Here is a 57,671-nt window from a genome sequence, read left to right as displayed (position 1 = left end):
CTTGAAAGTTTTGACCTCGTTGCCGCGCTCGATGGTCCGGTTGGCGATGAAGCGCCCGGATTTGGCAGCCTCCTGCTTCTCCGCCTCGATATGGCGCAACATCGCCTCAAGACGCCGGAGCGCCAGGGCTTTGTTGCGGTGCTGGGAACGCTCGTCGCGCGCCGTCGCGACGAGACCGGTCGGCCGATGCAGGACACGAACAGCACTGTCGGTCGTATTCTGATGCTGCCCGCCCGGTCCGCCGGCCCTCAGCGTCTCGAAACGCAGGTCGGCTGGATCGATCGTCACCTCGCCGCCTTCCGGTTTGGTATCGATACGTTGAACCGAGACGTACCAGTTCTGCCGCTTGTGACCCGGACGCACCTGGCTTTTGAAGGTGAAGCGGATCGTGCCGCAATAGTCACTGACGATCTGCTCCGCCTCGAAACCATTGAGGCTGACGATCGCCGACTTCGCGCCGTGCTGGTCCGGCATCGGACCAAGGCTGGTCTCGAAAGAGCAGCCGAGCCGAACGGCCTCCCGCTCGAGGATGCCGAGAAGCGCCGACAGAGCCATGCGGCATTCCACCGGACCGTTGCCCGCGGTAACGAGAAGATCAATAGCGCTCATGGCCACGTCCTCCTTCCCTGCGATATTCGGGTTTTCGCCGGCGCTGCTCAACCTCCGCTTCATCAACCGCCTTCTTGAAGGTGACAAGCGGCCGAAAGCTGGCAAGCTTCACGACCAGGCTCTCATTTTCCAGATCGGTTACCACCTGTCCGGCATCCTTGTATGCGGATGCCGCCTCCTCGACGACAAGGGAGCGATCGTCGCAGATGGCGATACCGCCCCAGGAATTGCGCAAGAGCTGTTCTCGTTCGGAGCGGTTGCGGCCGACACGCCCGTGCATGGTGGCGCGGTCGTATTTGCGACCGGCCCCGTGAGAGATGCCATCCAACGAACGGGCAACGCCGGCGCTCGGACGAACCACATAACTGAGGCTCGCTCGAGATCCCGCAATCGGCGCGAGTTCGCCGCTTACGACCGCCGCCGCACCCTTGTAGTGCACAAACCCACGATCGGACGGGCGAACGAGATTGTGCGGCACGTCGGCGATGAGACGCAGATCCGCATGAAGCGCTGCGGCCGCCCGCTCTGCGATCAGCCGTCGGTTCAACGATGCCCAGGCAACGCACTGGTCATGGCGCATAAGCCAGGCGGCGCCGGCCTCCGAACCGGGATCAAGACCGGCTGCGAGCCCCGAATGAGCGGCCGCCATCTCCGAGAATACGGTGGCGCCCAGAGACCGCGAACCGGAATGAACCAGCAGATAAAGCCCCTGATCATCGAGACCGTCGGCAGATCCACCTTCGGCGAGCTCCTCCACAGCCTGCAACTCGCAGAAATGATTGCCGCCGCCGATCGTGCCGAGAGCACCGGGTGTCAGATCGGTGGACAGACCCGCCTCCGTCAGAAGTTCCGCCGCATTTCCGATCGCCTGCGTTTCAAACCGGCGAAGCCGCTCCGCCGCCCTGTCGATCTTCAGTTTGCGCAACGGGAGATCCAGGCCGAAAAGCGACATGCCGCAGCCGATATCGTTGCCGATCAGCAGCGGGTGCAGCCGAGAGGACAACAGTGCCACGCCGGTCGCACCATATTTTCCGGGGTGCAGATCTGGAAAGGCGGCGATCTCCAACACGCCCGGCAGGCGGGACATTTCGTCGAGTTGATTTAAAGCGGCGCCTTCGATCCAGGCGCTACCGGAAAAGAAACGATTGATGAGTGCCGGATGTGCCGACGACGTCATCGGGGAGCTTCCGCTCCCAATGGAATTGCCCATGATGATGAACTCTGGATATGATTGGTCTTTCATCGCCAAAATGGCGATGTCAACCGGCATTCATCGGCCCATTGACCGAGTTAAGCCGAAACCCTCTCGGGGCGTGCGGAGATATTCGTCATCGTGGCGCTCCCTTTCCAGAAACAATCGAGAGCGCCCACTTAGGTGAAATAGCAAAGAAATGCAAGCATGGGATGCTCTAGTCACCGAATGACTTCCGATAGGCACTCGGGCTCGTCCCGAGCCGCCTGCGGAAATGATGCCGCATCGTCGCCAGTGTTCCAAAGCCGCTGGCGGCGGCGATGTCATCGAGCGAAACAGCAAGTTCCTTCTCCAGCAGGTCGCGGGCATGCCGCAGCCGCTCCTTCAGCAGCCATTCGCCGACGCTGAGACCCGTCGTCGCTTCGAAGCGCCGCTGGAAGGTGCGCATGCTCATACCCGCTCTTTTCGCAAGCAGGCTGATCGGCTGATCTTCGGAAAGGCTCTCGCGCATCCATTCGATCAGCGGGCCCAAGCGGATACCCTCGCGTTCCTCGGGAACCGGCGCGTGAATGAACTGCGCCTGTCCGCCTTCGCGGTGCGGCGGCACGACGAGGCGTCTTGCCACGCTGTTTGCAGCTTCCGAACCGAAATCGCCGCGCACTACATGCAGGCAGAGATCGATGCCGGCGGCACTGCCCGCCGCCGTAAGCAGGCTGCCCTCGTCCATGTAGAGAACGTCGGCATCGAGCGTGATGTCGGGAAAACGTGCAGCGATCGAGGCGACATAGCGCCAATGTGTCGTCGCCCTGCGGTTGGCAAGCAGCCCGGATCCGGCAAGAACCGCAACGCCCGAGCAGAGAGACATGATGCGCGCGCCGCGCTGATGCGCTGCCCTGAGCGCTGCGGCGAGTGGTGCCGGCACCGGCGCATCGATCGCCCGCCAGCCGGGCACGACGATCAGGTCCGCCTCATCAAGCACCTCCAGTCCCTTGTCGACCGCGACCGTCAGCCCTCCGGCGGCGCGAAGCGGTCCTGGTTCGATGCCGCAGACCGAGAAGCGATACCAGCCTTCGCCCATTTCCGGCCGCAGCAGGCCGAAGACCTCGTAGGCGATACCGAATTCGAAGGTGCAGAGCCCGTCATAGGCAAGTGCGGCGACCAGCGGTCCTTTGGTCTGCTGCGGCGATGAGTTTGGCATGATTTTTACGCTGTTGGTCATGATGGCCAATTTCACACAGCTCTAGCATCGGCGATACAAGGCGGCAACTTCAGAAAAAAGGAAATCGCAAATGCCAAGCCCCGTCGCAGAAATCCCCGCCGCAGCCGCTGATATCGCCGCTGCCCATTATGCAGCCAAGCTTGCCTTCGAGACCGATTGCTCCGATGTCCACGCCGCCTTTGCGTCCGGCAAGATCGATTTCGTTCTTCTCGACGCACGCTCGCCGGCGCTCTTCGCACAGTCCCATATTCCCGGCGCCATCAACCTGCCACATGGCAAGATGACGGCGCACCGCATGTCGGCCTGGCCCGCCGAAACGCTGTTCGTCGTCTATTGCGCCGGCCCGCATTGCAACGGGGCGGACAAGGCCGCGCTTCGCCTCTCCCGTCTCGGCCTGTCCTTGAAGCTGATGATCGGCGGCATGACCGGTTGGGCCGATGAAGGCTTCTCCTTCGAACAGGGCGTTTCCACTGGCGCCTGACAACAGCACCGTGCGTTTTTTTAGACGCGCGGCCCTGCAACACTTTGAATCGCGATCATCAGAACTCGACGACCACCTTGCCGAAAGGCCCGCGATAGAGATGATCGAGCGCCTCAGGGAACTCGTCGAAGGCATAACGCTTGTCGATCACAGGCTTCAGCCCGGTCTGGTCGATTGCCCGCACCAGATCTTCAAGCGCACGGCGGTAGCCGACGGAAATGCCCTGCACAACCGGCGCCTTGAGCAGCAGCGGGCCGGCCGGGCCGGAAACCTCGAACCCCTCGAACACACCGATGACGGAAATGCGGCCATTGATCGCCACTGCCTTCAGCGCCTGGCCGAGATGCGGGCCGCCGACGATCTCGAGCACGTGATCGGCGCCATAGTCGCCGGTCAACTGATAGAGTTGCTCAACCCAGTCGCCTTCATGGCGGTTGATCGCGTGATCGGCGCCCAGCGCAATGGCGCGTTCGAGCTTCTCCGCGCTGCCCGATGTGATGAAGACCTCCGCGCCATGCGCCTTGGCGATCTGCAGACCGAAGAGCGCCACCCCGCCGGTGCCTTGCACCAGAACCTTGTCGCCGGCTTTCAGACCGCCGCGTTCGATCAGGGCGAACCAGGCAGTCAGCCCAGCGCAGGGCAAGGTGCTTGCCTGCGCCGCATCGAGCGTATCGGGCGCGCGTGAATACCACTCCTCGGAAAGCACGGTGTATTGGGAGAGGACACCAGGATAAAAGCCGCCGCGCGTCTTGTAAGGTGGCGTGCGCGCATCGCCCAAGCCGCGTCCGTCGATCCAGTCGGGCGAAAAGGTCGAGATGACCCGATCACCCGGCTTGAAACGGCTGACCTCGGGTCCGACTGCCTCCACGACCCCCGCCATATCGGAAGCCGGCACGAAGGGAAATTGCAGCGGCAACCCCACGCCGCTCTCCATCACCAGCCGGTCGCGGAAATTGAGCGAGACGGCTTCCGTCCGGACCAGAACCCTGTTTCCCGAAACCGGTTCGAGCCTCCGCTCGCCGATCGTCAGTTGGCGTTCCGGCCCAACCGCGTCGATCTGCCACTGCCGTGTTGTCTGCATTGTCTTGCTCCTTGTCCATTGCGGGGAGCGCAAACATATCGTTGAATATTTCGCACCAGTTGCGATATTAATTCTCCAGAATGGTTCCAAAGAGGAAACAACTGGAACAGCTCAAGGGTATCTCGATCTTTGTCGAAGCCGTCGAGGCCGGTGGCTTTTCAGCTGCCGCCGAGCGGCTCCATCTCACGCGTTCGGCGGTCGGCAAGACGATCGCACGTCTGGAACAGCGTCTCGGCGTGCGGCTTTTCAACCGTACGACGCGCATGCAGAGCCTTACCGAGGAAGGCCGCTTCTTCTACGAGCGCTGCCTGCGGGCGGTGGAGGAAATCCGCCTCGGGGAAGCCATGCTGGAATCCGGCCGGCGTGACGTGCGCGGCCGATTGCGCATCTCGATGCCGGTGCTTTTCGGCCGCCACTGCATCGCGCCGATCCTCGCACGCCTGCTCGATGAACATCCGGATCTTGAACTCGACCTTTCCTTCAACGACCGTATCGTCGACCTGCTCGAGGACGGCTTCGATCTTGTCATTCGCAACGGGCCGTTGAAGGACAATCCGGATCTGATGGCCCGGGCGATCGCCCGCCAGCGCATGACCGTCTGCGCATCGCCTACCTATCTGGAAAAACGTGGCGCGCCGCAGACGGTCTTCGATATTCCGCAGCATGAAGGCATCGTCTACAGGCGGGGCGATGACGATAGGGGCTGGATCTTTCCCACTGCAACCGATCCCGGGCGGCGGATGCCGCCAAAGGCGCGGCTACGGCTCGACGACCTTGCTTCGATTTCCGATGCGGCCGTCGCCGGGCGCGGACTTGCCTGGCTCCCCTGCTGGCTGGTCCGTGAGGAGGTGCTGGCAGGCCGGCTCATTCAGGTGTTGAAGCACGAACCGGCCAATGTCTTCGATGCCCATGCCGTTTGGCTGCGCTCTCCGGTCATGCTGCCGAAGGTGCGGCTCGCGATCGATACGCTCGCCGCGGGACTGCCGGCAATGATGGGCTGAAGCGCTCGCCGCGCGTCTGCGTGCGACGAGAAACCCATGTTTTTCCTAGACGTTTCCCTGGAAATCACTCGTTGCCGCAGTATATCCGCTCATTCACCGTCCGTTGTGGACGGCCGCCATATCACTCGGAACACGGTCAGCATGTCACTTCGCAGCGCCCTCCGCGCACACACTGCAGATTGCCACGCCGCGGTCGACGCTCTCTTCGGCAGTTTCAACCTCTCACGTACGCAGGATTACAAGGCATTCCTGCGCGCGCATGCCCGGGTCGTACCATCAGTCGAACATGCGCTTGAGGAAGCCGGGATCGCTCGCCTGCTGCCCGACTGGCAGGAACGAAGGCGCGTGCACCGGCTCGCTGCCGACATAAGGGAACTCGGCGATCGATTGCCCGCGCCTCTTCCTCCACCTGCCTTGCATTGCGAAGCAGCGGTCTGGGGTGCTGCCTATGTCCTGGAAGGCTCCAAGCTCGGCGGCGCGCTGCTCGCCAAAGCCACGCCTGATCACTTACCCAGCAGCTACCTGAACTCGCAGGGCCCGAAGGGCGCCATGCGGCTCTTCATGGATCGTCTTGATGCGACCAACCTGGAGGATCACGCTGCTGCCGTCGCCGCCGCCCGCGATGTCTTCGATCTCTTCCTCAAAGCCGGGCACCTCACGCTGGAAGCCGTCCCATGAGCGGCACGCACGAACCCGTCGATCTCACCAATTGCGACCGTGAGCCGATCCATCAGCTTGGATCGGTTCAACCTTTCGGCTTTCTCCTGGCGATATCCACAGACTGGATCGTCATGCGCGCCTCCGCAAATCTCGTGGAGTTTCTCGATGTTGCTCAGTCCGACGCGATCGGCCGCCCCGTTGTTTCGGTGATCACGCCAGAAGCACTCCACGCCATCCGCAACAAACTTACCACGCTGCGCGGTCCCGACGTCGTCGAGCGCATTTTCGGCATTGCCCTGATGCCCGGTCAAGACAGGTTCGATCTTGCCGTGCACCTGAACGAAGGTCAGGTCATCATCGAAGGCGAGCGCTGCCAGGAAGACCGGCGTGACGCCGCCTCCCTCTCCATGCGCAGCATGATGTCGCGCCTCGACCACACGGAAACACTTGAAGCTTTCTTCCGCGAAGGTGCGAGACAGGCGCGGGCGCTTACCGGCTTCGATCGGGTCATGGTCTATCGTTTCGACGAAGGCGGTTCCGGCGAAGTGGTGGCGGAAGCCGCCCGGGCCGGCATCGGCTCCTTTCTCGGGCTGCACTATCCGGCTTCCGACATTCCGGTGCAGGCGCGCGCGCTTTATTTGCGCAACCTGTTCCGCATCATTGCCGATGTCGACGCCGTCGCGGTCCCGATCTTGCCGCAGCTCGACGAGCACGGTCAGCCGCTCGACCTCTCCATGTCGGTATTGCGTTCGGTCTCGCCGATCCACATCGAATATTTGAAAAACATGGGCGTTGGCGCTTCGCTCTCCATATCGATCGTTGTGGACGGTAGGCTCTGGGGCCTGTTTGCCTGCCATCACTACGGCCCGCGTCTGCCTTCGGCCCAAAGCCGCTCCACTGCCGAACTCTTCGGCCAGATGTTTGCGTCGCGCCTTGAAAGCCGCGAACGGCGACTGGCTCTCGACTACGAGACCAAGGCGCGCCGCACTGCCGACCGGCTTCTCACCACCGTCGCAGACAATGCGAGCCTGCTAGACGATCCGGCCTGGCTGATCGAGGCGCTCGCCGACGCCATTCCTGCCGACGGGATCGGCGTCTGGATCAACGGCCGGTTGGCCCTTGCCGGCATCGGGCCGAATGAGAGAGGCTTCGCAGCTCTCGTCCGCCATCTCAACCGCAACGCCGCCGGCCGCATCTATGCCGTGGACAGGCTCGCAGAAGCCTATCCGGATCTTGAGGTCGACGATTCTGTGGCAGGTATGCTTGCCATCCCGATCTCGCGTTCGCCACGCGATTATGTCGTGCTTTTCCGTCAGGAATTGGTGCGCACCGTCCGCTGGGGCGGCGACCCGCACAAGCCGGTGGAATACGGGCCGAACGGCCCGAGGCTGACGCCGCGCAAGAGTTTCGAAGCCTGGTCGGAACTGGTGCGCGGCCGCTCCCTTCCTTTCACGGAGGCCGAGCGCCGTGTCGCCGAAACCATCCGCGTCACATTGATCGAGGTGGTGTTGCGCCTCACCGACGAGGTCAGCATGGCGCGCCAGATGGCAAACGAGCGCCAGGAACTGCTGATTGCCGAGCTGAACCACCGCGTCCGCAACATATTGAGCCTCATCACCGGCATTATCCGGCAGTCACAGGCAACGTCGGTCGGCCTTGGCGACTACATCCGCCAGCTCGAGGGCCGCATCCAGTCACTCGCCCGCGCCCATGACCAGATCACCCGCGATCACTGGGCGCCCGCTTCGCTTCGGCAATTGCTGCTGGCAGAGACCGCCGCCTATCTCGGGAAAAACGCGCAACGCATCCAGATGAGCGGCGAGGACGTGCTGCTGGAACCGCAGGCCTTTTCCACCGCCGCCCTTGTTTTCCATGAGCTGATGACCAACAGCGCCAAATATGGCAGCCTTTCCGGCACCGGCAGCGTCCAACTCGGCTGGCACCGCGACGACGAGGGCAATCTGCGCATTGGCTGGCGGGAAAAGGATGGTCCGCCCGTCGTCGAACCTAAACGCCATGGCTTCGGTTCGACGATCATCCGCCGCTCTATCCCCTATGACCTTGGCGGCAAGGCCGAGGTCCGCTACGTCAAGGACGGGCTCGAGGCAGATTTCTGCATTCCGGCGCGACATGTCGTCGGCCCGGCCAGCGAACCGTCAAAGCCGGCTCCGGTCGGAGCCGCCGATCGCAAGACGATTCCCGACGATCAGCCGCTCGCCGGCCTGAACGTTCTGCTGGTGGAAAACAACCTGATCATCGCCATAGATGGGGAGGACATCCTGCGCCGGCTCGGTGCCCACGTGGCCACGGCGCCAAGTGTCACCGAGGCGATGGAAATTCTGGCTGGCCAGTCCTTCGATCTGGCGCTTCTCGATGTCAATCTTGGCGATGAGACGAGTTTCGGGATTGCCGAACGGCTGGCAGTTAACGGCGTTCCCTTCGTTTTTGCCACGGGCTATGGGGAGGGCATTGCCCAGGCGAACAGCCACTCGGACGCGCCCGTGCTGCAGAAGCCTTATACGATGGAAGGTGTGACGGATATTCTTGCCCGAGTGCCGCTCCCGAAGAGAGGGTAAAACCCTCACCCCCCAAGGGGATCCGGTGGTCGCAGGCCGCCAATGAAGAGCTGTTCCAGAAACCGCGCCGCATCCTCGAAGCGCCCTTCGCCCGAATGTTCCTGTCCCAGCACGGCACGCACCTGGACGTCGAAATCCGCGTAATGCTGCGTCGTCGACCAGATGGAGAAGATCAGGTGGTAGGGGTCGCATTTGACGATCTTGCCTGATTTCGCCCAGGCGCGGATGACCTCCGCCTTCTCGTCGACCAACTCCTTCAGCGGCCCCTTCAGCTCGTCCTCGATATGCGGCGCGCCCTGCAGCACCTCGTTGGCGAAAAGCCGGCTCTCGCGCGGAAAATCGCGGGCCATCTCCAGCTTGCGGCGGATATAGCTGCGGATTTCCGTCTCCGGATTGCCTTCGGCGTCGAAGGCCCGCAGCGGCTCCAGCCAAGTGTAGAGCACCCGGTCGATCAGCGCCCGGTGCATGGCTTCCTTGGTGCGGAAATAATAGAGCAGGTTAGGTTTCGACATGCCGGCCACTTCGGCGATCTGGTCGATGGTCGAACCACGGAAACCGCTTGCCGAAAACACGTCGAGTGCCGCTTCCAGGATCTGCTCTTCCTTCTCCTCCTGGATTCGCGTCCGCCTCAGGGTTTTCGCTGCTCTCGGTATGGTCACAGGTTGTTATTTCCCCTTGAAATTCAACTTCTTCGCTCAAGTTTTGTTGAAAGCGACCCGCGCCGCTTTCTTGAGCAACTGCCCGTATTTTTATCGGCAATTTTCGTGATTTTCGTCTTGAGCCCGGCGGTGGAAGTTGTAATGTTTACCAATCGGTCAAATTATCCGCCAGATGCAAAACAAAGGCAACTGGCGATTTTCCGGCGCTCGACAAAACCAATAAGGGGGCGCAGGAAGGACCACGGGAACAGGCGGGCATGCCCTTTGCATGACTGCCGCAAACAGGTGAGGGCATACAAAATGGTGGCAGCACCAGGCGAGAACATGCGCGTCAATGGCGACCGTCTCTGGGACAGTCTCATGGAGATGGCGAAGATCGGCCCCGGCATAGCAGGCGGGAACAATCGCCAGACGCTGACGGACGCAGATGCGCAGGGCCGCAGCCTTTTCAAGAAATGGTGCGACGATGCCGGTTTGACCATGGGCGTCGACCGCATGGGCACGATGTTCGCCACCCGCCCCGGCACCGATCCCGATGCTCTGCCCATCTATGTCGGCTCGCATCTCGACACTCAGCCGACCGGCGGCAAATATGACGGTGTGCTCGGCGTGCTTGCGGCTCTCGAAGTCGTGCGCACCATGAACGATCTCGGCATCAAGACCAAACATCCGATCGTCGTGACCAACTGGACCAACGAGGAAGGCGCGCGTTTTGCCCCCGCCATGCTGGCGTCAGGCGTCTTCGCCGGCGTACACAGCCTGGACTTCGCCTATAATCGCAGGGACCCTGAGGGCAATCTGTTCGGCGACGAACTGAAACGCATCGGCTGGGTCGGCGACGAAGAGGTCGGCGCCCGCAAGATGCACGCCTATTTCGAATATCACATCGAGCAGGGGCCGATTCTCGAAGCCGAGGAGAAGCAGATCGGCGTCGTCACGCATTGCCAGGGCCTGTGGTGGCTGGAATTCACGTTGACCGGCAAGGAAGCCCATACCGGATCGACGCCGATGAACCTGCGCGTCAATGCCGGCCTCGCCATGGCCCGCATCCTGGAAATGGTCCAGGACGTGGCGATGGGTGAGCAGCCAGGCGCCGTCGGCGGTGTCGGCCAGGTCTTCTTCTCGCCGAATTCGCGCAACGTCCTGCCGGGCAAGGTCGTCTTCACCGTCGACATCCGCTCGCCCGACAAAGAGAAGCTCGACCGCATGCGGGCAAAGATCGAGGCGAAAGCGCCTGAGATCACCGATGCACTCGGCGTCGGCTGTTCCATCGAGGCGATCGGCCACTTCGAGCCGATCACCTTCGATCCGAAACTGGTCACGTCGGTGCGCGACGCTGCCGAGCGGCTCGGCTACAGCCACATGAACATCATCTCCGGCGCCGGCCACGACGCCTGCTGGGCCGCCAAGGTCGCACCGGCAACGATGGTCATGTGCCCCTGCGTCGGCGGCCTCTCGCACAATGAGGCGGAAGAGATCTCCAAGGAATGGGCGATGGCGGGAGCCGATGTGCTGTTCCATGCGGTGGTCGAGACGGCGGAGATTGCGGTGTGATGGCTAGCGTCGCGTCTGTAGCCCCCTCATCCGACCCTTCGGGCCACCTTCTCCCCGCTGGGGAGAAGGGAACGGTGGACGTTGCGGCTTCCCCCTTCTCCCCTCGGGGAGAAGGTGCCCGAAGGGCGGATGAGGGGGCTGCGGGTGCGACGAAAATTATCAAACAGGATATCCGGAAACATCGTACCAACAAGACGGGCCAAGCCAGGGCTCTTCGCCGCAACGAAACCGAAGAGGAGTACCACCTCTGGAGCGACCTGCGCGCCCGCCGCCTGAACGGCTACAAATTCGCACGGCAGGTTCCCCTCGGTCCGTTCATTGTCGATTTCCTCTGTCGTGAACAACGATTGATCGTCGAAGTCGACGGCTTCCAGCATGCCGATAGCGCGTCCGATCAGCGCCGAACTGAATGGCTCAATGTGAATGGCTATTCCGTCCTGCGCTTCTGGAACAGGGAAATCTCGCGCGAACGTCGCTCAGTACTCGAAACGATTCTAGCCGCCTTGCAGGGCCGGATCGAGATCAGCCCAGAACCGCTCGGCTTCTATTCGCCGGCCCAATCTGCAGACAAAAACGGGGAATGATCATGACCACAGTCATCAAGAACGGCACCATCGTCACCGCCGACCTGACCTATAAGGCTGACGTGAAAATCGACGGCGGCAAGATCGTCGAGATTGGTCCGAACCTCTCGGGCGACGAAACACTCGACGCCTCCGGCTGTTATATTATGCCCGGCGGCATCGATCCCCACACCCATCTCGAAATGCCCTTCATGGGCACCTATTCTTCCGACGATTTCGAGAGCGGCACCCGCGCCGCCCTTTCCGGCGGCACGACCATGGTGGTCGATTTCGCCCTGCCCGCCCCCGGCCAGTCGCTGCTCGAAGCGCTGACCATGTGGGACAACAAATCGACCCGCGCCAATTGCGATTATTCCTTCCACATGGCGGTCACCTGGTGGAGCGAGCAGGTCTTCAAGGAGATGGAGACGATCGTCCGCGACAAGGGCATCAACACCTTCAAGCACTTCATGGCCTATAAGGGCGCGCTGATGGTCGACGATGACGAGATGTTCGCCTCCTTCCAGCGTTGCGCCGAACTCGGCGCCCTGCCGCTGGTGCACGCCGAAAATGGCGACGTGGTCGCCTCGATGTCGGCCAAGCTGCTCGCCGAGGGCAACAACGGCCCCGAGGCGCATGCCTACTCCCGCCCGGCGGAAGTCGAGGGTGAGGCCACCAACCGCGCCATCATGATCGCCGACATGGCCGGCTGTCCTGTTTATATCGTCCACACCTCCTGCGAACAGGCGCACGAGGCGATCCGCCGCGCCCGTGCCAAGGGCATGCGCGTCTATGGCGAACCGCTGATCCAGCACCTGACGCTCGACGAGAGCGAATATTCCAACTCCGACTGGGATCACGCGGCGCGCCGGGTGATGTCGCCGCCCTTCCGCAACAAGCAACATCAGGATTCACTCTGGGCGGGCCTTGCCTCCGGTTCGCTGCAGGTCGTCGCCACCGACCATTGCGCCTTCACCACGGCGCAGAAACGCTTCGGGCTCAGTGATTTTACCAAGATCCCGAACGGCACCGGCGGCCTCGAAGACCGCATGCCGATGCTCTGGACCCATGGCGTCAACACCGGCCGGCTGACGATGAACGAATTCGTCGCCGTCACCTCGACCAACATCGCCAAGATCCTCAACATCTATCCGAAGAAGGGCGCGATCCTTGTCGGCGCCGATGCAGATATCGTCGTCTGGGACCCGCAACGTTCCAAGACCATCTCGTCCAAGGCCCAGCAGTCGGCGATCGACTACAACGTCTTCGAAGGCAAGGAGGTGACCGGCCTGCCGCGCTATACGCTGACGCGCGGCGTTGTCGCGATCGAGGAAAACACCATCAAGACCCGCGAGGGCCACGGCGAATTCGTCCGGCGCGAGCCGGTCACGGCTGTCAGCAAGGCTCTGTCCACTTGGAAGGAGATCACCTCTCCGCGCAAAGTGGAGCGCAGCGGCATTCCGGCAAGCGGCGTATGACGATGGCGCATGACGATACGGCCATCAATCGGGGACCGCTGCCTCCATGCCAATGACCTCAAGCCGGTACCAAAGCGTCCAACTCCGGCAGAAGCACGACGCTTTCCTGCTCGTTCGGATCGGTGCGGGCGATGATCGCCGTACACGGCGTGCTGCTGAGGTTTGCCGGGAGGTGCGGCACGCCGGCCGGGATATAGAAAAGTTCGCCGGCATGGACGATGACGTGATGCTCGAGCCGGTCTCCGTACCAGGTATGGGCCTCGCCGGAGAGCATGTAGATCGCCGTCTCGTGCGCCTCGTGCAGATGCGCCTTGGCGCGGACGCCCGGCGGGATTGTCAGGAGGTGCATGCAGATGCCCTTGGCGCCGACCGTCTCGGCCGCGACCCCTTGGAAATAGCTGAGCCCCTGCTTGCCGTCATAGGCATGATTGGGGCGAACGATGTGGCAGGTGGGCTTTGATGTCACGTCCATCCTCATCCTCCATGGAGTGCGTCGTCGATAAAACCGGCGGTAATGATAGCACGCAAACCGCATTCCCGCGGCGAAAACAAGACTGGTCGCATTGATGCAAGCACCCTCCGTCGTATCCGCCAAGGATCTCTGTCTCACCTACCAGGCGAATGACGGCCCGGTGCGTGCACTGAGCAATGTCAATCTCGATGTCCGCAAGGGCGATTTCGTCTCTTTCATCGGCCCGTCGGGCTGCGGCAAAACCACTTTCCTGCGTGTCATCGCCGATCTCGAAAAGAGCACCTCGGGCGAGATCTCGATCAACGGCATGACACCGGAAGAGGCTCGCAAGGCCCGCGCCTACGGCTATGTCTTCCAGGCGCCGGCGCTCTATCCCTGGCGCACCATCGAAAACAACATCGCCCTGCCGCTGGAGATCATGGGCTATTCCGGCGCCGACCGGACGCGGCGCATCGCCGAAGCGCTCGATCTCGTCAGTCTTTCGGGTTTCGAGAAGAAATTCCCCTGGCAGCTTTCCGGCGGCATGCAGCAGCGCGCCTCAATCGCCCGTGCGCTCGCCTTCGACGCAGACCTGCTGCTGATGGACGAGCCCTTCGGCGCCCTGGACGAGATCGTCCGCGACCATCTGAACGAAGAGCTGCTGAAACTCTGGACCCGCACCAACAAGACGATCTGCTTCGTCACCCATTCCATCCCCGAGGCGGTCTACCTCTCGACCAAGATCGTGGTGATGTCTCCACGCCCGGGCCGCGTGACCGACGTGATCGACTCGACCCTGCCGGCCGAACGCCCGCTCGACATCCGCGAAACCCCCGAGTTCCTGGCAATCGCCCATCGCGTCCGCGAAGGGCTGAGGACGGGGCATAGCCATGAGGTTTAGGCGGTTGAGTTCTAGGGTTACCCGTAGCGGCACGCTCAACGCCAATATCTGGGGGCGGTCGCTGTGAAACCCGACACCTTCAAGGACAAGATCGTCCCCGTCACCACAATCCTGCTCGCCCTCGTGGTCATCTGGTATGTCGCCGCCATACTGATGAACGCGCCGTTCCAGCGCGACATGGACGGCCGCGCCGGCGCCACACCGTCGACCCTCGAATTCATCGGCAAGACGCTGGCGCAGCCAAAGCCGATCCTGCCGGCGCCGCATCAGGTGGCGCAGAACGTCTATGAGAACACCTTTCTGCGCAGCCTTTCGAGCAATCGCAGCCTCGTCTATCACAGCTGGATAACCCTCTCCTCCACCCTGCTCGGCTTCGGCTTCGGCATGCTGCTCGGCATCCTTCTTGCCGTGCTGATCGTCCATAACCGCGCCATGGATCGCTCGCTGATGCCCTGGCTGGTGGCGAGCCAGACCATACCGATCCTTGCCATCGCGCCGATGATCGTCATCATCTCCTACAACGTACTGACCGGCGACAATGCCGTTGCGCATCTTTTGAACCTCGATTCCGACGCTTCTCGCCTCGTCTCCAAGGCGCTGATCTCCACCTACCTCTCCTTCTTTCCGGTCGCCGTCGGCATGGTGAAGGGGTTGCGTTCGCCTGAAATCATGCATCTCGACCTGATGCGCACCTATTATGCCAGCCCGATGCAGACGTTCTGGAAGCTGCGCGTTCCAGCCTCGATCCCTTTCCTCTTCACCTCGATGAAGGTCGCGATCGCCGCCAGCCTGGTCGGCGCCATCGTCGGCGAGCTGCCGACGGGTGCCGTTGCCGGCATCGGTTCGAAGCTGCTCGCCGGCTCCTATTACAGCCAGACCATCGATATCTGGGCCGCCCTCGTCGCCGGGTCGCTGCTGGCGGGCATCCTGGTTGCGATTGTCGGCGTTGCCGCGAAGATCGTCGACCGCGCCATGGGCGGGAGGCCGGCATGAGACATCTGACCTTCTCCTGGCAAGGCGTGGTCGCCCTCCTCCTCTGCGTCGGGGCGCTGACGGCCCTGCCGCTTATGGCCGAGGGCGCGGCGCGCGCCCTCAACGACGGCACGGCAAGCCTCATTTTCACCATCGTCATCGCGGCTGCCCTGCTGTCATTCGCACCGCAGCCGCCGGCCTATCGGGCCACCGTGCTGTTTATCGGCGCGCATGGCGCCGCCTGGATGCTGCTTTCGGCTCTTTCCGGCAACGAGGGCACGGCGACGCGGGGTTTCTTCCTGCTGCTCTTCGCCTGCTGGCTGCTTGCCTGGCGATGCGTCACCGAACTGTCGAAACTGCAGCCCGTCACCACTTTCGGCAAGTCAGCACTCCAGCTCCTGATCCCGGCGATCTTCGGCGCCTGGATCCTCATTCTCTGGGAAGCGGTCACGCGTGGCGCCGGCGTCCCCTTCATCCTGCTGCCGCCGCCGAGCGCCATCGGCGCGCGGTTCATGGCGTCGCTGCCGATCCTCGGCGCGGACGTCAGGCAGACGATCTTCAAGGCGGTACTGATCGGTTATATCGTCGGCTGCCTCAGTGGCTTCGTCGTCGCGGTGCTCGCCGACCGCATCACCTTCCTGCGCCGCGGCCTTCTGCCGATCGGCAACATGGTCTCGGCCCTGCCGATCATCGGCGTCGCCCCTGTCATGGTCATGTGGTTCGGCTTCGACTGGCCGTCGAAGGCCGCCGTCGTCATCATCATGACCTTCTTTCCGATGCTGGTGAATACCGTCGCCGGCCTTGCCGCCTCCGGCAGCATGGAGCGCGACCTGATGCGCACCTATGCCTCCGGCTATTGGCAGACGCTGGTGAAACTGAGGCTTCCAGCGGCAATGCCCTTCATTTTCAATGCACTGAAGATCAACTCGACGCTGGCGCTGATTGGTGCCATCGTTGCGGAATTCTTCGGGACGCCGATCGTCGGCATGGGCTTCCGTATCTCCACAGAGATCGGCCGCATGAATGTCGACATGGTCTGGGCGGAAATCGCCGTCGCGGCGCTGGCCGGCTCGATCTTCTATGGCATCATCGCCCTGACCGAACGGGCGGTGACGTTCTGGCATCCGTCTATCCGTGGTGGCTAGACGCGCGCGGGCTCCAGAAACAGGGTCCGGGCATAACTTCAGAGGGTAAGGATAAGAAAATGAGAAAGTTGATGGTTGCAATGATGGCGAGCGCAATGTCGCTTGCATCGGCCCATGCGATGGCCGCCGACAAGGTGGTGCTGCAGCTGAAATGGGTCACGCAGAGCCAGTTCGGCGGTTATTATGTCGCCAAGGACAAAGGCTTCTACAAGGAAGAAGGCCTCGACGTCGAGATCAAGCCGGGCGGCCCTGATATCGCCCCCGAGCAGGTAATTGCCGGCGGCGGCGCCGATGTCATCGTCGACTGGATGGGCGGCGCCCTGGTTGCCCGCGAAAAGGGCGTACCGCTCGTCAACATCGCCCAGCCCTATCAGAAATCAGGCCTGGAAATGGTCTGCCGCAAGGACGGCCCGGTCAAGACCGAAGCCGACTTCAAAGGCCACACGCTCGGCGTATGGTTCTTCGGCAACGAGTATCCCTTCTTCGCCTGGATGAACAAGCTCGGCCTGTCGACCGAAGGCGGTCCGAACGGCGTTACCGTGCTGAAGCAGAGCTTCGACGTGCAGCCGCTCGTCCAGAAGCAGGCCGACTGTATCTCCGTCATGACCTATAACGAATACTGGCAGGCGATCGATGCCGGCTTCAAGCCGGAAGAACTGACGGTCTTCAACTACACCGAGATGGGCAACGACCTTCTCGAAGATGGCCTCTATGCGATGGAGGACAAGCTGAAGGACCCGGCCTTCAAGGAAAAAATGGTCAAGTTTGTCCGCGCCTCGATGAAGGGCTGGAAATATGCGACCGAGAATCCCGACGAAGCCGCCGAGATCGTCCTGGACAATGGCGGCCAGGACGAGAACCATCAGAAGCGCATGATGGGCGAAGTCGCCAAGCTGGTCGGCGACAGCTCCGGCAAGCTGGACGAGGCGCTTTATGCTCGCACGGCAAAGGCGCTGCTCGACCAGAAGATCATCAGCAAGGAGCCGTCGGGCGCCTGGACGCACGAAATCACCGACGCCGCTTCCAAGTAGTTCCGGCAATATTGCGAAGGCAAACGCGCGGAAGACTTTCCGCGCGTTTTGTTTTTTCCGCGCGAGGTGGGAAAAAACGCCTTGCAACTGTCGCATTTATCGGGCGTCAAACGTCTTAGGGATGAGCGCGATCAATCTTCGTAATGTTGACATAACCTTGCGGTGATTGATTGACGTCGGAATGGTAATTATTATTGCTTAAAGGGGAATTGTTTTCTGCCGGACTTGTAGATCGAGCAAATCGATACCACCTACAGGCCGAATTTGCCGGCGAGGGATGAAGACGGCAAAGGATCGGCGGATACCTCTGAGAATGCAGGAAGGGCAGTGGCCTGATCGCGCGCTGAGTGGCAGACGCTCGAGTTCGGCCAACCTTATCATAAGATTGGACGAAGAAGCATGGTACGCAAGCCGATTGGAATTCTAGGCGCCGCGACTCTTTTTGCAGCGGCCCTTGCTGCATCCACTGCATTTTCGCAGGAAGAGCCGGTTGAAAAACCGCAGCAGAACCTGCCGGCGATCGTCGTCACCAAGGCGGTGAACCGGACGCTCGTCGATCGTGTCATCGGCACGGGAACGGTCAAGCCCGTCGAGGAAGTCTATATTCAGCCGCAGGTCGAAGGCCTCTCCATCCGCACGCTGAACGCCGATGTCGGGGACAAGGTCCAGGCAGAAAGCACGCTGGCGACGCTCAATGACGACGCGCTAGTCCTGGAGAAGAGCCAGATGATGGCGACGAAGGCCAAAGGCGAGGCAAGCCTCGCCCAGCTGCGCGCCCAGCTCATCGAGGCGCAGGCCAATGCCGAACAGGCAAGGCAGCAACAGGCCCGCGCCCAGGAAATGGTCAAGAAGGGCACGGTTTCCACCGCCCAGGTCGAACAGGCCGATGCGACTGCCGCCGCAGCCAATGCCCGCGTTGTCTCCGCCGAACAGGCGATCGAGGTGTCCGAAGCCGATCTCAAGGTCTTCGACAGCCAGATCGCCGATGCGGATTTGAAACTGGCGCGCACCGATGTGAAGACGCCGGTCGCCGGCACGGTCTCGGCGAAGAATGCCAAGGTCGGCGCCATTGCCGCCGGCAACGGCGATCCGCTGTTCACCATCATCCGCGACGGCGATATCGAGCTTGTCGCTGAGGTCGCCGAAAGCGACGTCGTCAGGATGATGGCCGGCCAGAAGGCAACGATTTCGCTTTCCGGCAGCCGTGAGAAGCTTTCCGGTGCCGTACGCCTGGTTTCGCCCACCGTCGATCCGGTCACCCGCCTCGGCCTCGTCCATATCTCCATCGATGATGACAGCAAGGCGCGCTCCGGCATGTATGGCAGCGCCGAGATCGTCGTCCGCGAGACTGAAGGCGTAGCGCTTCCCCTGACCGCGGTCCTCACCGGCAACGAAGGCTCCTCCGCCCGCAAGGTCGAGGACGGCGTCGTGAAATTCGCCAAGATCGAGACCGGCATCCAGGACGGCGCCTATGTCGAGGTCATCGATGGATTGAAGACCGGCGACGAGGTCGTGGCCAAGGCGGGCGCTTACGTCCGCGACGGCGACCACATCACGCCGGTGCGTGAACAGCCCCCGGCTTCCAACTAAAGAGACCATCCGATGAATTTTTCAGCCTGGTCCATTCGAAATCCCATTGCACCGCTCCTGGCCTTCTGCCTGCTGGTCTTCATCGGCATGCAGTCTTTCAATACGCTGCCAATCACGCGCTTTCCGAACATCGACGTGCCGCTCGTCTCGATCAGCGTGACGCAGAGCGGCGCTTCGCCGGCCGAACTCGAAATGCAGGTGACGAAGGAGATCGAAGACGCGGTCGCCTCCATCACCGGCATCGACGAAATCCAGTCGACGGTGACCGACGGCAGCTCGCAGACCAACGTCATGTTCCGGATGGAAGTACCGACGGAGCAGGCTGTCCAGGACACCAAGGATGCGATCGACCGCATCCGCAGCGATCTGCCGGCAACGGCCGAAGCACCGATCGTCTCCAAGGTCGATGTCGAGGGACAGGCGATCCAGACCTTTGCCGTTTCCTCGCCTGCCATGTCGCTGGAAGAACTTTCCTGGTTCGTCGACGACACGATCAAGCGTTCGCTGCAGGGACAGGCCGGTATCGGCCGTGTCGACCGTTACGGCGGCGCAGATCGCGAAGTGCGCATCGAACTCACCCCTGACAAGCTCAATGCCTACGGCATCACCGCTGCGAGCGTGAACCAGCAGCTACGCGGCACCAACATCGACCTCGGCTCAGGCCGCGGCCAGGTGGCGGGCAGCGAACAGGCGATCCGTGTTCTCGGCGACGCCCGCAACGTCGCCGACCTCGCCAATACGACCATTGGCCTGCCGAACGGTCGCTTCGTCAAACTATCCGATCTCGGCGTCATCAAGGACACCTATGAGGAGCCGAAATCCTTCTCGCGCTTCAACGCTACGCCGGTCGTCACTTTCGGCGTCTTCCGCTCCAAGGGCGCGAGCGAGGTCAGCGTCGCCGAAACCGTGGCGGAGAACCTCGACAAGGTGCGGGCCGAAAACCCGAACGTGAAGATCGAACTGATCGACGATTCGGTTTATTTCACCTACGGCAACTACGAAGCCGCCATCCACACACTCCTCGAAGGGGCGCTGCTCGCCGTCATCGTCGTTTTCTTGTTCCTGAGGAACTGGCGCGCGACGTTGATTTCGGCAATCGCCCTGCCCTTGTCCGCGATCCCGACCTTCTGGGTGATGGACATGATGGGCTTCTCGCTGAACCTCGTCAGCTTCCTTGCGTTGACGCTCGCGACCGGCATTCTCGTCGACGACGCGATCGTCGAAATCGAAAACATCGCCCGCCACATCAAGATGGGCAAGACCCCCTATCGGGCGGCGATCGAGGCGGCGGATGAAATCGGCCTTGCCGTCATCGCCACCACCTTCACCATCATCGCCGTCTTCGTGCCCGTTTCCTTCATGCCGGGCATTCCGGGCCAGTACTTCATCCAGTTCGGCCTGACCGTCGCCTTCTCCGTCTTCTTCTCGCTGATGGTCGCGCGCCTTATCACCCCGATGATGGCCGCCTATCTGATGCGCGCCGAGGACGCGATGGACGACCATCACGACAATGACGGCCTGCTGATGCGCGGTTACACCCGCCTCATACGTGGTACGACCGGACGCTGGTACACGCGTTATGCGACGCTGATTGTCGCGTTCGCTTTCCTGGTCGGCTCCGTTCTGCTGCTGATGCAGGTTCCCGGCAGCTTTCTGCCGCCGGAAGATGCTTCGCGCATCGTTCTCTCCGTCGAACTGCCGCCCAATGCACGGCTTGACGATACCGAGAAGACGACGGATGCGATCTATGACAGGGTCAAGGACATTAACGGCGTCGAAAGCGTCTTCGTCCTCGGCGGCGCGTCGCCGAAGGGCGATCTAGAACTGCGCCGTGCGACCATCACGCTGGCACTCGACAAGCTCGATCAATCGCTGGTCAAGAAGGTGGTCAACGACGTGCTCGGCGACATCCCGGTCGTCGGCGCGATGCTGCCGAAGGTGGAAGTCCACGGTCGTGAACGCCCGCAATGGGATATTGAAAAGGAAGTCTTCGCCAAGCTGCGCGACATTCCCGACGTCCGCATCCTGAAGCTCAATGACCGTGGCGAACGCGACCTCTCCTTCAACTTCCTGTCCAAGAACGACAAGGACCTGAACGACGCCGTCGGCATTCTGGAATCCAAGCTCCGCGCCGACCCGCTGCTTGCCAATGTCAGCGCCGACGGCTCCCTGCCCCGTCCGGAACTGCAGGTTCACCCACGCATGGATGAGGCGGCACGCCTCGGCATCACGCCGCAGCAGATCTCCGAGACGATCCGCGTCGCCACCATCGGCGATGTCGATGCCGCCCTTGCCAAGATCTCGCTCGACGATCGCCAGATCCCGATCCGTGTCCAGGCTGCGGTCGACATGCGTCGCGATCTCGCGGCCATCCGGACATTGAAGATCCAGACCGCCAGCGGCGGCACCGTTCCGCTCGCGAGCGTCGCCAATATCGACTATTCGGAAGGCGTAAGCTCGATCAAGCGCAACAACCGCTACCGCGTCGTCTCGATCGGTTCGGACCTGCCCCAGGGCGTCGCACTCGATACAGCGTCCGCCCGATTCCGCGAGATCGTCAACGGGGCCAATATTCCGGCTTCCGTGCGACTTGCAGAAAGCGGCGACACCAAGGTGCAGACCGAGATGCAGCAGAGTTTCGTCAACGCCATGTTGATGGGCCTGCTGCTGGTGCTGACCGTGCTGATCCTGCTCTTCAAGGACGTGATCCAGCCCTTCACCATCCTGTTCTCGCTGCCGCTCGCCATCGGCGGTGTCGCGGCCGGCCTGATCCTGACCAGCAATCCACTGTCGATGCCCGTCATGATCGGCATCCTGATGCTGATGGGTATCGTCACCAAGAACGCCATCCTGCTCGTCGATTTCGCAATCGAGATGCGCCACCAGGGCATGTCCCGAGTCGAGGCCATGGTCGAAGCCGGCCGCAAACGCGCCCGGCCGATCATCATGACCTCGATCGCCATGTCGGCAGGCATGCTGCCTTCCGCTCTCGGTGTCGGCGAAGGCGGCTCGTTCCGCGCGCCGATGGCGATCGCGGTGATCGGCGGCATCATCGTTTCGACCGTGCTCTCGCTCGTCGTCGTGCCCTCCTTCTTCCTGATCATGGACGACCTCTCCCGCCTGCTCGGCTGGGCTTTCGGCCGCCTGGTCGGCAAGAAGGACGACGAAGAGCTGCCGCTATCGCGCGAGGATCTCACCCGCGTCACCCGGGAGAACCGCGGCGATATCGACTCGCTGGAGGAGCGCCTGACCGCGATCGAAAAGCCAGAAAGCAAACGCAAGACCGCCAACGGCAACGACACCAACGTACTCCGCCTACCGCCCTTCGCGGCGGAATAAGCAAAGCCGAGGAATTGAACGGGCCGGGAGCGATCTCCCGGCCCGTTTCGTTGACCAAAATCAATTCCGCCATCGTCTCCTTCCCGTATTTTGACCGGCAGCCATAAGGAATTGAAAGACCGGCCATATCAGGAGACCGGGAGATGAACAGAACGCTGACATTCAACGGCCATGAGGCCGCTGTGCTCGCCAAGGCTGATTTCATGGCCGGGCTCGACTACGACGAGGCTGAAGGCCTGCGCGCTTGCGCCACCATTCTCCTCTGCGACCCGCACGACATTCTCTTCGAGGAGGGCGACAAGGCGGCCTATTTCTATTGCGTGCTCGGCGGATATGTCAGGCTCTATCGCCACAACGGCGACGGCAGGCAGGCCGATATCCGCATCTGCGAGCCCGGCGACAGCTTCGCCGAATGCCTGATCCACACCGACGAAACCTATCGCTACGGTGCGCAGGCGATGGATCATGCCGTGCTGGCGCGCTTCCATATCCCCAAGGTCCGGCAGTTGCTGGAAGAACAGCCGAGGATCGGTAAGGCGATCATGCGCAGCCTGTCGCTGCATCTGATCTCGACGATGGAATGCCTGGCAAGCGACCGCATGCAGACCGCGCCGCAGCGCGTGGCGCATTATCTGCTCACCCACTGCGTCGAAGACGGAGCGACCGCTTCGCTGCGGCTGCCCTTTCCGAAAAACCTTCTTGCCCGCAAGCTCGGCCTTGCGCCGGAGGCGCTCTCGCGCGCCTTCTCGACGCTGAAGAGGAAAGGGGTCACGGTGCGTGGCCGAGCGATCGCCATTACCGACGTCAACCTGCTGCGGCAGGTCTGACCGCCAAATTATCCCGTCTTAGAGTCCCCCCTGCTCCCTGAGGAAGTTGACGATCGAGCTGACGCCGTCGCCGCGCTTCATGTCGGAGAAGACGAAAGGGCGGCTCGCACGCATGCGCGTCGCATCCCGGTCCATCACCTCGAGATCGGCGCCGACATAGGGCGCCAGATCCTTCTTGTTGATGACGAGAAGGTCCGACCGGGTGATGCCGGGACCGCCCTTGCGCGGGATTTCCTCGCCTTGGCAGACGGAAATGACATAGATGGTGATATCGGCAAGATCGGGCGAAAAGGTCGCCGCCAGATTGTCGCCGCCGGATTCGATGAAGACGACGTCGAGATCGGGGATCCGCTGGTTAAGGCCGGCGATCGCCTGCAAATTGATCGTCGCATCCTCGCGAATAGCGGTATGCGGGCAGCCGCCGGTCTCGACGCCGACGATGCGGTCGGAAGTCAATGCCTGCATCCGCACCAGCGCCTCGGCATCCTCCGTCGTATAAATATCGTTGGTGACGACGGCGACGGAATAATCGTCGCGCATCGCCTTGCAGAGCTTTTCGGTCAGCGCCGTCTTGCCCGAGCCGACCGGCCCGCCAATGCCGACACGCAAAGGTCCGTTTCTTGATTTCATGTGCCTTACTCCAATCCAACCTCGATGATAACGAAGCCGCCCGCCCGCGCCACCGTCAAATGACTTAGAGCGCTTGTTTTCTTCGAATCATGGAAGCGCTCTATCTCTTTGTTTTCACGCAATTCCGGACGCAAAACCGCTGCGCACTTTTGCTGGAATTGCTCTCGCCGCAGCGATAATTTCGGACAATCACGAGCGGAACAGCCGCGTCGCCTGCGTCTCGTGGCGCAGGCTGGCGATATCGGCCTGCACCGTCGCCGAACCCAGATCGTCGAGTGTCGAGGCAGACGCCCTCCGGGCAACCTCCGCGATATGATCTTCGAGACCGGCAAGCACGGCAACGCCATCCCTCTGTCCGGCGACGCCGAGGCGGATGCCGGATGAAACCGCTTGTGAGGCATAGGCGTGCAAAAAGGCGGCGAGCGCCTTCTCGGGCCTTATGTCATGGGCACCCGTTACCGCCCCGACCGCAACGGGATAAGCGACCTTGTAGGGCAGCCGCTCGAACACATCGTCCGGCCAGGCCCGCGCCGCTGCGAGGAAAGCCTCGCCGAGCAGCATCGTTTCCTGATGGCGCTCGCGTGATCCGGCAAGCGCCTCGGCGAGCGCGGCGATCTCGGTAAGGCGCACGGCTTCCGCTTGGTGCCTGTGGCTTTCAGCCAGAAGCACCGCATCGTTCCCGACCGAACCATTGCCGATCAGCGTGCCGATCCAGGCCGCAAGCGAGCTCGAATCCGTAACCAGCCCGTCGGCCACTGCCCGCTCCAGCCCACCCGAATAGGCAAAGCTGCCGATCGGAAAGGCCGGCGAGAGCCATGCCGTCAGGCGCAGCAATGCCTGCAGCTCGCGATCACTAGTCATCAAGGCTCAGTCGTGCCTATGGTCGTGATGTCCGTGGTCATGACCATGATCCCGCCCGTGGTCATGATCATGACCGCGATCGTGGCGGTGCTCATGCTCATGCTCGTAGCCATGTTCGTGATCGTGGTCATGACCGTGACTATGAGTAAGATCGTGATCATGCCCATGAGAATGCCCGCCTTGGGAATGATAGGCGCCGCGCGCCGGCTGGAACGGCTCGTCGATATCGAGGACGATGGCGCCGAGGCCCTGCAGCATGGTGCGGATGACATGATCGCGCAGGATGACGATGCGGTCTTCCTCGATCTGGGCGGCAAGATGCCGATTGCCGAGATGCCAGGCGAGCTCGACCAGATGCGTGCGGTCGCGTCCGCGAACCTCGAAGAGCTTCTGGTCAGCGGCGAGGATCTCGATCAGTTCGCCGTCGTCGCGGACCAAAAGGTCGCCATTGGCGAAAAGCACCGGATCCTTGAGATCGAGCATGACCATCTCGCCATTTTCCAGATGCAGCAACTTGCGGCGCAGATGGCGCAGATCATGCGGCAGCTTGACCTGAGCGATCGGATGGGAGGAAGGGGTTCCGGCGGGAAGATAGGAGGTGACGCGCTGCATGACATGTCCGTTTTTCTGAGAGGACGACCATGCAAAATAGCTCTTCCCGATGCAAGCACCAATGGCCTTTCGTCCAGATGCGGATGATTTTAGGCCGATTCGGCCTGAAATCATCCGCATCTCAGTCAAAAATAGAGCATGATGTCGTCCGAAAACCGCAAACACTTTTCGGCATCATGCTCCAGACCTGGCTTTATATTCCGGAAGCCTGCATCATATTGTCGCTCTCCGATCCTCCGTTCTCGCCATCGACGCCGTTATCGACGAGCCCGTGCCAGGCGTGGTGCAGACCTTCCCGTTCGTGTACGACGCGATTGCGCCCGAGCGCCTTGGCGAGATAGAGCGCCCGGTCGGCGGAGGCATAGACTGCCTGCTTGTTGCGCCCGGCGACGAGATCGGCAACGCCGCCGGAAACGGTGATGCGGATATCATGCCCCTCGGCCCTGATGGCGCCGCCGGCGATCCGAGCCCGGACGCTTTCGATGCGCTCCATCCGCGCCTCCAGCGGCTCGCCGGAGACGATGACGCCGAACTCCTCCCCACCAAGCCTTGCGACGACGGACATCTCATCGAAGGCGGATGTGAGCATGGACGAAACGGCGATGATGACGGCATCACCGCAGCCATGCCCGAAGCGGTCATTGATCGCCTTGAAACGGTCGACGTCAAAAATGACCAGCGACGCATTGCCATCGGTATCCTCAAGCGCCTCGGTAAAGGCGCGCCGGTTGAGCAGCCCGGAAAGTGTATCCGTGCGGCTGAGCTTTTTGAATTCCGCCCGCGAGAGCGCGAGGTCGCGCATGGCAAAGCCGGCAAACAGCGACAGTATACCGGAAACAGTACCGCCGATCAGCCAGGAAAAGATCGCGCTGAAGCCGATTGCATGGGCGAGCGTCACCGGCAGGAGCCCGAGAAGATCGAGCGACGGCATCGTCAATGCGATGATGACTCCTGAGAGAATAACGGCAAGAAAGGCCATCTTCAGGGCGAAGACGTAGACGTTCTTGCGGTATTGAAGATCGCCGAAATCGGCCTGCAGCGAAATCCAGTTTCTCATGAGAATCAACCTTCCTGCTCGGCGTTTCCAGGCATTGATAAGAGCCCAATTGCTGTGGGTGTCTTAATTGACTCATTAAAATTCGAACGGTTTTGGACGTTTCGGCGGATAGAATTTTTCTAGCAGGGGATGCAGCTTTCCAATCCCTGAATCGAACAGTACGGATAGACAGTTAAACTATTGATATAAAATGGATTTATCGAGGTTCGCGACGCGGTTGTTCCAGAATGATCTAGCAGAAAAAAATACCGGCTTTTCCGCCGATTTTTACAACTAGATGGAGAGCGCTATTCACAATTCACTTTAAGAGCGGACTGGCCCGACAGCCGCTTCAATTGTAGACAGAAACAGACAATCGCAATGCTTGTGGAAGCGGGTTCCATATGCCGGTTCGAAGCCCAGCCGAGCGCAGGGCAGCGGCAGTCCAGGTGTTGCAGCCTAAGAGGGCGTTGAAGTATCCCCTGGCCTCGAAGAACCGGTCGATCTCGCCGTAACCCGCACCCGCAATCGGCACCACCGCGCCCGCATCACGGACGAAGCTGTCCGAGATAAAAGCGCGCAGCTGCGCCAATTGATCCTCGCTGACATCGAATGCTGTAACGGTGGGCTGCGGCTCGGTGATATGACCGGCAAGGTCCACATGCAGCACTGAACGGTCGATCGTCAGCGCGCGCAACACCGGCAGCGGCTTCAGCTCCGCCCATGTGGGAGTTTCCAAATAGAAGGCACGACCGCCCCAGCCAATAATGAGCCACTCCGCGCTCGGATGACCGAGCGGAAAATCGGTATTGTCGAGGAAGGAAAAGGCAGCCCGCGTTTCCGCATCGAGCGGAATGGCAATATCGCTATGGATCGGACCCGACAGCAGCAGAATCCGATGTGTCACCGCGGCAGACGACGCCTTGACCGGTGCGATCAACGGCCGGGGAATAAGAGTCCCGCAGGCCGCCGAAAGCATAAGCAGAAATACGATCCGCAACAACCAGCGGATGCCTGTCCTCATCGCAGCCGTCCATCACGCATCGGACGGGGGCCTAGAACAGGAAATAGCGCTGCGCCATCGGCAGCACCGTTGCCGGCTCGCATGTCAGCAATTCGCCGTTCGCCCTGACCTCATAGGTCTCCGGATCGACCTCGATCTCGGGTGTCAGGTCGTTGTGGATCATCGATGCTTTGGAGATACCACCGCGCGTGTTCTTCACTGCGACCAGTTCCTTGGCGACGCCGAGCCGACCCTTCAGGCCGGCATCGAGCGAGGCCTGGCTGGCGAAGGTGACCGAGGAATTGGTGAGGCTCTTGCCATAGGAGGCAAACATCGGCCGGTAGTGCACCGGCTGCGGCGTCGGGATCGAGGCGTTCGGATCGCCCATCGGGGCAGCCGCGATCGAGCCGCCGAGCAGCACCATATCGGGCTTCACGCCGAAGAAGGCTGGGTTCCACAACACAAGGTCCGCACGTTTGCCGACTTCGACAGAGCCGATCTCACGGCTGAGGCCATGGGCGATCGCCGGGTTGATCGTATACTTGGCAATATAGCGGCGGACGCGGAAATTGTCGTTGTCGCCCTTTTCCTCCTTCAGCCGGCCGCGCTGACGCTTCATCTTGTCTGCCGTCTGCCAGGTGCGGATCGCCACCTCGCCGACACGGCCCATGGCCTGGCTATCGGACGAGATGATCGAGAAAGCACCGATATCGTGCAGGATGTCTTCCGCCGCGATCGTCTCCTTGCGGATGCGGCTTTCGGCAAAGGCGATATCTTCGGGGATCGACGGCGACAGATGGTGGCAGACCATCAGCATGTCGAGATGCTCGGCGATGGTATTGACCGTATAGGGACGCGTCGGATTGGTCGACGAGGGGATGACGTTCGGCTGGCCGCAGATCTTGATGATGTCGGGCGCATGCCCGCCGCCCGCCCCTTCAGTGTGGAAAGCATGGATGGTGCGGCCCTTGATGGCGCCGATCGTATCCTCGACGAAGCCGCTTTCGTTCAGCGTATCGGTGTGGATCATCACCTGCACGTCGTATTCGTCGGCCACCGACAGGCAGCAGTCGATGGCGCCGGGCGTCGTGCCCCAATCCTCGTGCAGCTTCAGCGAGGTGGCGCCGGCCAGCACCATTTCGGTCAGCGCCCCCGGCAGCGAAGCATTGCCCTTGCCGGCAAAGGCAAGGTTCATCGGAAAGGCGTCGGCGGCTTCGATCATGCGCGCGAGATGCCAGGGACCGGGCGTGCAGGTGGTGGCGAGCGTGCCGTGTGCAGGACCAGTGCCACCGCCGAGCATGCAGGTCATGCCTGACATCAGCGCTTCCTCGATCTGCTGCGGCGCGATGAAGTGGATATGGCTGTCCATGCCGCCAGCGGTGACGATCTTGCCTTCGGCGGCGATCGCCTCCGTGCCCGGGCCGACGATGATGTTGACACCCGGCTGCATGTCGGGATTACCGGCCTTGCCAATCGCGACGATGCGCCCATCCTTGAGGCCGATATCGGCTTTGTAGATGCCTGAATGATCGACGATCACCGCATTGGTGATGACCGTATCCACCGCGCCATCCGCCCGCGTCACCTGGCTTTGGCCCATGCCGTCGCGGATCACCTTGCCGCCGCCGAACTTCACCTCCTCGCCATAGGTGGTGAAATCCTTCTCGATCTCGATGAAAAGCTCCGTATCGGCAAGGCGCACCTTGTCTCCAGTGGTCGGTCCGAACATGCCGGCATAGGCGGCGCGCGAGATCTTGTAGGGCATCTATCAGGCTCCTTGGGAGGAAGAGACGAGTGTTTTTCCGCCGAGCCGCTTGAGGCGGCCAGCGGCAATATAGCTACCGACAAGCTGTCGTTCGGCCGAAAACGGGTGCCATTCCCAGCCGGCGTGGCCGAAGCCGGCAAGCGTCACCTCGGCTTCCGCATATCTGCTCAGCACCTCGGCGATGACGATCATACCGCTGCTCGGCACGACATAGGGCGAAGGAGCAAAGGCTGAAAGCGAGGCATCGACGGCCTCGTGAACCGCCTTGCCGATGACGACGTGTCCCTTGCCGGTGTTTGCGCAGAAGGCAGTGAACTCATTCGTATAGTCGTCGCAGAAATCGTCGAGTTCCGGATGCGAGACGGCAAGCGGCGCCCGCATCGCGGCAAATTTTTCCGGGTCGCGCACGCTCCAGATTTCGCCAGCCGCCACCACGCCCGGATGGGCGTGCCACTCACGCGAACCGAGCATCGCCTTTGCCGGCCTGCCGGTGTTGCAGACCGCAACGGCATCCGTGCGGCTGCCGCCGGCTCCATAGGAGCGGCAATCGTTGAAGCGGACGACGAAATCGGCGGCATCGATGATGCCTGCCTCTGCGTCTGCGACCTCACCATTGCCGACGATCATAATCTTCCTGATCACCTCAGTTGCTCATCGTGTCTTCGAGCTCTTTCAGCTCTTTCGTGCGTTTGTCCGTGATATTGGCGAGACATCCGGCGACCAGCATCGGCTCCATCGTGCCGCCGCGGGCCTGAAAGCCGAAGGCGTCGCATTCGGCATCGCGATAATCGATCCAGGCGCGCTGGGCCTTGACCAACGCCTGCTCTGCGCCCTTCATATCGCCGTCTAGGTCCTTGTCGATCGCCGCCAAGACGGCGCGGGTCTTCTTGTATTGCGCATTCAGCGCCTTGTCGGCGGTTTCATGGCGCGCCGCCTCGCAGGCAGTCATGTCCGATTGCGTCTTGGGACTGTTGCAATCGATATCCTCGGCGGAGGCGCTACCAACCGCCAGCAGCATCGCAGCCCCGACGAGGCAGACATTCAAACGCATGTATTCCTCCCGTCTATTGTTTTTAAAGCTTGCCCATCACCAGTTGGCGGAAGCCGTAAACCTCGCGCTTGCCGGAAAGCGGGATCAGCGTTACCGAGCGAGTCTGCCCCGGTTCGAAGCGCACCGCCGTCCCCGCTGGGATATCGAGCCGCTTGCCATGCGCCGCCGCGCGATCAAAGGAAAGCCCCGCATTGGTCTCGGCGAAATGATAGTGGCTGCCGACCTGCACCGGCCGATCGCCCGTATTGGAAACCTCCAGCGTCACCGTCTGCGCGCCGGCATTCAGTTCGATGTCGCCGCTTGCGGCAATGATCTCGCCTGGAATCATCTCGTCCTCCTCAAGCCGCCTTGGGCGCACAGCCCTCAGCCTTCAGCACACGCTTCGTCGACGCCGGATTTTTGGCAAGCATGGCCGCCGGCCGAATAGGCCTCGCGACGAGATTGCCGCCGCAGTTAGGGCAGACGCCCTTTAGCACGCCGCCCACGCAATCGGCGCAGAAGGTGCATTCATAGGTGCAGATCCGTGCCTCGGTGCTATCCGGCGGCAGATCCTTGTCGCAGCATTCGCAATTGGGCCTGAGCTCGAGCATTCTTCTCTCCTCACCGGATCGGTTCGTGCACAGTGACAAGCTTGGTTCCATCCGGGAACGTTGCTTCCACCTGCACGTCGTGGATCATCTCGGCAACGCCTTCCATCACCTGGTCGCGGCCTATCACGTGGGCGCCGGCTTCCATCAGCTCGGCAACTGGGCGGCCATCGCGGGCGCCTTCGACGACGAAGTCGCTGATCAGTGCGATCGCTTCGGGATAGTTCAGCTTGACGCCGCGCTCCAGCCGCCGCCGCGCCACCATCGCCGCCATCGAAATCAACAGCTTGTCTTTTTCTCTCGGAGTGAGGTTCATTGCTTGTCCATCTGCTTGACCGAATGCTTAAGTTCATAGATTCCAAACTTTCGGCACAGGCGCACCATTGCGCAAGGCGGAAATGACGGGGATCAGGACTTTTCTGAGTGAGAAGCCGTCGGCTGCTGCAAGGCGGACGACGAGCTTGCCATTCCAAGCGCTCGCACCGCCCATCGATCCTTCGACCAACGGCCGGACCTTGCCGAGATAGGCTTCCGAAAGCGGCCCGGCATAAAGCAACGTCGCAAAGGCCACCTGTCCGCCGAGCACGGCCTGCCGCGCCGCCAGCGCCGCCACACCTTCAGAAAGCCTGAGTTCCTCGGCGTGGATCAGTTGGTTCGAACGGCGGATGCGCCAGCGGTCGCGGAAGAGCCCGGTCTCCACCGTCTCACCCATCGCCTTGCGGCCGAGCAGCACGGCTTCGACAGCCAGAAATTCGGCACTCTCGTCAAGATCGACATCCAGCCGGCGGAAAAGTGCGGCCCGGTCGAAGAGGATTGTTTCCTGCGGCAGCCAGTCGACGCGGGCTTGAGCTCCAACCTTGATGCTGGTCGCCACCTCGGCGATGCCGGCCGATGCCTTGTAGATCTTCTCGCAAGCTTGAGTGGTGACGTCGATGCGCGTGCCGGCGCCGGCATCCACGCTCCAATCCATCCGATCGCCGCCCGTCAGCCCGCCGGCGGTATTGATGATGACGGCTTCCATCGAGGCATCGAAGGTATCGGGCAGGCGGATCTTCGCTGCCCCCTCTTGATAGAGTTCACGGATGCGCGTGCGGCCATCGAACAGCTTTGCCGCCAGATGCCCGCGCCCTTCCGCTCTTTGCGGTCTCGTGCCTGCCGCCGCAATTGTCATATCGTCCCTTTCGGTCGCGCCCTTTTTTCATTCAAGCGCGCGGATAGCGGAAAGCAAGCAATTCCTATGCCGTCCCGAGCAGACCTTTGGCGGCGGCGGAAGGTTCTCCAGGCGCCGCGCTCTCTGCTGAAAAATGCGGCATCTGCCAGTCAGACAGTCAGGTGGCGGCGGGCCTCCGGCGTATCCAGCGTCTCGGCAAGCCCTTCATGCACGATTTCGCCGCGATCCATGATGTAGACGTAGTCGGCCAGCTCCCGGCAGAAATCGAGATATTGCTCGACGAGCAGGATCGCCATGCCTGTAGAGTCGCGCAGGTAGCGGATCGCCCGACCGATATCCTTGATGATCGATGGCTGAATGCCCTCGGTCGGCTCGTCGAGCACGAGAATCCTCGGCCGCGTCACCATGGCGCGCCCGATCGCCAGCTGCTGTTGCTGCCCGCCGGAAAGATCGCCGCCGCGACGCGACAACATCGACTTCAGCACCGGGAAGAGACTGAAGATGTCATCGGGAATGTTGCGGTCGCGGCGGCCAAGCGGAGCAAAGCCGGTTTCGAGATTTTCCTTGACGGTGAGTAGCGGGAAGATTTCGCGCCCCTGCGGCACATAGCCGATGCCCTGCTTGGCGCGGGCAAAGGGCGGCAGGCCGTTGAGCTTGGTATCGTTGAAGGTGACGGTACCGGCCGACAGCGGATGCTGGCCGGTAACGGCGCGCAGAAGAGAACTCTTCCCCACGCCGTTACGCCCCAGCACACAGGTGATCTTGCCCATCTCCGCTTTGATCGAGATGCCGCGCAGCGCCTGAGCGGCGCCATAATGCAGGTTTGCGTTTTCGACTGTCAGCATGATGCGACATCCTTGTTTGCCGTGCCGGCGATGCGCTTACCCTCTTCTCCCCCGCGGGGAGAAGTGCCGAGCGCAGCGAGGCGATGAGGGGGGTGAGGAGCAACAGCGACGAGCACCTTGAGCGAAGGCGAAAGGTTATCAGCGGTGTGCCGTGCAGCCCCCTCATCCGCCCCTTCGGGCCACCTTCTCCCCGTTGAGGAGAAGAGGGAATATGTCGCTCCCCTTTCAGACCAATCCAGAACCATCGACCGCATCATCACCGCCCCAAATAGTTCTCGATGACCTTCGGATCCGAACTCACAAAATCGATCGATCCCTCTGCCAGCACCGATCCCTCAGCAAGGCAGGTCACCTTGACGCCGAGGTCGCGGATAAAGCCCATGTCGTGTTCGACGACGACGACCGACCGGGTTTTGGCGATATCCTTGAGCAGGATCGCTGTTTCCGCCGTTTCCGCATCGGTCATGCCGGCCACGGGTTCGTCGACCAGCAGGAGTTTCGGCTCCTGCGCCAGCAGCATGCCGATCTCCAGCCACTGTTTCTGCCCGTGCGAGAGGTTGGCGGCGAATTCGTCGCGGCGGTGCGTCAGCCGCACCGTTTCGAGGATTTCCTCGATGCGCACCTTGTCCTCGCCCGAAAGCCGGTAGAACAGCGTCGAGAACACGCCACGACGGCGATTCAGCGCCAGCTCCAGATTGTCCCAGACCGTATGGCTTTCGAAGACCGTCGGCTTCTGAAACTTGCGGCCGATGCCGAGCTGGGCGATATCGGCTTCATCCTTTTTGGTGAGATCGATCGTGCCGTTGAAGAAAACCTCGCCCTCGTCGGGCCTGGTCTTGCCGGTGATGATGTCCATCATCGTCGTCTTGCCGGCGCCGTTCGGGCCGATGATGGCGCGAAGCTCGCCGGGTTCGATGACGATCGACAGCGAATTCAGCGCCTTGAAGCCGTCGAAAGAAACCGAAACGCCGTTGAGATAAAGCACGCTGTTGGGTTTGACGTCGGGAATCATGGCGCTCACTCCGCTGCCTGGATTTTCGGCTCGATGCCGCCTTCCTCAGCCACCGGTGGTGCCGCCTTGGAGACAACTTTCCGCTTGCCGAGATATTGCGCAATCGTGCCGACGACGCCCTTCGGCAGGAACAGCGTGACGGCGACGAAGAGACCGCCCAGCGCAAACAGCCAGAACTCCGGGAAGAGGCCGGTGAAGATCGTCTTGCCGCCGTTGACGAGGACCGCGCCGATGATCGGCCCGATCAGCGTCGCCCGCCCGCCGACCGCCGTCCAGATGACGACTTCGATCGAATTGGCAGGCGCGAATTCGCCGGGATTGATGATGCCGACCTGCGGCACGTAGAGCGCGCCGGCAATGCCCGCCATCATCGCCGAGACGACGAAGGTGAAGAGCTTGAAGTGCTCGACGCGGTAACCGAGGAAGCGAGTGCGGCTTTCCGCATCGCGCACGCCGACCAGTACCTTGCCGAACTTCGAGCGCACGATCGCCGAGGCGAGCAGCAGCGATAGAGCAAGGAAGGTCGCAGTTGCCGCAAAGAGGACTGCACGCGTGCCGTCAGCCTGGACGTTGAAACCGATAATGTCCTTGAAGTCGGTAAGGCCGTTATTGCCGCCGAAGCCCATGTCGTTGCGGAAGAAGGCCAGCAGCAGCGCGTAGGTCATCGCCTGGGTGATGATCGAGAGATAGACGCCGTTGACGCGTGAGCGGAAGGCAAACCAGCCGAAGATGAAGGCGAGCAGGCCGGGCACGACGAGCACCATCAGCGCCGCAAACCAGAAATGGTTGAAACCGTACCAGAACCAGGGCAGATCCTTCCAGTTCAGGAACACCATGAAGTCGGGCAGGATCGGGTCTCCATAGCTGCCGCGCGTGCCGATCTGGCGCATCAGATACATGCCCATCGCATAGCCGCCGAGCGCAAAGAAGGCACCGTGGCCGAGCGAGAGGATACCGCAGAAGCCCCAGACGAGATCGAGCGCCAGCGCCAGCAGCGCATAGGTCAGATACTTGCCGAACAGCGACATGATATAGGTCGGCACGTGCAGCGGATTGGTCGGCCCCGTCATCAGGTTCAGGACCGGCACAAGGACGGCGACCAGAAGCAGGAGGGCGACGGCAATGACGATTTTGCGATCGAGTGATCGGAGAAGGAAGGCCGTTATCATGCTTCCACCGCCCTTCCTTTGAGTGCGAAGAGCCCGCGGGGACGCTTCTGGATGAAGAGAATGATGAGGACGAGCACCAGGATTTTGCCGAGCACGGCACCGGCGAAGGGCTCGAGGAACTTGTTGACGACGCCGAGCGACAATGCGCCGACCAGCGTGCCCCAGAGATTGCCGACACCGCCGAAGACGACGACCATGAAGCTGTCGATGATGTAGGATTGACCGAGGTTCGGCGAGACATTGTCGATCTGGCTGAGCGCCACACCGGCGATGCCGGCAATGCCCGAGCCGAGTGCGAAGGTGAAGGCATCGACCCAGCCGGTGCGGATGCCCATCGACGACGCCATGCGACGGTTCTGCGTAACGGCACGCATCTGCAGGCCGAAAGCGGATCGCTTGAGCAGCAGGAGCAGCGCCACAAAGACGACCATCGAAAAGACGATGATCCACAGTCGGTTCCAGGTGATGGAGAGCCCGCCGAGATCGAAGACGCCGGACATCCAGGTCGGATTGCGGACCTCGCGGTTGGTCGGGCCGAAGATGCTTCGCACCGCCTGCTGCAGGATGAGCGACACGCCCCAGGTGGCGAGCAACGTTTCGAGCGGCCGGCCGTAGAGATAGCGGATGACGGCGCGCTCGATCACCAGACCGACGAAGCCGGTAAAGACGAAGGCCGCAGGCACGGCAAAGGCCAGCGAATAATCGGCAAGTTCAGGAAAGGCGGAGGTGATGTATTCCTGCACGACATAGGTCGTATAGGCGCCGATCATCACCATTTCGCCATGCGCCATGTTGATGACGCCCATGACGCCGAAGGTGATGGCAAGGCCGATCGCGGCAAGCAGCAATACCGAGCCGAGAGATAATCCGTACCAGATGTTCTGAACGATATCCCACAGCGCCAGGCTACGATTGATGGAACTGATATCCGCCTGGATCGCCGGCTTCAGGTCTCCAGGCGCGGTTTCGAGTGTGGTCATGAGGATGGTCAATGCATCGCGATTGCCGCGCGCCGCGATCGTATCGATCGCAGCCTTCTTGTCTTCGACGCTCGCATCTGTCTTGAGCAGCAGCACTGCGCGCGCCGCTTCCATCGTATTCTTGATCTCAGCGTCTTTTTCGGCCGCAAGTGCCGAGTTCAGCAGGTCGAGATTGGCGGGATCGGCATCTTTCAGAAGGCCCTGCGCCGCGGCAAGCCGCGCGGAACGGTCCGGGCTCATCAGTGTCAACTGGCTGGTGGCGGCGGCGATGACGCCGCGAAGCGCGTTGTTGATCTTGACCTTCGTCATCAGATCCGGATCGACATCGGCAGCGGCTTCGCCGGTGATCGGATCGGAATAGGTCGGTTCGTTATCGGTACCGCCCTGGAGGAGAACCGGGCCGCCATCGGAATTGACGTAGAGAAGGCCATCGCTCAACTGCTGCAGGATCTGGCTGACATGCGGATCTTTGGAAGCGACCAGCGCCTTGATGGCCACTTCGCGTTCCGGGAAATCGCCGACGCCGAGCGCGTCGATAAGCACGTGTATATCGTCCTGGGCCTGGACTTCGCTCGAGATCATCACGCCCGAAAATGTCAGGCCCGAAAATGCCAGGCAAACCGTGATGAGGAAAATCTTTATGGCGCGATACATCGGCTTTCTCGCCCTTGATAGTGTTGGCCTCGCGGCGCAATCGCTGGGACGGAGCTTCCGCCCGGTATCAAACCCGGACGGAAGCCTTCACGCAATCATTGGATCGGGCTCGTACTCAGGAGCCCTTGCCACCGCACTTGCCCGTAGCAACATTGAAGTTGCCGCAGGACATCGGCTTGCGCCAATCGGAGATCAGATCCTTGGAATCAGGCAGGAAGTCGGACCATTCGTCGCCGACGACGGCAGGTGTCTGCTGGACGATTTCGAACTGGCCGTCGGCCTGGATTTCACCGATCAGCACCGGCTTGGTGATGTGGTGGTTCGGCATGACGGTCGCATAGCCGCCGGAGAGGTTCGGAACGCTGACGCCGATGATGGTGTCGAGAACCTTGTCGGTATCGGTCGTGCCGGCAGCCTGGACGGCCTTAACCCATGCGTTGAAGCCGATATACGCAGCTTCCATCGGGTCGTTCGTCACCCGCTTGTCGTTCTTGGTGAAAGCGTGCCAGTCCTTGATGAACTTCTTGTTGGCCGAGCTTTCGACCGATTCGAAGTAGTTCCAGGCAGCGAGATGGCCGACGAGCGGCTTGGTGTCGAGGCCGGCAAGCTCTTCTTCGCCAACCGAGAAGGCGACGACGGGGATGTCGGTTGCCTTGATGCCCTTGTTGCCCAGTTCCTTGTAGAACGGAACGTTGGCATCGCCGTTGATCGTAGAGACGACGGCGGTCTTCTTGCCGGCCGAACCGAATTCCTTGATCTTGGAAACTTCGGTCTGCCAGTCGGAAAATCCGAACGGCGTGTAGTTGGTCATGATGTCTTCCTTCGGAATACCCTTCGAAATCAGGTATGCCTCGAGAATCTTGTTGGTCGTGCGCGGATAGACGTAGTCCGTACCTTCGAGAACGAAGCGCTTGACGCCTTCTTTTTCCATCAGGTAGTCGACAGCAGGAATGGCCTGCTGGTTCGGAGCAGCACCGGTGTAGAAGATGTTGCGCGAGGACTCTTCGCCTTCGTACTGGACCGGGTAGAAGAGGATCGAGTTGGTCTCTTCGAAAACCGGCAGAACGGACTTGCGCGACGAGGACGTCCAGCAACCGAAGACGGCGGCAACCTTGTCCTTCTGGATCAGCTCGCGTGCCTTTTCGGCAAACAGCGGCCAGTCGGAAGCCGGGTCGACGACGACGGCCTCGAGCTTCTTGCCGAGAAGGCCGCCCTTCTTGTTCTGCTCGTCAATGAGCATCAGCATGGCGTCTTTCAGCGTGGTTTCGGAAATCGCCATGGTGCCGGAAAGTGAATGCAGCACGCCGACCTTGATCGTGTCGTCGGCAGCAACCGCACCGCTGAAGGCGGCCGAAGCCGCCATGACGGCGCCGAGCGCGGCGCCCGTAATAGTGGATTTGAGATTCATATGGTTGAACTCCCCTCTTCTTGTTCCGCAACAGACCGGAAACGGAGATTAACTGTTGCTTAAAGAACTATCGGGTGCTGCATCGCAAAAACACATACGCAAAATGACGTAGGCGCGGGGGGCAAACAGGCAGGTCAGGGAGAGAAGCGGCATCCCCCGCAAAGGGAGATGCCTTGTCGCGATCAAATGCCGGGAAATTATCCGTCGATCGTCAAGGTGACGGATGTCGGACCGTAGGAGACGGTCGCCTTATGGCCGGAGACGGTGAACTTGCCGAAGGTGCCGGCCACGGCGCCCGCCTTCAGGATCTCGATCTTGGTTCCGGGCGTCGGGACATAGCCGTCGACAAGCGTCACGTCGAGGTCGCCGGCCAGCACCGCCTTGCCCTCGACGACCAGCGTGCCTGCGCCGTTCGCGCCGAGGGCCGACTTCGCCGTGGCATTGGCGAGCTGCTGATAATCGCCGCTTACGGTCAACGGCTTGTCGGCCGCCAGAACGAGCGAACCTCCATTGATCGTCAGCGCGCCACGACCTAACGCCGAGGGCGAGCCGGCCACCAGTACGCCGTCTTCCAGCACGGTGCCGCCGGCATAGCTGTTGGCGCCCGAAAGCCCGAGAATGCCGCTGCCGCGCTTCACCAGCTTGCCCTTGCCGCCGATATCGTTCCGCCAGGTATCGATCGAATCGAAGCCGCCCTTTGCGGCATCCATCGTCACGGTCACGTCCTGTTCGAAGGCGCCGTAACCGTCGGCGGCAGCAAACAGGTTGAGGCGCCCGTAACCTTCCGCATCGTCGAGGAGCGGATAACCCGAGGCGATCGCCGTCGTCTTGAGCACGTCGCGGCGCTGTTCGCCATCCAGATAGGGCAGACGCGTTTCGAGAAGCGCTTCGGCGCCCTGCGGCACGCGCGCCGGCTGGTCGGTCGCATGGATCGTCGGCAGGCCGTAGCTCAGCCGCTGCAGCACGTAAGCGCGATTGGCGTCATGATCAGCGAAGCGATCTGTAGCCAGCGGTGCCGCATGGGCGGCAACCTCGAGCGCACCCGCATCCGCAACGCCTGATTTGGCGATGAGCCATGCCTGCGCTTGGGCGTAGGCATCGCTCTTCAATGCTGAATTGTCGGCCTCGTTCAGATTGTAGACGACCGTGGCGATGCCGAGCATCCGGCCGCCCATCACGTCGAGAGGAGAATGCATGCCGGCGAGGATGCGGTCTTCGCCCAGTTCGCTGGCGCGCGTGATCATTTCCTGAAAGCGCTGCGGTACGACATAGGCCATGGCGAGCGCATCCCGCCAGGCTTCCGCCGTATGCCCGCTCGGGAAACCGCCGTCTTCGACCGGCTTGCCGCTTTTGGCAGGTTCCAGCGTCGGGACGACCGACACATCCTGGCTCCAGCGATAGGGACGGCCATATTTGAAATAGCGCTTGGCAGGCTCCGTCGAGCCGTCGCCGCTTGCGGCGTTGATGAAGTCGATTGCAAGGCCCATGTCGGGATTGGCATCGGTCTTGTTTTCCGTGTCCGGCTTGCTGCCGGCGCCGCGATTGTTGCCCTTGTCGTCATATTTGACCGTCACCGCGTCGGCCGCCACCTCGGTGATCGTGGTGGTCTGCTTCGAGCCGGCCTTCCAGGCATCCGTCAGCGGACCAAGGCCATCGACGATACTGGCATTCTTGCCGCGCCGATCGTCGAGATAGGCGGCCACCGCCTGATCGGCCGTCCGCGCCCGCGTCGCATTGACGACATAGGCAATATTGGCGTCGTGGACCGCCTGGTTGACGATGTGGCCGTCGGTCTTGCTGGCGGGAATACCATCCCAATCCGTCTTGGCGACCGCCGGGCAATTGTCCTTGGCCGGGGCTTCGACACCCGCATCGACGAAAGGCGTGCGCGGGGTCCAGATTTCGAGGAAGCCGGAGAGAAGATGAACGGCGGCGTTGGTGTCCACCGTCGAGAAGCAGGCGTCACCGCGTTTGTTGGTGTTTCCGGCCTGCGCATAAGGCGCTTTCGCCGCCGTGGACTGCTCGGCACTGGCAAGCGATGGCACGATGGAAAGCAGGCAGACGAGGGCGGTGCTCAGGCGGCAAAGGCTTAAAACAGACATGGTGATACCCGAAATGGTTGAACGAACGCCGGGAGAGTTAGAGCTCTCATGTGACAGATCAATTGCAAAAATATTGCCATTGTGTGAACCAGGCGGTGCCCCCCTCTTGCCTTTCCCAACCATCCCGCCAAAACTGCCGGAGAGACGATGAGCCCAACCGGAATGCCGGAAAGGAAGACATGGCAGCGCGCCAACGCATCATTCCGGTGAGACGCGAATATAATCGCTGGGTCGCCAACCAGACGCTGGAAGATTACGCGCTGCGCTTCACTGCCAAGAGCGCCCGCCATTTCTCTTCGCAGCGCATCTCGCAGACGGCGATCGGCGCGATCTCCTTTCTGGCGCTCGAGGCGATCGGCGGCGCGATCACCCTCTCCTACGGCACCACCAACGCCTTTTACGCCATCATCGTCGCCTCGATCGCCATGCTGGCGATCGGCCTGCCGATCAGCCGCTACGCCATCCGCCACGGCGTCGACATCGATCTGCTGACGCGCGGCGCGGGCTTCGGCTATATCGGCTCGACCATCACCTCGCTGATCTATGCGAGCTTCACCTTCATGCTGTTTGCGATCGAGGCTTCGATCATGTCCGGGGCGTTGGAGCTCACCCTCGGCATCCCGCTCTGGATCGGCTACATCATCAGCGCCGTCATGGTCATCCCCCTGGTGACGCACGGCGTGCGGCTGATCAGCAAGTTCCAGCTGATGACCCAGCCCTTCTGGATCGTGCTGAATATCCTTCCCTTCATCTTCATCGCCTTGCTGGATTGGGAAAAATTCGATCTTTGGCGTGCCTTTGCCGGCATCCGCCATGCCTCCGGCCCGCCCGGCACTGTCGCTGAATTCGATCTGGTGGAGTTCGGCGCTGCTTCTGCCGTCATCCTGGCGCTGATGTCGCAGATCGGTGAACAGGCTGACTTCCTGCGCTTCCTGCCGCCGGACCCGCAGCGCAAGTGGCGCCATCGCCTCGCCATCTTTCTCGCCGGGCCCGGCTGGGTCATCATCGGCGCGCCGAAGCTGCTTGCCGGCTCCTTCCTGGTCGTGCTGACCTTCACCTCAGGCGTCCCCCTCGATCGCGCCGCCGACCCGGCGCAGATGTACCTGACCGCCTTCGGCTACATGGTCCCCTGGCATAATGCCGCGCTGCTATTGATGGCCGCCTTCGTCGTCGTCTCGCAGCTGAAGATCAATGTGATGAACGCCTATGCCGGCTCGCTCGCCTGGTCGAACTTCTTCTCGCGGCTGACCCACAGCCATCCCGGCCGCGTCATCTGGCTGGTCTTCAACGTCGCAATCGCCCTGCTTTTGATGGAACTCGGCATTTACCGGCTGCTGGAGGAGACGCTCGGCATCTTCTCGATCATCGCCATGGCCTGGCTCTGCACGATCTCCGCCGATCTCTTCATCAACAAGCCGCTGGGACTGGCTCCCCCTGGCATCGAGTTCAAGCGCGCCCACCTCTACGACATCAACCCGGTCGGCCTTGGCGCCATGACGCTATCGGCGACGGTCTCGCTGATTGCCCATTTCGGCGCCTTTGGCGAGATCGCCGCCTCACTCGCTCCCTATATTACCCTCGTCATCGCAGTGGTCGCCTCGCCTGTCATCGCCTGGGCGACGAAGGGCAAATTCTATCTCGCCCGCAAGCCGCGCCAGAGCTGGAAGAACCTGACGAACATCACCTGCTCGGTCTGCGAACATCCCTTCGAGCCGGAGGACATGGCCTGGTGCCCGGCCTATGCCGCGCCGATCTGCTCGCTCTGCTGCTCGCTCGACAGCCGCTGCCACGATATGTGCAAGCCGGCCGCCCGTTTCAACGCGCAGGTCGGCACCGTCGCCAAGGCGCTGCTGCCGGAAGCCATTCTGGGGAAGCTGACGACGCGCCTTGGCCGTTACGGCATCGCCGTCGTGCTGGCACTGACCGCCATCGGCGCAATCCTGGCGATGATCGCCCATCAGGTCGCCTCCGCCTCGCCCGAGACGGCCGAGGTCGTCAACCGCACCATCCTCATCGTCTTCTTCGTCTTCTCGGTGATCTCAGGTGTCGTCTGCTGGTTCTATGTGCTCGCCCATGACAGCCGCGTCGTTGCCGAGGAGGAATCCTCACGCCAGAACACGCTGCTGCTGAAAGAAATCGCCGCCCACAAGAAGACCGACGCCGCCTTGCAGAACGCCAAGGAAACCGCCGAGGCCGCCAACCGCGCCAAGAGCCGCTATGTCGTCGGGCTCAGCCATGAATTGCGCACGCCGCTGAATGCCGTGCTCGGCTATGCCCAGATCCTCGAACGCGATGAGACCATCCCGGCGCCGCGCCAATCCTCGATCAAGGTCATCCGCCGCAGCGCCGAACACCTCTCCGGGCTGATCGACGGCCTGCTCGATATTTCCAAGATCGAGGCCGGCCGCCTGCAGGTCTATTCCAACGAGATCAACATCCAGGATTTCCTCGATCAGATCGTCGATATGTTCCGTCCGCAGGCACAGGCAAAGGGGCTTGCCTTCATCCATGAGCGCGCGCCGGCCTTGCCGCAATTCGTCCGCACCGACGAAAAGCGCCTGCGCCAGATCCTCGTCAACCTGCTCTCCAATGCCATCAAATTCACCGACGAAGGCAGCGTCACCTTCGATGTCGGCTATCGCAGCCAGGTCGCGACCTTCACCGTCGCCGATACCGGCCGCGGCATCACCGAGAAAGACCTGCCCCGCATCTACGAACCCTTCCAGCGCGGCGAAGCCGAAAGCGTGCGGCCGATGCCCGGGCTCGGCCTCGGCCTCACCATCACCCGGCTTCTGACCAACACGCTCGGCGGCGAGATTTCGGTTTCGAGCACGAAGGACGAAGGCTCGACCTTCCGCGTCCGGCTGATGCTGTCCGCCGTCATGCGCGCCGTGGCCGCAGCGCCGCAAGAGAAGCGCATCGTCGGTTATGACGGCCCGCGCCGCACTGTTGTCATCGTCGACGACAACGAGGACCATCGCGAGATGATGCGCGAAATCTTGGCGCCGCTCGATTTCATCGTGCTGACGGCGGCAGGCGGCGGCGAATGCCTGACGCTGATCGAGGGCATTCTGCCGGACCTTTTCCTCATCGATATTCTGATGCCCGGCATGAACGGCTGGCAGCTCGTCTCGCGTCTGCGCGAAGCCGGCCAGACGGCGCCAGTGTTGATGCTCTCGGCCAATATCGGTGATGCCGCCGTTCTCAGCGACAGCGACGACAGCCACAATGATGCGATCGGCAAGCCGGTCGACATCCGCCAGCTGCGCGACAAGCTCGCCCTGCATCTCGGCCTGATATGGATCTATGCCGATGCCGCGCCATCCGTTCCTGTCAAGATCGAAGCGCCGATATTGAGCCCAGGTGCTGCCCATGTGCAGGAATTGCTGCGGCTCGGCGAGATCGGCTATATTAGAGGCATCGAAGCCAAGCTTTCGGACCTTGCCAAGGTGGAGGCAAATCAGCCATTCACGGAGGAACTTCGCGCCTATGTCGCCGCCTTCGATCTCGCCGGCTTCATGACCTTCCTGCACGACTTCGACGAAAAGGTGGAACCCATTGGCTGAGCCGGCCCTTCCCCGCGACATCGTTCTGCTCGTCGACGACTCGGCCGAAGCACTCGGCTTCATGACCGACGCACTCGAACAATCCGGCTTCTCCGTGCTGATCGCCACATCGGGCACGGCGGCACTTGGTATCGTCGAGCGCATCACGCCCGACCTCATCCTGCTCGACGCGGTCATGCCCAGCATGGACGGCTTCGAGACCTGCCGCCGGCTGAAGGCGAATGCCGCGGTGGCGCAGGTGCCCGTCATCTTCATGACCGGCCTGACCGAGACCGAGCATGTCGTGCACGCGCTGGAATCCGGCGGCGTCGATTATCTCAGCAAGCCGATCAACATCGACGAACTGCGCGCCCGCATCCGTGTTCATCTGCGCAATGCTCGCTCGGCCCAGAGCGCCCGCGTGGCGCTCGACGCAGCCGGCCGCCATCTGCTGGCAGTCAAGGGCGACGGCGCCATCCACTGGTCAACGCCGCAAGCGACACGGTTGGTCAATGCCGCCATGGGCAGCGACGACGGCATGGAAATCGTTGTCCGCCATATCGCCGGCTGGATGCGCGACCGCGTCACCGCGGTGCGCGACGGCATCATCTCGATCGCCCATGCCGGCCAGGCAGCGTTGCAGCTCGCCTTCCTCGGCGCAATCGGCCCTGACGAATATCTTTTCCGCCTCACCGCCGCCAATCAGCGCAGCGACGACGAGGTGTTGCGCCAGCGCTTTTCGCTCACCCAGCGCGAATCCGAAGTTCTGCTCTGGATCGCCAAGGGCAAGGCCAACCGCGACATCGGCGAAATATTGGGACTGTCTGCGCGGACGGTGAACAAACACCTCGAACAGATTTACGTGAAGCTCGGCGTCGAGAACCGCGCCTCGGCCGCCGTGAAAGCCACGCACGTGCTGTACGAGATGTAAGAGGGTGATGGAGGCCAGAGCCTTTCCCGGTTAGATTGAAGCATTCTGTTGGCTCAAACGGAGTCGGATGGTCGACAAGCCGGCCCGTTTCAGTCAACCCGAAGGGCCGGGCATCTTTCCGCCAGGATCAAAGGCGATCCATGACGGTCTCCATCCGCCGAAGCGACTCCGGCACATCACGTTCCGCCTCATAAACGTCAAGCCCGCCCCCCTTGGATCGTACCGTTTTTCGCCGTCCGCAACCCCTCCATCGAAGCGAGCTGCCGGGCGCCGTAACGCGCCGTTTTCGTGGGATCGATCGATGAGCGATTGCGGCACTGTTGCCAGGCCGGAATTGAAACACCCGCAAAAAGAAAGAAGCCCGGTCGGAACCGGGCTTCGATAATCATGTCCCATAAAGGGAAGCGAGGCTTACATGCCCTGCGGGAAGTAGCTGTACTTGCCGTCCGGACCCTTCTTCCATTCGTACATGATGTAGCCAGGAATCTTCGGGTCGCCCTTTTCGTCGAACGAAATGTCGCCGAGAACGGTCGGGAACGGGCCCTTTTCCTTCATGGCCTTGGCAACGGCCTCAGGATCCAGCGAACCGGCAGCCTTGGCGGCCCCTGCGATCGTCTGCATCGCAGCGTAGGAATAGAGCGTGTAGGCTTCCGGATTGAAACCAGCGGCCTTGAACTTTTCGACGAGTTCCTTGTTCGCAGGGTTCATCGTCGGATCGGGGCCGAAGGTGTTTAGCGTACCGGCGACGGCGTCGCCAGCGATCGAGGCCAGTTCGTTCGAAACGATACCGTCGCCCGAAACCAGCGTCGCCTTCAGGCCCTGGTCGGCCGCCTGGCGGATGATGAGACCGGCTTCGGTGTGCAGACCACCCCAATAGATGATCGAGACGCCGGCTTCCTTCATCTTGGCGATGAGGGCCGAGAAGTCCTTGTCGCCGACATTGATGCCTTCGTATATGACTTCCGTCACGCCGGCGGCATTCATAGCCTTCTTGGTTTCGTCGGCAAGGCCCTGACCGTAGGGGGTCTTGTCGTGAACGACAGCGATCTTGGCGTCCTTGAAGTGATCGGCAAGATATTTGCCGGCGATGGCACCCTGCTGGTCGTCACGGCCGCAGGTGCGGAACGTGTTCCAGAGGCCCCGCTCCGTAAAGGTCGGGTTCGTCGCGGCCGGGGTGATTTCGAGGATGCCGTTTTCGGCATAGACTTCCGAAGCCGGGATCGAAACGCCCGAGTTGAAGTGGCCAACGACGAACTTGACGCCGTCAGCAGCGAACTTGTTGGCGACCGAAATGCCCTGTTTCGGGTCGGAGACGTCGTCGCCGAGCTCGATCTTGATCTGCTCGCCGTTGATGCCGCCAGCCGCGTTGATGTCGGCGGCTGCCTGTTCGGCACCCTTCTGGAGCTGAGCGCCGAACGCGGCGTTCGGGCCAGTCAGCGGACCAGCGACAGCGATAAGAACGTCGGCCCACGCGTTGCCGCTGAAGGCGACCATCGCCGTCAGAGCCACTGCCGACAGAAGAGACTTCTTCATATTATTACTCCCAATTTTTGGGCGGGTTCCGGTCCAAGGCCCAGCGCACTACCCACCATTGACTGCGCCAGGAAAGCTGTTCCACTCGGAAGGCAATTCATGCCTAGTTTCAACGGACTGTCAATGTTTGTCCTTCCACGAAAACGCGGAAGTTTTTTCGTACAGCCAGTAATAGTTGTTAACCATCTGATTGGTGCGGCGGTAGCGGAAGCCGGCCGTCGAGAACACCAGCAGCGTCACAAAGTCGAGGATATAGTAGAAGGCGCTGAGCATCGGCCCATTGAACAGGGCATGATGCAGGAACTGCATCGCCCAGGCGAGCAGAAATGTATAGACGATGACCAGCGGATAGTCGCTCCAGCCCTCGGCGACCGCTCTGCCGGCGCGCCAGGCCGTCCAGAAGCCTAAGAGCAAGACGATGACACGGATCGCCACAAGGGGGCCGGCATCCGATTCGAAGAAAAGTCCCTGCATGTCAAACTCTCCTTTCGACCTAGTGTCTTCCGCCTTCGAGATAGGCGGCGCGGACCTCGGGATTGGCAAGAAGCTCCTTGCCGGAGCCGCTCATCGTCACCTTGCCGTTCACCATCACGTAGGCGCGGTGAGAAAGCCTGAGGGCGGCGAACGCGTTCTGCTCGACGAGGAAAACGGTCAGCCCCTCCGCCTCGTTGAGCTGCTTGATCGCCTCGAAGATGCCCTTGACGATCAACGGCGCAAGACCGAGCGAGGGTTCGTCGAGAAGCAGCAGCTTCGGGCGCGCCATCAGCGCGCGGCCGATCGACAGCATCTGCTGCTCACCGCCCGAAAGTGTTCCGCCACGCTGGGCGTGACGTTCCTTGAGACGCGGGAAGAGCGTGAAGATCTTCTCGACGTCTTCGGCGAAGTGTTTGAGATTGTCGAGGCCGGCGCCCATCTGAAGATTTTCCAGAACCGTCATGCGCGGAAAGATGCGGCGGCCTTCCGGCGACTGCGCAATGCGCAGGCGGGCGATCTCATGCGTCGGCATGCGGGTGATGTCGCGGCCCTCGAAGACCACCGAACCGGTGCGGGCCTGCGGGCTGCCGCAGATCGTCATCATCAGTGTCGACTTGCCGGCGCCGTTGGCGCCGATCAGGCTGACGATCTCGCCTTTGTTGACGTGGACATCGATGCCGGCCAGCGCCCGGATATTGCCGTAATAGGTTTCGACGCCATTGACCTGAAGGAGCGGTTGACCCGTCATTACTTCATCGCCCATCAGTTTGCGCCTCCTTCGAGCTGCTCGACGGCTGCGATCACCTCTTCCACTTCCTCATCCTCGACACCGAGATAGGCCGCGATGACCCGCGGATCGTTCTTCACGTGATCCGGTGTGCCATCGGAAATCTTCTGACCATATTCGAGGACGACGACGTGGTCGGAGATTTCCATGACCACAGACATGTCGTGCTCGATCAGCAGGATCGACGTTCCGGTTTCGGCGCGAATGCTCTTCAGCAGCGCGTTGAGCGTTGCCGATTCCCGTGGGTTGAGGCCGGCAGCCGGTTCGTCCAGGCAAAGCAGCTCCGGGCCGGTGCACATGGCGCGGGCGATTTCGAGACGCCGCTGGGCGCCGTAGGGCAAATCGCCGGCGGGGTCGTCGGCGCGGTCGATCAGGTCGGCCTTCTCAAGCCAGAAACGGGCAAGCTCGATCGCCCCCGCCGCTTCCCGCCTATAGGGTCCGACACCGATAAGGCCGAGGATCGTATAACCCGATGCCTTCATCAGCTTGTTGTGCTGGGCAACCAGCAGGTTTTCGAGAACGGTCAGGCCGGAGAACAGCCGGATGTTCTGGAAGGTACGCGCGACCTTGGCTTCCCTGGTGATGCGAAAGTCCGGCAGCCGCTCCAGCAAGTATTGCTTGCCGCTCTTCTGGTTGAACGTGATCATGCCCATCGTCGGCTTGTAGAAGCCGGTGATGCAGTTGAAAACGGTGGTCTTGCCGGCGCCGTTCGGCCCGATCAGCGCGGTGATATCGCCGCGCTTGGCTTCGAACGAGAAGTCGTTGATGGCCATCAGCCCGCCGAACTTCATCGACAGGTGCTCGACCTTGAGAAGAGTGTCATCAGACATCGTGTTCGTTACTACCGGGCTCATCAACCATGGCCCTCCTTGATGAAGCTTCCGGATATCGCCCTGCGCTCCTTGAGGAAGGCTGTCGGCTCACGCGAGCCGACGAAGCCGCGCGGCTTGAACAGCATGACGACGACCATGGCGAGGCCGAAGATCAACATGCGGTAGAGTTCCGGCGTAAAATCGGGTCCGAAGACGAGTTTTAGGAAGCTCATCTCGCGTAGCAATTCGGTGCCGCCGACCATGACGATGGCGGCGATCGCGATGCCGGTCAACGACCCCATGCCGCCAAGAACGACGATGGCGAGAATGACGGCCGATTCCAGGAAGACGAAGGATTCCGGCGAGACGAAGCCCTGGCGGGCGGCGAAGAACGAGCCGGCGAAACCGGCAAACATTGCACCCGTCGCAAAGGCGGTGAGCTTGGTCGTCACCGTGTTGATGCCGAGCGAACGGCAGGCGATTTCATCTTCGCGCAAAGCTTCCCATGCGCGTCCAATCGGCATGCGGCGCAGCCGGATGGTGACATAGGCCGTCAGCATGCAGAGCGCCAGGATCAAATAGAACAGGAAGATCTTGTAATAGGCAGAGGATATCGGCAGGTGAAAGAGCTTGGCAAAACCGCCGGCCGTCGCATCGAAGGGAATGCCGAACAGTGTTGCCTTCGGGATGCTCGATATACCGAAGGTGCCCTTCGTCACCTCAGTCCAGTTGATGAGGACGAGACGAATGATTTCACCGAAGGCGAGCGTCACGATGGCAAGGTAATCGCCGCGCAGGCGCAGCACCGGGAAGCCGAGAATGACGCCCCAGAGTGCCGCGAGGATGCCCGAAAGCGGCAGCAGCACCCAGAAGGACAAGCCGAAATAGCTCGAAAGCAGTGCGTAGGAGTAGGCGCCGACGGCATAGAAGGCGACATAGCCAAGGTCGAGCAGGCCGGCGAGGCCGACGACGATGTTCAACCCCCAGGCAAGCATCACATAGATCAGAATCTGGATGCCGAAATTGTCGACATATGTCAGCGAGCCCTGAGGGCCTTTGATCGCCACCACTACCATGGGATACAGCAGCAGCGCGATCAGCGCGATCTTCAGGAAATGCCGGTGGAAGAAGCTCTTCTCTGTCGAGATGTCGAGTTCGCCCTCGCGCGCCTTGCTGAGCTTGCGGCGGTCGAGATTCGGCCTGATGAAAACGACCATCGCGAAGCGGCCGATGGCGGCGACCGCGACGAAGATCGCAAGCAAGCCCCAGCGCTGGACGATGATCAACTCGTTGCTGATGTTCTGGTCGGTCTTGAGGCCGACATAGAGGACAAACATGCCGAACGATAGGACGGCGGCGAAAAGAGCTTCGGTAAGGCCTTTGCGGACAAGTCCGGCATCGGGCTTGCCTGCAGAATTTTCGATGTTTGCCATGACGTTATACCTTCTCGACTTCCGGCCGCCCGAGGATGCCGGTCGGCTTGAAGATCAACACGAAAGCCAGGATCGCGAAGGTCGCGACGTCCTTGTAGGCGATGGTGAAGTATGCCGACCACAGCGACTCGATAAGGCCGATAAGGAGGCCGCCGAAGACGGCGCCGGGCAACGAACCGATACCGCCGAGAACGGCTGCCGTGAAGGCTTTCACACCAGGCGTGAAGCCGTCGTTAAACGAGGCGACGCCATAATACATCAGGTACATCGTGCCGGCCACGGCCGCGAGTGCCGCACCCATAACGAAAGTGATGGAGATCGTCTGGTCGACGTTGACGCCGAGCAGCGCCGCCATCTTGCGATCCTGCTCGGTGGCGCGCTGGGCGCGGCCGAGTGCCGTACGATTGACGATGTACCAGAAGACCGAGAGCAGCACGACCGTGATCACGATGATGATGATCTGCTTCAGCGACACCGAGATGTTGCCGAACTGGTAGACCGAGCTCACCATCGGCGGAATCGGCTTGTTGCGTGGACCCTGCGTCACCTGGATGAAGTTGGACAGCGTGATCGACATGCCGATCGCGGTAATCAGCGGCGCCAGGCGGAAGGACCCGCGCAGGGGCCGGTATGCGACGCGCTCGATCGTCCAATTCCACAAACTCGTCATCAGCATCGCAACGACCAGCATCACCAGCAGCAGAACGGCCACCGGGAGACCTGCGAAGATGGATGTGAGGACGAGGAAGACGATAAGAGCGGCGAAACCACCGAGCATGAAGATGTCGCCATGGGCGAAATTGATCATGCCGATAATGCCGTAAACCATCGTATAGCCAATAGCCACAAGGCCATAGATGGATCCGAGCGTCAGCCCGTTTAAGAGCTGCTGGACGAAATACTCCATATGTCGTTTTCCCCTGGATGCGAGCGAAACATGCTGCATCTCTTTTTGGTTCTTTGGTTCCCCGTTTCAGGGAACCTCATAGGCCGAATGCATAGCGGTTTCGTCGAAAATGTGAAGACAAAAAGGATTTACTCCGACAGATTCTTACCGAAACAGGGTTAACTGGCGAATTTTGAACCAAAATCCACAGAAAAACGGCAGAGCAGGCGCTATTTTTAGCCAAAAACGGACACTGGGTTAACCACCCGGAGATGTCACCGTCGATTTTCTGCGCCGCTTGCTGCGCAAGCTATTCCACAGAATTGGAAGATGGAGCAAATTCCGACCCCAAGGCAGCCGCTTTGGCGAATGCCATTTCACCAGCGACGCCCGCATCTTCGTCTGACAAGGCTGAAAACTTATGGTAGCATCATCGAGCTGCGTATTGAGGGATGCGGAGCACGACGGGGAACACCATATAAACTTGCGTATCTGGTTGTGACAGGGATGGTTTGCGGACGAGCGACAGCGGGGTGCTCGGCCCGCGTGGCGAACGGCAAAAGGACAATGCTGAGGACATTTGAAAAGGCGGCGCTCGAAGCCGGCAAGGCCATCATCACGGTTTTGCGCGAAGGCTTCCCCGTCGCCATGAAGGCGGATGCAAGTCCGGTCACGGTCGCCGACGAGGAGGCCGAACGCATCATCCTCGCTCATCTCGCCAGAGATTATCCCGAAATACCCGTTGTGGCGGAAGAATCGGTCGCCGCCGGCAAGGTGCCCGACATCGCCGGCCGAGGCTTCTTCCTGGTCGACCCTCTCGACGGCACCCGTGAATTCGTCGACGGACGACAGGAATTCACCGTCAACATCGCCTATATCGAGAACGGCGCTCCGGTTGCCGGCATCGTCTATGCGCCAGCGCTGGGACTTGCCTTCTCGGGGGAACGCGGCCACGCCGAAAGGCTCGTCGTCATGGACGATTTCACGGTTGGCGCACGCAGCGCAATCACGGTGCGCGAACAGCCGGACGACAGGCTGGCGCTTGCAAGCCTTCGCCACAACAGCCCGGAGACCGGAAGCTTCCTCGCCGACCACGCGATCTTCAAATGCACTAATATTGGCTCCTCGCTGAAATTCTGCTTGCTGGCTGAAGGCAAGGCCGACGTCTATCCGCGCTTCACCCGAACGATGGAATGGGACACCGCGGCCGGCGATGCCGTGCTGCGTGCCGCCGGCGGTTCGACGGTGACGCTGGACGGGACGCCGCTGACCTATGGCAAGACGGGGCCGGCGGCCGATTTCGACTTCGCCAACCCGAACTTCATCTCCTGGGGCGGCAGGAAACGCGTCCTCGAACCGGCGTGATCACCCGCGGGAATCGCTGAATACCGGCAGATGGCGCAATCCTTTGCATCGCCGCCACGCGTCCAGGCGTGCCGCGACGATCCTCGATCGACCTCCGGGCGCCCCTTACGCGCCAAATATCCCCCTGCGGGTCGGGAAGCACGTCCACGATCCCATTTCCAGCTGTGGAGTGATTCGCCCGATCGGGCCTCACCAAGTGATTCTGGCCGGAAACTCGTCGCTCTGCTTATTCTTCAGACGCTATACCGCCGCCCAACTCGCCTTGATTTTGTCACATTCTGACACGGCTTGGACAACGATCGATATCTTCATCAGAAAAATTTCGCATCGTCTGCCGTTAAGAAATACGTTTGAGAGCCATGGGCCACGCGTCGAAACGGTACGTCGCCAGCCCCCGGCGAACCCCGCCAAAGCCCTAGAAACTTTGACAAAATTCCAATTATTAACGAAATATCATGAGCTTGCCTCAACTTAACGCAAATGCGAAAGATTTGCTGCAATGCGATATTTCTCTGGACACCATTACACAATTGTCGCATTTTTCCGTTTTAGTAGGGTTACCAAGACCTAAGTGCAGCCCTGGTGACAGGGTTAACCATTGATCGCCTATTGCCGCCGCGCCCCCTCGAAGACAACAGAGTACGATCCTTGAGCATCACGGAATTAAACAACAGCATTTCGACAGAGTCCTTCCGGCCGAGCCGCCGCCAGCAGCCGAGCCTGAAGATCCAGACCCCTGTTATCCACAGCGATGCGCCGCAGGCGCCGTTGGTGGATCTGGTCCTGAAGCGGGCGTTCGACATTGTTTCGTCGTTGAGCGCCCTCCTCGTCCTCGCCCCTTTCCTTCTGTTCGTCGCCCTGCTGATCAAGATCGACAGCCCAGGGCCGGTGCTCTTCAAGCAGACCCGCTGGGGCAAGAACTGCAAGGCCATCAAGGTCTACAAGTTCCGTTCCATGCGCACCGACCTCTGCGACGTCTCCGGCGTTGCCCAGACGGTGATGAACGATCCGCGCGTCACGCGCGTCGGTGCCATTCTGCGCCGCACGAATGTCGATGAGTTGCCGCAGTTGCTGAACGTGCTGCTGGGCCACATGTCGGTTGTCGGTCCGCGCTGCCATGCGATCGGCATGCGCGCCGGCGGCGTGCTCTACGAAGAGCTCGTACCGGAATACCATCAGCGCCATGCGATGCGCCCTGGCATGACGGGTCTTGCCCAGATGCGCGGCCTGCGCGGTCCGACCGATCGGCCGGCCAAGGCGCGCGCCCGCATCGCCAGCGATCTCTACTACGTCGGGAATTTTTCGATCTTGATGGACATGCGCATCATTTTCGGAACCGTCGTGTCGGAGCTGACCCGCGGAAAAGGCTTCTAAAGGGCGCCGCGATCTTTCAGATTCGCTCCTCGCGCTTTAGAGCAGCCGGTACCCGAATGCTCTGGCGACCGCCTGCATGCGGCTGACCGAATCGAGCTTGCGCATCGCGCTCTTCAGATAACCCACCATATGCGACGAGAGATCGAGAATGATCGCGATCTCTCGTCGCTGCTCTTGCCGGCGGTAGACTACAGCGTCCTTTGCGCGTCTTTCTAGACGCGCAAAGGACGCTGTAGCACTTTGAATCGCTGCCTGATCCCTTAAATCGATTCCGGGATCAGGCAGCGTCGCAGGCATTCGATTTCGCGCCGGGTGAGCGTCTCCAACGGACCATCCTCCACGCTGCCGCTACGCGAAACCTTGTCCAGAAGCTCCATGCAGCCGTCGAGAAGCGCCATCTCCTGCTCTCGCGTGGGCATAGGACAGCTAACTGAGAAGGCGAAGATGTATTGTTTCAGGTCAGCGTCGTGCAGCGTGAAGGCGAAGGTATTCTTCAGCCCGTGCATCTGAAAGAGCACGTTGAGTTTGCGGTTTTCCTGATTGGCGGCGCTGCCCGCAAACGACCCCTCCTCGCCGAAGATCGGCACGATCGTCCGCTTCATCGCGGTCACCAGGCTGCTGCAATAGAAGAGATCCGCAGCCTCCTAAAAGCCGACAAGGCTTTGCGGCCAATTACTGATCAACCGGTTTTCGGTGAAAGCTGTGGGGTCACCCCGCGGGAAAGCCGAGAGCAGATAGAAATCGAAGCGCGCAAGCTTCGCCATCTCGTCGAGCCGTTCCTTGCCGTCGCCGGCCGAAACCCCAGCGCCATCGGCCTGCGAAGGCGAAAATGCAGCATCCTCAGCGCAGTCGCCGACTGCGCGCTCACGTCTTTTCATCTTCGTATCCTCGTATGGCCAGCTGCGGCTCGGCCTCGCTGCCGGCGGCGAAAAGTTCGCGCCGGGGCAGACGGCTTCTGCCCGCATCCCGAGGATACGAAGTCTTGCGCTCATTTTTATGTTGCCGCACTTCTAAGATCGTCCCAAGAAATCAGCTAATATTTGTTCCGCATGGCTCCCATGCAGGCGCTACAAATTGACGTAGCGGCAGGCAGCCGCCCCCATCACCGGCCAGGGCGGGCGTCTAAATTTGTTATCAAAGTCTTACGATGGGTTTAGGCAATTTTTAAATGTGGCAGGCTAGAGTGGGGCTCGTGGTCTTGCGTTGTGTAGAGAGTCCAATGACCGAAATGATACGTCCCCGAGTAAAATATGTCATCGGCCCCGATGGCAGCCCCCTGACGATCGCGGATCTTCCGCCGCCCAATACGCGGCGCTGGGTGATTCGCCGGAAGGCAGAGGTTGTCGCGGCTGTCCGCGGTGGCTTGTTGAGCTTGGAAGAGGCCTGCGAGCGTTACACGCTCACGGTCGAAGAATTCCTGTCCTGGCAGTCGTCGATCAACAGCCACGGTCTTGCCGGCCTGCGCACCACGCGCATTCAGCAATATCGTCATTGATCACACCCCAGCATTGACGACATTTATTTCGGGCCGGAGGCATCTCCCATGAGGGAATGAAGAAGGCCCGAAATCATTGACGAGGCCGCGTAGCACCAAAGGCCGGGCTGCGTGAAGGCATCCGCCAGCCCCGTCGTCTTCGCCGCCGCAATGACGACCGCGACGAGCAGCACATCCATCATCGACCACTTGGACAGATGCGGTACGACTCGACGATAGAACAGGCTGCCGGCCCCACCCCCGGCGGCCGTCGCTTCTGCGGTGATCCCCATCGCCTCCACGGTGATGCCGATCATCTTCAGAAACGGGAGCAGGATCGAAACCAGGGCGACGATTGCCGCCAGCAGCCCGTCCCCGCCTTGCCAAAGCGAGACGATGATTTCGATGAGCGACGGCGTTTCGTCGAAGAAATACAGCGTCTCGAAACGGACCAGCGGCAAGACGAGGCCGAGCGCCAGGAAGAACGGCGCAGCCACGAGAAGCACGGGGCGAGCCATCGAAAGCGCACTCATTGCCCTGAACCTCTCATCGATCCGACATTTTGCATGAACACTCTGTCTCCTGCCCGTATTGCCTCCATGGCTTGGCACGACCGCGCCGCCATGTCACGGTCCGCTACGACAATATAGGTTACGAGGAAAGACAATGGACATTCGAAGTGAGGAAGGCGTCTCCGGTGGCCGCTACGCGGCCGAGGTCGAAGTGCACGAGGCGGAGATGACCTATTCGCGCGCATCGCCGAAGCTGGTCATCATCGATCACACGGCCGTTCCCGACTCGCTGCGCGGTAAAGGTGTCGGCCAGGCACTGGCGCTCCACGCCGTGGAGGCAGCCCGCACCGGCGGCTGGAAGATCATCCCGCTCTGCCCATTCTTCAAGGCGCAGGCGCAACGCCATCCGGAATGGAAGGATGTTGTGAATTAATGCATGTCGCCTAAAAGTGCACAGCGGGTTTGGGGACAAAGACATGCATAAGACAAATCGTCCCCGCGGGTGACGAAGTTCGTTTCCGGTGGGAGCGATGCCATAAGGCAAACACCAAAAGCCATGTATAACGGACAGCGCGCCCATCATACATGGCTTCTCAGTGGCGATCCCAGGGCGCCGAAGCCGGCACCCGCCGTTTCTGTTACGCCCTTGCTCTGGCGCCGCCGTCACGCTCTTCCAGCGCTGCGGCCCTTGCATATTCCGCCTGCATCTCCTCGAGCGCCATCTCCAGCGTCTCTTCCTGCATCTTCAGTTCCTTGATCGAAACCTGCAGGTTGTCGGCCCGCTGACGCGCGGCCTTGGCGAAGGTCGGATAAGCAAAGTGATTCGGGTCGGAAATACCGGACTTCTTTTCCTCGACGACGATCTGGCTCTCCAGATCCTTCGTCATCCGTTCGAATTCGGACATCATCATCTGCAACTGCTGCAACTGACGTCGTTTTTCGTTCACCTGAAATTCCTTCAGGCGAACGAGACTTTCTCGCGACTTCATACGCATTACTCCCGTGATGCGAGACCCCGGCTCAACTTGAAACCGCCCTGCGCGCCGCTTTGACACGGTTTGCTAAAAAATTTCCTGCGATATTAACAAATACCTACCGCTGGTAACCTTTCGTTTACGGGCATCGTTAATGATAGGCCCGATGATTTAAGGGTCGGTAAATGCCGCGGCATTAAGTTCGAACCTTTTCATTGGCGAGTCGGATGAATCACTTAGCGCTGTTTCCTAATGTTAAAGTTGAGGAGCACCTTTTTGAGATTCCTATTGAAAAACAGAGAAATGGAAAAATTGTTTAATAAATTCGATACTCCTTGCCAGAGTGAATTAGAATTTGTTAACCATTTCGTGGCAGCTTTCAAATCACGTAGCGTGTTCGGTATCGTGTAGGGGGCCAGACCACCTTTCGGCGGCGGTAAAGGGGATAATTATGCGGGTACTTCTAATCGAGGATGACAGCGCGACGGCGCAGAGCATCGAGTTGATGCTGAAATCAGAGAGTTTTAATGTTTATACCACCGATCTCGGTGAAGAAGGCGTCGATCTGGGCAAGCTGTATGATTATGATATCATCCTTCTCGATCTGAACCTGCCCGACATGTCCGGATATGAAGTGCTTCGCACTCTCCGACTGTCCAAGGTCAAGACGCCCATCCTTATTCTGTCGGGCATGGCCGGCATCGAAGACAAGGTTCGCGGCCTCGGTTTCGGCGCTGACGACTACATGACCAAGCCGTTCCACAAGGACGAGCTCGTCGCCCGCATCCACGCCATCGTCCGCCGCTCCAAGGGCCACGCCCAGTCGGTCATCATGACCGGCGAGCTGATCGTCAACCTCGATGCCAAGACGGTCGAAGTCGGCGGCCAGCGCGTCCACCTGACGGGCAAGGAATATCAGATGCTGGAGCTGCTTTCGCTCCGCAAGGGCACCACCCTCACCAAGGAAATGTTCCTGAACCACCTCTACGGCGGCATGGACGAGCCGGAACTGAAGATCATCGACGTCTTCATTTGCAAGCTCCGCAAGAAGCTTGCCAACGCAGCCGGCGGCGCCAACTACATCGAGACCGTCTGGGGCCGTGGTTACGTTCTTCGCGAGCCGGATGGTGCCGAATACGCCGAAACCGCCTGATATCTTTTCCGGTCCCCCTTATCGGACAAACGAAAATCCCGCCTTTTCGGCGGGATCTTTCGTTTCTGCCCGCAATAGAATCCGCCCTCGTAGCACATGATCTCAGGCTGGATCGGCCTGAAATCCTCTGTTATTTCGATCTAGAGCATGTCGCGCAAAAGTGTGCAGCGGTTGTCTAATCGCATTGCCTTGGTCAAGGTTAT

53 protein-coding genes and 1 pseudogene (1 of these 54 running past the window's edge) are annotated in these 57,671 nt (G+C 61.0%); 21 read left to right on the top strand and 33 right to left on the bottom strand.

All coding sequences use genetic code 11. The features are described from left to right. The 3 genes from prfH to ftrA form a co-directional block, all read right to left on the bottom strand. Positions 1–609, bottom strand: the 5' portion of a protein-coding gene (prfH, locus tag G9X64_RS34380; RefSeq protein ID WP_168309328.1) for a peptide chain release factor H. Its footprint begins 6 nt before the window's first position; the window shows 609 of its 615 coding nt (coding positions 1–609); its start codon is at positions 607–609; the stop codon falls past the left edge of the window. Beyond that, entirely contained in the window at positions 596–1,819 is a 1,224-nt protein-coding gene (locus G9X64_RS34375; RefSeq protein ID WP_168309327.1) for an RNA ligase RtcB family protein, read from the bottom strand. Before G9X64_RS34375 ends, prfH begins: the two co-directional genes overlap by 14 nt. A 199-nt stretch (positions 1,820–2,018) precedes the next feature. Beyond that, on the bottom strand, positions 2,019–3,020 hold the full coding sequence (ftrA, locus tag G9X64_RS34370; protein WP_168309326.1) for a transcriptional regulator FtrA: 1,002 nt from the start codon (positions 3,018–3,020) through the stop codon (positions 2,019–2,021). Between the two features lie 70 nt (positions 3,021–3,090). Here ftrA and G9X64_RS34365 point away from each other — a divergent pair, with 70 nt between their 5' ends. Next, entirely contained in the window at positions 3,091–3,501 is a 411-nt protein-coding gene (locus tag G9X64_RS34365) for a rhodanese-like domain-containing protein (protein ID WP_168309325.1), read from the top strand. A 58-nt stretch (positions 3,502–3,559) separates the two neighbouring features. Here G9X64_RS34365 and G9X64_RS34360 read toward each other — a convergent pair whose 3' ends face one another. Beyond that, positions 3,560–4,582, bottom strand: a complete 1,023-nt coding sequence (locus tag G9X64_RS34360; RefSeq protein WP_168309324.1) for a zinc-dependent alcohol dehydrogenase family protein — start codon at positions 4,580–4,582, stop codon at positions 3,560–3,562. A gap of 101 nt (positions 4,583–4,683) precedes the next feature. On the opposite strand from G9X64_RS34360, the gene G9X64_RS34355 reads away from it, so the two are divergent. From G9X64_RS34355 to G9X64_RS34345, 3 genes are all read left to right on the top strand, one after another. After that, positions 4,684–5,583, top strand: coding sequence for a LysR family transcriptional regulator (locus tag G9X64_RS34355; protein ID WP_168309474.1), 900 nt, complete (start codon positions 4,684–4,686; stop codon positions 5,581–5,583). 141 nt (positions 5,584–5,724) lie between these two features. Further along, on the top strand, positions 5,725–6,261 hold the full coding sequence (locus G9X64_RS34350; protein ID WP_168309323.1) for a biliverdin-producing heme oxygenase: 537 nt from the start codon (positions 5,725–5,727) through the stop codon (positions 6,259–6,261). Continuing rightward, positions 6,258–8,819: an HWE histidine kinase domain-containing protein gene (locus G9X64_RS34345; RefSeq protein WP_171378336.1), complete on the top strand. Its 2,562-nt coding sequence runs from the start codon at positions 6,258–6,260 to the stop codon at positions 8,817–8,819. Before G9X64_RS34350 ends, G9X64_RS34345 begins: the two co-directional genes overlap by 4 nt. 5 nt (positions 8,820–8,824) lie before the next feature. On the opposite strand, the gene G9X64_RS34340 is transcribed toward G9X64_RS34345, so the two are convergent. Beyond that, entirely contained in the window at positions 8,825–9,478 is a 654-nt protein-coding gene (locus tag G9X64_RS34340; RefSeq protein ID WP_168309321.1) for a TetR family transcriptional regulator C-terminal domain-containing protein, read from the bottom strand. Between the two features lie 300 nt (positions 9,479–9,778). Between G9X64_RS34340 and G9X64_RS34335 the strand changes: the two genes are divergently transcribed. The 3 genes from G9X64_RS34335 to hydA are packed head-to-tail and all read left to right on the top strand — an operon-like array spanning position 9,779 to position 13,073. Beyond that, positions 9,779–11,032, top strand: a complete 1,254-nt coding sequence (locus G9X64_RS34335) for a Zn-dependent hydrolase (protein WP_168309320.1) — start codon at positions 9,779–9,781, stop codon at positions 11,030–11,032. Continuing rightward, a complete protein-coding gene (locus G9X64_RS34330) occupies positions 11,032–11,616 on the top strand; it encodes an endonuclease domain-containing protein (protein WP_168309319.1) in 585 nt (194 codons plus the stop codon). The genes G9X64_RS34335 and G9X64_RS34330 overlap by 1 nt, the downstream gene beginning before the upstream one ends. 2 nt (positions 11,617–11,618) lie before the next feature. Then, the gene (gene hydA, locus G9X64_RS34325) at positions 11,619–13,073 is read left to right on the top strand and encodes a dihydropyrimidinase (protein ID WP_168309318.1); all 1,455 of its coding nucleotides are present in this window, start codon (positions 11,619–11,621) and stop codon (positions 13,071–13,073) included. A gap of 58 nt (positions 13,074–13,131) precedes the next feature. Here the strand turns inward: hydA and G9X64_RS34320 are convergent, their stop codons facing one another. After that, complete coding sequence (locus G9X64_RS34320; protein WP_003542280.1) at positions 13,132–13,545, bottom strand: cupin domain-containing protein; 414 nt, start codon at positions 13,543–13,545, stop codon at positions 13,132–13,134. Positions 13,546–13,639: 94 nt separating this feature from the next. Between G9X64_RS34320 and G9X64_RS34315 the strand changes: the two genes are divergently transcribed. From G9X64_RS34315 to G9X64_RS34285, 7 genes are all read left to right on the top strand, one after another. Beyond that, on the top strand, positions 13,640–14,425 hold the full coding sequence (locus G9X64_RS34315; protein WP_168309317.1) for an ABC transporter ATP-binding protein: 786 nt from the start codon (positions 13,640–13,642) through the stop codon (positions 14,423–14,425). A gap of 63 nt (positions 14,426–14,488) precedes the next feature. Further along, a complete protein-coding gene (locus tag G9X64_RS34310; RefSeq protein ID WP_168314299.1) occupies positions 14,489–15,418 on the top strand; it encodes an ABC transporter permease in 930 nt (309 codons plus the stop codon). Further along, complete coding sequence (locus G9X64_RS34305; RefSeq protein WP_168309315.1) at positions 15,415–16,542, top strand: ABC transporter permease; 1,128 nt, start codon at positions 15,415–15,417, stop codon at positions 16,540–16,542. The genes G9X64_RS34310 and G9X64_RS34305 overlap by 4 nt, the downstream gene beginning before the upstream one ends. A gap of 59 nt (positions 16,543–16,601) precedes the next feature. Continuing rightward, the gene (locus tag G9X64_RS34300; RefSeq protein WP_168309314.1) at positions 16,602–17,573 is read left to right on the top strand and encodes an ABC transporter substrate-binding protein; all 972 of its coding nucleotides are present in this window, start codon (positions 16,602–16,604) and stop codon (positions 17,571–17,573) included. 399 nt (positions 17,574–17,972) lie between these two features. Then, the gene (locus G9X64_RS34295; protein ID WP_168314301.1) at positions 17,973–19,163 is read left to right on the top strand and encodes an efflux RND transporter periplasmic adaptor subunit; all 1,191 of its coding nucleotides are present in this window, start codon (positions 17,973–17,975) and stop codon (positions 19,161–19,163) included. Positions 19,164–19,175: 12 nt separating this feature from the next. Next, entirely contained in the window at positions 19,176–22,502 is a 3,327-nt protein-coding gene (locus G9X64_RS34290; protein ID WP_168309312.1) for an efflux RND transporter permease subunit, read from the top strand. A 143-nt stretch (positions 22,503–22,645) separates the two neighbouring features. Next, positions 22,646–23,329 carry a Crp/Fnr family transcriptional regulator gene (locus tag G9X64_RS34285; RefSeq protein ID WP_168309311.1) on the top strand — a complete coding sequence of 228 codons (684 nt, stop codon included), beginning with the start codon at positions 22,646–22,648 and terminating at the stop codon, positions 23,327–23,329. Positions 23,330–23,347: 18 nt separating this feature from the next. Here the strand turns inward: G9X64_RS34285 and ureG are convergent, their stop codons facing one another. The 18 genes from ureG to G9X64_RS34195 all read right to left on the bottom strand — a co-directional run bounded on the left by ureG (position 23,348) and on the right by G9X64_RS34195 (position 40,215). Beyond that, positions 23,348–23,959, bottom strand: coding sequence for an urease accessory protein UreG (gene ureG, locus G9X64_RS34280; RefSeq protein WP_168309310.1), 612 nt, complete (start codon positions 23,957–23,959; stop codon positions 23,348–23,350). A gap of 189 nt (positions 23,960–24,148) precedes the next feature. Beyond that, positions 24,149–24,820: an urease accessory protein UreF gene (locus tag G9X64_RS34275; RefSeq protein WP_168309309.1), complete on the bottom strand. Its 672-nt coding sequence runs from the start codon at positions 24,818–24,820 to the stop codon at positions 24,149–24,151. Between the two features lie 6 nt (positions 24,821–24,826). Next, a complete protein-coding gene (locus tag G9X64_RS34270) occupies positions 24,827–25,432 on the bottom strand; it encodes an urease accessory protein UreE (RefSeq protein WP_168309308.1) in 606 nt (201 codons plus the stop codon). 193 nt (positions 25,433–25,625) lie between these two features. Next, positions 25,626–26,489 carry a GGDEF domain-containing protein gene (locus tag G9X64_RS34265; RefSeq protein WP_168309307.1) on the bottom strand — a complete coding sequence of 288 codons (864 nt, stop codon included), beginning with the start codon at positions 26,487–26,489 and terminating at the stop codon, positions 25,626–25,628. A gap of 331 nt (positions 26,490–26,820) precedes the next feature. Next, the gene (locus tag G9X64_RS34260) at positions 26,821–27,492 is read right to left on the bottom strand and encodes a TIGR02117 family protein (RefSeq protein WP_168309306.1); all 672 of its coding nucleotides are present in this window, start codon (positions 27,490–27,492) and stop codon (positions 26,821–26,823) included. A 31-nt stretch (positions 27,493–27,523) separates the two neighbouring features. Next, complete coding sequence (gene ureC, locus G9X64_RS34255) at positions 27,524–29,236, bottom strand: urease subunit alpha (protein ID WP_171378335.1); 1,713 nt, start codon at positions 29,234–29,236, stop codon at positions 27,524–27,526. 3 nt (positions 29,237–29,239) lie between these two features. Next, complete coding sequence (locus tag G9X64_RS34250) at positions 29,240–29,863, bottom strand: Urease operon accessory protein (RefSeq protein WP_168309473.1); 624 nt, start codon at positions 29,861–29,863, stop codon at positions 29,240–29,242. Between the two features lie 16 nt (positions 29,864–29,879). Further along, a complete protein-coding gene (locus G9X64_RS34245) occupies positions 29,880–30,287 on the bottom strand; it encodes a lysozyme inhibitor LprI family protein (protein ID WP_168309305.1) in 408 nt (135 codons plus the stop codon). A gap of 22 nt (positions 30,288–30,309) precedes the next feature. After that, positions 30,310–30,615 (bottom strand): urease subunit beta, encoded by a 306-nt coding sequence (locus G9X64_RS34240; protein WP_018243288.1) that lies wholly within the window; start codon positions 30,613–30,615, stop codon positions 30,310–30,312. A 10-nt stretch (positions 30,616–30,625) separates the two neighbouring features. After that, positions 30,626–30,877: a DUF1272 domain-containing protein gene (locus tag G9X64_RS34235; protein WP_168309304.1), complete on the bottom strand. Its 252-nt coding sequence runs from the start codon at positions 30,875–30,877 to the stop codon at positions 30,626–30,628. Positions 30,878–30,887: 10 nt separating this feature from the next. Further along, a complete protein-coding gene (locus G9X64_RS34230) occupies positions 30,888–31,190 on the bottom strand; it encodes an urease subunit gamma (protein WP_064695492.1) in 303 nt (100 codons plus the stop codon). Between the two features lie 33 nt (positions 31,191–31,223). Then, the gene (locus tag G9X64_RS34225; RefSeq protein ID WP_168309303.1) at positions 31,224–32,045 is read right to left on the bottom strand and encodes an urease accessory protein UreD; all 822 of its coding nucleotides are present in this window, start codon (positions 32,043–32,045) and stop codon (positions 31,224–31,226) included. A 149-nt stretch (positions 32,046–32,194) separates the two neighbouring features. Then, positions 32,195–32,890: an urea ABC transporter ATP-binding subunit UrtE gene (gene urtE / locus G9X64_RS34220; RefSeq protein ID WP_003542323.1), complete on the bottom strand. Its 696-nt coding sequence runs from the start codon at positions 32,888–32,890 to the stop codon at positions 32,195–32,197. 256 nt (positions 32,891–33,146) lie between these two features. Beyond that, positions 33,147–33,902, bottom strand: coding sequence for an urea ABC transporter ATP-binding protein UrtD (gene urtD, locus G9X64_RS34215; protein ID WP_168309472.1), 756 nt, complete (start codon positions 33,900–33,902; stop codon positions 33,147–33,149). A 5-nt stretch (positions 33,903–33,907) separates the two neighbouring features. Further along, positions 33,908–35,071, bottom strand: coding sequence for an urea ABC transporter permease subunit UrtC (gene urtC / locus G9X64_RS34210; RefSeq protein WP_168309302.1), 1,164 nt, complete (start codon positions 35,069–35,071; stop codon positions 33,908–33,910). Beyond that, a complete protein-coding gene (gene urtB / locus G9X64_RS34205) occupies positions 35,068–36,705 on the bottom strand; it encodes an urea ABC transporter permease subunit UrtB (RefSeq protein WP_168309301.1) in 1,638 nt (545 codons plus the stop codon). The genes urtC and urtB overlap by 4 nt, the downstream gene beginning before the upstream one ends. 115 nt (positions 36,706–36,820) lie before the next feature. After that, positions 36,821–38,113, bottom strand: coding sequence for an urea ABC transporter substrate-binding protein (gene urtA, locus G9X64_RS34200; RefSeq protein ID WP_168309300.1), 1,293 nt, complete (start codon positions 38,111–38,113; stop codon positions 36,821–36,823). Between the two features lie 197 nt (positions 38,114–38,310). Beyond that, the gene (locus G9X64_RS34195) at positions 38,311–40,215 is read right to left on the bottom strand and encodes an acid phosphatase (protein ID WP_168309299.1); all 1,905 of its coding nucleotides are present in this window, start codon (positions 40,213–40,215) and stop codon (positions 38,311–38,313) included. Between the two features lie 179 nt (positions 40,216–40,394). Between G9X64_RS34195 and G9X64_RS34190 the strand changes: the two genes are divergently transcribed. After that, positions 40,395–43,781 carry a hybrid sensor histidine kinase/response regulator gene (locus tag G9X64_RS34190; RefSeq protein WP_168309298.1) on the top strand — a complete coding sequence of 1,129 codons (3,387 nt, stop codon included), beginning with the start codon at positions 40,395–40,397 and terminating at the stop codon, positions 43,779–43,781. Next, complete coding sequence (locus G9X64_RS34185; protein WP_168309297.1) at positions 43,774–44,691, top strand: response regulator transcription factor; 918 nt, start codon at positions 43,774–43,776, stop codon at positions 44,689–44,691. The genes G9X64_RS34190 and G9X64_RS34185 overlap by 8 nt, the downstream gene beginning before the upstream one ends. A 411-nt stretch (positions 44,692–45,102) precedes the next feature. On the opposite strand, the gene G9X64_RS34180 is transcribed toward G9X64_RS34185, so the two are convergent. The 6 genes from G9X64_RS34180 to G9X64_RS34155 form a co-directional block, all read right to left on the bottom strand. Beyond that, positions 45,103–46,224, bottom strand: a complete 1,122-nt coding sequence (locus G9X64_RS34180; RefSeq protein WP_168309296.1) for a branched-chain amino acid ABC transporter substrate-binding protein — start codon at positions 46,222–46,224, stop codon at positions 45,103–45,105. Between the two features lie 120 nt (positions 46,225–46,344). After that, complete coding sequence (locus G9X64_RS34175; RefSeq protein ID WP_168309295.1) at positions 46,345–46,698, bottom strand: DUF6867 family protein; 354 nt, start codon at positions 46,696–46,698, stop codon at positions 46,345–46,347. A gap of 19 nt (positions 46,699–46,717) precedes the next feature. Continuing rightward, entirely contained in the window at positions 46,718–47,461 is a 744-nt protein-coding gene (locus tag G9X64_RS34170; protein ID WP_171378334.1) for an ABC transporter ATP-binding protein, read from the bottom strand. After that, entirely contained in the window at positions 47,461–48,339 is an 879-nt protein-coding gene (locus G9X64_RS34165) for an ABC transporter ATP-binding protein (protein ID WP_168309294.1), read from the bottom strand. The genes G9X64_RS34170 and G9X64_RS34165 overlap by 1 nt, the downstream gene beginning before the upstream one ends. Beyond that, on the bottom strand, positions 48,339–49,730 hold the full coding sequence (livM, locus tag G9X64_RS34160; RefSeq protein ID WP_168309293.1) for a high-affinity branched-chain amino acid ABC transporter permease LivM: 1,392 nt from the start codon (positions 49,728–49,730) through the stop codon (positions 48,339–48,341). Before livM ends, G9X64_RS34165 begins: the two co-directional genes overlap by 1 nt. A gap of 4 nt (positions 49,731–49,734) precedes the next feature. Next, positions 49,735–50,637, bottom strand: a complete 903-nt coding sequence (locus G9X64_RS34155) for a branched-chain amino acid ABC transporter permease (protein WP_129421504.1) — start codon at positions 50,635–50,637, stop codon at positions 49,735–49,737. A gap of 546 nt (positions 50,638–51,183) precedes the next feature. On the opposite strand from G9X64_RS34155, the gene cysQ reads away from it, so the two are divergent. Both cysQ and G9X64_RS34145 read left to right on the top strand, forming a co-directional pair. Continuing rightward, positions 51,184–51,981 carry a 3'(2'),5'-bisphosphate nucleotidase CysQ gene (gene cysQ, locus G9X64_RS34150; protein ID WP_168309292.1) on the top strand — a complete coding sequence of 266 codons (798 nt, stop codon included), beginning with the start codon at positions 51,184–51,186 and terminating at the stop codon, positions 51,979–51,981. Between the two features lie 648 nt (positions 51,982–52,629). Continuing rightward, positions 52,630–53,355, top strand: a complete 726-nt coding sequence (locus tag G9X64_RS34145; RefSeq protein ID WP_026158830.1) for a sugar transferase — start codon at positions 52,630–52,632, stop codon at positions 53,353–53,355. 36 nt (positions 53,356–53,391) lie between these two features. Here G9X64_RS34145 and G9X64_RS37335 read toward each other — a convergent pair. Further along, a pseudogene (locus tag G9X64_RS37335) lies at positions 53,392–54,233 on the bottom strand (DNA-binding protein). Between the two features lie 341 nt (positions 54,234–54,574). Here G9X64_RS37335 and sciP point away from each other — a divergent pair. After that, entirely contained in the window at positions 54,575–54,850 is a 276-nt protein-coding gene (gene sciP / locus G9X64_RS34130) for a CtrA inhibitor SciP (protein ID WP_007533628.1), read from the top strand. A 23-nt stretch (positions 54,851–54,873) separates the two neighbouring features. Here sciP and G9X64_RS34125 read toward each other — a convergent pair whose 3' ends face one another. Then, positions 54,874–55,440, bottom strand: coding sequence for a paraquat-inducible protein A (locus G9X64_RS34125; RefSeq protein WP_171378333.1), 567 nt, complete (start codon positions 55,438–55,440; stop codon positions 54,874–54,876). Positions 55,441–55,495: 55 nt separating this feature from the next. Here G9X64_RS34125 and G9X64_RS34120 point away from each other — a divergent pair, with 55 nt between their 5' ends. Next, positions 55,496–55,774 (top strand): GNAT family N-acetyltransferase, encoded by a 279-nt coding sequence (locus tag G9X64_RS34120; RefSeq protein ID WP_168309289.1) that lies wholly within the window; start codon positions 55,496–55,498, stop codon positions 55,772–55,774. Between the two features lie 205 nt (positions 55,775–55,979). Here the strand turns inward: G9X64_RS34120 and G9X64_RS34115 are convergent, their stop codons facing one another. Beyond that, positions 55,980–56,330, bottom strand: coding sequence for a flagellar export protein FliJ (locus G9X64_RS34115; protein ID WP_168309288.1), 351 nt, complete (start codon positions 56,328–56,330; stop codon positions 55,980–55,982). Between the two features lie 436 nt (positions 56,331–56,766). On the opposite strand from G9X64_RS34115, the gene ctrA reads away from it, so the two are divergent. After that, complete coding sequence (gene ctrA / locus G9X64_RS34110; protein ID WP_003542362.1) at positions 56,767–57,468, top strand: response regulator transcription factor CtrA; 702 nt, start codon at positions 56,767–56,769, stop codon at positions 57,466–57,468. The last annotated feature ends 203 nt before the right edge of the window (positions 57,469–57,671 follow it).

It is taken from the genome of Rhizobium sophorae, assembly GCF_013087515.1.
In the GTDB taxonomy this organism is placed as follows: Bacteria; Pseudomonadota; Alphaproteobacteria; order Rhizobiales; family Rhizobiaceae; genus Rhizobium; species Rhizobium sophorae.
The sequence above is the reverse complement of the archived record's forward strand: the minus strand, read 5'-3'. Positions and strand labels throughout refer to the sequence as shown.

Coding starts and splice junctions, on each gene's coding strand:
- ctrA (WP_003542362.1), top strand. CDS start 56,767: ATGCGGGTACTTCTAATCGAGGATGACAGCGCGACGGCGCAGAGCATC.
- livM (WP_168309293.1), bottom strand. CDS start 49,730: ATGGCAAACATCGAAAATTCTGCAGGCAAGCCCGATGCCGGACTTGTC.
- G9X64_RS34375 (WP_168309327.1), bottom strand. CDS start 1,819: ATGGGCAATTCCATTGGGAGCGGAAGCTCCCCGATGACGTCGTCGGCA.
- G9X64_RS34190 (WP_168309298.1), top strand. CDS start 40,395: ATGGCAGCGCGCCAACGCATCATTCCGGTGAGACGCGAATATAATCGC.
- G9X64_RS34260 (WP_168309306.1), bottom strand. CDS start 27,492: ATGAGGACAGGCATCCGCTGGTTGTTGCGGATCGTATTTCTGCTTATG.
- urtB (WP_168309301.1), bottom strand. CDS start 36,705: ATGTATCGCGCCATAAAGATTTTCCTCATCACGGTTTGCCTGGCATTT.
- G9X64_RS34120 (WP_168309289.1), top strand. CDS start 55,496: ATGGACATTCGAAGTGAGGAAGGCGTCTCCGGTGGCCGCTACGCGGCC.
- G9X64_RS34360 (WP_168309324.1), bottom strand. CDS start 4,582: ATGCAGACAACACGGCAGTGGCAGATCGACGCGGTTGGGCCGGAACGC.
- urtC (WP_168309302.1), bottom strand. CDS start 35,071: ATGATAACGGCCTTCCTTCTCCGATCACTCGATCGCAAAATCGTCATT.
- G9X64_RS34245 (WP_168309305.1), bottom strand. CDS start 30,287: ATGCGTTTGAATGTCTGCCTCGTCGGGGCTGCGATGCTGCTGGCGGTT.
- hydA (WP_168309318.1), top strand. CDS start 11,619: ATGACCACAGTCATCAAGAACGGCACCATCGTCACCGCCGACCTGACC.
- G9X64_RS34180 (WP_168309296.1), bottom strand. CDS start 46,224: ATGAAGAAGTCTCTTCTGTCGGCAGTGGCTCTGACGGCGATGGTCGCC.
- G9X64_RS34350 (WP_168309323.1), top strand. CDS start 5,725: ATGTCACTTCGCAGCGCCCTCCGCGCACACACTGCAGATTGCCACGCC.
- G9X64_RS34285 (WP_168309311.1), top strand. CDS start 22,646: ATGAACAGAACGCTGACATTCAACGGCCATGAGGCCGCTGTGCTCGCC.
- G9X64_RS34235 (WP_168309304.1), bottom strand. CDS start 30,877: ATGCTCGAGCTCAGGCCCAATTGCGAATGCTGCGACAAGGATCTGCCG.
- G9X64_RS34345 (WP_171378336.1), top strand. CDS start 6,258: ATGAGCGGCACGCACGAACCCGTCGATCTCACCAATTGCGACCGTGAG.
- G9X64_RS34265 (WP_168309307.1), bottom strand. CDS start 26,489: ATGAGAAACTGGATTTCGCTGCAGGCCGATTTCGGCGATCTTCAATAC.
- G9X64_RS34195 (WP_168309299.1), bottom strand. CDS start 40,215: ATGTCTGTTTTAAGCCTTTGCCGCCTGAGCACCGCCCTCGTCTGCCTG.
- G9X64_RS34225 (WP_168309303.1), bottom strand. CDS start 32,045: ATGACAATTGCGGCGGCAGGCACGAGACCGCAAAGAGCGGAAGGGCGC.
- ftrA (WP_168309326.1), bottom strand. CDS start 3,020: ATGACCAACAGCGTAAAAATCATGCCAAACTCATCGCCGCAGCAGACC.
- G9X64_RS34250 (WP_168309473.1), bottom strand. CDS start 29,863: ATGATCGTCGGCAATGGTGAGGTCGCAGACGCAGAGGCAGGCATCATC.
- ureG (WP_168309310.1), bottom strand. CDS start 23,959: ATGAAATCAAGAAACGGACCTTTGCGTGTCGGCATTGGCGGGCCGGTC.
- urtD (WP_168309472.1), bottom strand. CDS start 33,902: ATGATTCCCGACGTCAAACCCAACAGCGTGCTTTATCTCAACGGCGTT.
- G9X64_RS34295 (WP_168314301.1), top strand. CDS start 17,973: ATGGTACGCAAGCCGATTGGAATTCTAGGCGCCGCGACTCTTTTTGCA.
- G9X64_RS34300 (WP_168309314.1), top strand. CDS start 16,602: ATGAGAAAGTTGATGGTTGCAATGATGGCGAGCGCAATGTCGCTTGCA.
- G9X64_RS34155 (WP_129421504.1), bottom strand. CDS start 50,637: ATGGAGTATTTCGTCCAGCAGCTCTTAAACGGGCTGACGCTCGGATCC.
- G9X64_RS34275 (WP_168309309.1), bottom strand. CDS start 24,820: ATGACTAGTGATCGCGAGCTGCAGGCATTGCTGCGCCTGACGGCATGG.
- G9X64_RS34270 (WP_168309308.1), bottom strand. CDS start 25,432: ATGCAGCGCGTCACCTCCTATCTTCCCGCCGGAACCCCTTCCTCCCAT.
- G9X64_RS34305 (WP_168309315.1), top strand. CDS start 15,415: ATGAGACATCTGACCTTCTCCTGGCAAGGCGTGGTCGCCCTCCTCCTC.
- G9X64_RS34165 (WP_168309294.1), bottom strand. CDS start 48,339: ATGAGCCCGGTAGTAACGAACACGATGTCTGATGACACTCTTCTCAAG.
- G9X64_RS34315 (WP_168309317.1), top strand. CDS start 13,640: ATGCAAGCACCCTCCGTCGTATCCGCCAAGGATCTCTGTCTCACCTAC.
- G9X64_RS34240 (WP_018243288.1), bottom strand. CDS start 30,615: ATGATTCCAGGCGAGATCATTGCCGCAAGCGGCGACATCGAACTGAAT.
- urtE (WP_003542323.1), bottom strand. CDS start 32,890: ATGCTGACAGTCGAAAACGCAAACCTGCATTATGGCGCCGCTCAGGCG.
- G9X64_RS34230 (WP_064695492.1), bottom strand. CDS start 31,190: ATGAACCTCACTCCGAGAGAAAAAGACAAGCTGTTGATTTCGATGGCG.
- G9X64_RS34320 (WP_003542280.1), bottom strand. CDS start 13,545: ATGGACGTGACATCAAAGCCCACCTGCCACATCGTTCGCCCCAATCAT.
- G9X64_RS34290 (WP_168309312.1), top strand. CDS start 19,176: ATGAATTTTTCAGCCTGGTCCATTCGAAATCCCATTGCACCGCTCCTG.
- G9X64_RS34170 (WP_171378334.1), bottom strand. CDS start 47,461: ATGGGCGATGAAGTAATGACGGGTCAACCGCTCCTTCAGGTCAATGGC.
- G9X64_RS34115 (WP_168309288.1), bottom strand. CDS start 56,330: ATGAAGTCGCGAGAAAGTCTCGTTCGCCTGAAGGAATTTCAGGTGAAC.
- cysQ (WP_168309292.1), top strand. CDS start 51,184: ATGCTGAGGACATTTGAAAAGGCGGCGCTCGAAGCCGGCAAGGCCATC.
- urtA (WP_168309300.1), bottom strand. CDS start 38,113: ATGAATCTCAAATCCACTATTACGGGCGCCGCGCTCGGCGCCGTCATG.
- G9X64_RS34335 (WP_168309320.1), top strand. CDS start 9,779: ATGGTGGCAGCACCAGGCGAGAACATGCGCGTCAATGGCGACCGTCTC.
- ureC (WP_171378335.1), bottom strand. CDS start 29,236: ATGCCCTACAAGATCTCGCGCGCCGCCTATGCCGGCATGTTCGGACCG.
- G9X64_RS34330 (WP_168309319.1), top strand. CDS start 11,032: ATGGCTAGCGTCGCGTCTGTAGCCCCCTCATCCGACCCTTCGGGCCAC.
- sciP (WP_007533628.1), top strand. CDS start 54,575: ATGACCGAAATGATACGTCCCCGAGTAAAATATGTCATCGGCCCCGAT.
- G9X64_RS34175 (WP_168309295.1), bottom strand. CDS start 46,698: ATGCAGGGACTTTTCTTCGAATCGGATGCCGGCCCCCTTGTGGCGATC.
- G9X64_RS34365 (WP_168309325.1), top strand. CDS start 3,091: ATGCCAAGCCCCGTCGCAGAAATCCCCGCCGCAGCCGCTGATATCGCC.